The following is a 57671-nucleotide window of genomic DNA, read 5'->3' on the forward strand; positions in this document are numbered from 1 at the left end:
GACTTTCATAGTGCTGTAATAATCAACAATAAATAATGCTTGCAATTTATATTCAAAGAGAGTATAGTCTTAATTACGGTGATTGAATCACTGAACTACATAATATGCGGTCATGGCGGAATTGGCAGACGCGCTGGCTTCAGGTGCCAGTGATAGCAATATCGTGGAGGTTCGAGTCCTCTTGACCGCATCTTTTTTACAAATATGGCTCGTAATTGCTCAGGCAATTACGGGCCATTTTGATTTTTGAGCTAATGGGTGGAATGTAGGCGGGAAAGAGGCTGGGTGAATGAGGGGCAGAAGTGCCCCAGAATCCGCCGGAAGTAGGCGGCAAGCGGAAATGAGGGGCAGAAGTGCCCCAGAATCTGCCGGAATTGGGCGGCAAGCGGAAATGAGGGGCAGAAGTACCCCTGAATCTGCCGGAATTGGGCGGCAAGCGGAAATGAGGGGCAGAAGTACCCCTGAATTCGTCGGAAGTAGGCGTTGTGGGGAAATCAGAGGGTGAAATTCCCTCTGAGTCCACCAAAAGTTGCCAGACGAGCCGGATGTATGCAGAAAACCGAATACAATGCACCAATGTTAGGGCAGATGGGCTGGATGTATGCGAAAAACCGAATACAATGCACCAATGTTAGGGCAGATGGGCCGGATGTAAGCGAAAAACCGAATACAATGCACCAACGATAGGGCAGATGGGCCGGATGTATGCGAAAACAAACATGTCTTTCAAGGCACAACTCCAGCATGAAAATGAGCAGCGTGGCTAAAAAACAGAACATCGTCTTTTCATTTATTTAACATATTTTAACGGAAAACCGAACACAATTGGAAAGGGTGCACCGCGTAGGCCAAATGTAATCGAAAAACCGAACACAATTGGACTGGGTGCACCGCGTAGGCCAAATGTAATCGAAAAACCGAACACAATTGGACTGGGTGCACCGCGTAGGCCAAATGTAATCGAAAAACCGAACACTATTGGACTGGGTGCACCGCGTAGGCCAAATGTAATCGAAAAACCGAACACAATTGGACTGGGTACGCCGCGTAGGCCAAATGTAATCGAAAAACCGAACACAATTGGACTGGGTGCGCCGCGTAGGCCAAATGTAATCGAAAAACCGAACACAATTGGACTGGGTGCGCCGCGTAGGCCAAATGTAATCGAAAAACCGAACACAATTGGACTGGGTACGCCGCGTAGGCCAAATGTAATCGAAAAACCGAACACAATTGGACTGGGTGCGCTGCGTAGGCCAAATGTAATCGAAAAACCGAACACAATTGGACTGGGTGCGCCGCGTAGGCCAAATGTAATCGAAAAACCGAACACAATTGGACTGGGTGCGCCGCGTAGGCCGTGCGTTTATCGCAGTGCCAGACGTATTTTCACAGAAAAACCGAGTACAATGCACCAATGATAGGACTGATGTGGGCGGGATGAGAAACGAGAAGCCGCAAAAGATGCTACCAGGAAAGGGGAGCATCTTTTTTTGCGTGATATACGTGATATACGTGATGTGCGCTATGTGAGGCGAAGCCTGATGTACTTACAACTTCATGCCGATCAACTTGCGTAACGCGATGACCTCTTTGAATACCTTATTCACCGCCCGCTCCCGTGCTCCTGCTTCCGCAGGAACAGGCTCAATACAACCCCGCAAAGTGCCAGACTCAGCGGAAGCAGGAAGGTGTCGTGGAACCCTGCAACCATCGCTGCGGTATGGGCAGAAGCTGCAGCGGAGCCGGCCTGGCTCATGTGCTCAGCAATGTTGGAAGACAACAGACCGGAGATGATGGCAATGGCGAAGGAGCCGACAATCTGCTGGGCGGAGGTGGTCAGCGGGGTTACCCGGCTGATCAGGTCTTTGGGTGCCGACTTGAGTACATGGGTGCCGAGCTGCATGGTGGTGAGACCCTGGCCCAGTCCCAGAAGGGCGAAGGATCCAATCATCGCATAGATCGTCGTATCGCTGTCCAGCCGTGACAGAAGAACGAGTGCAGCCGAGAGCAGCATAAGACCGGAGAATACAGGAATCCGTGCTCCGTATTTGTCGAGAAGTCTGCCCCCAGCAATAACCCCGGCGAAGCTGACCAGCGCCTGCGGGATGATCATCATCCCGGATTCCAAGGAGGAGAATCCTCTAACCTGCTGCAGATATAAAGGAATCAACAAGATCGAACCGAATAACGCGATCTGGTTAATCCAGACCAGAATAATGCCTTTGGTGAACTCGAAGGAACGGAAGGAGCGCAGCTCAAGCAGCGGCTCCTTCTGTCGCAGCTCTACAACAATAAATAATGACAGAGCAACTAAGCCGAAGGCGAGCGGCAGCAATGAATAGGAGTCTGCCCAACCCTCTGCGCCACCTCTGTGCACTCCAAAGACGAGACTGGAGAAGGCCAGCGGGGAGAGGATCATTCCCCAAATATCCAATTTGGCAGAGGTTCCTTTTTCGGAGACCGGAAGATACTTCATCCCTAAATAGATTGCGATTAGACCGATCGGCAGGTTAATCAGGAAAATCCAATGCCAGTTTACGTATTCGAGCAGCCATCCGGATAACACGGGGCCGAGCAGCGGAGCGATCAGCATGGGCATGGCGAGGAAGCCCATCAGCTCGCCTCTCCGCTCAGGCGGGGCGATTTTGAAGGATAAGGCCATGCCGATAGGAGCTACCATGCCGCCGCCAAGACCCTGCATTATCCGGAAGACAATCAGCTGAGCCGGGGACTGGGCTGCTGCACACAGCAGGGAGCCGATAGTGAACAATAGAATGGATACAAGAAAAACACGCCTAGCGGTGAATCTGTCCGAGAACCACCCTGCGAGCGGAATGACCATGGAGGTGGCCAGCGTGTAGCCGGTAATCGCCCATTGGATGGTCTTTAGGCTGGTGTGAAATACATTCTCCAGCTCAGGTATGGCCACATTCATGATGGTATTGTCCAGCATAACCAGCAGCATTCCGGCAATGAGCGCGAAGAGTACAGGGATAAGCGGTTTGATCGAAAAAGGTTTGCCGCCTTGCAGGGCGGCTTCTGTTGCGGATAGATTCATTGCAGTACACGTCCTCTTGAAATTAATATGGGTCATCCTGCGAAGCTTGAATAATGATCGGGAAGCAGCTGACCCCTCCGGCCGGTAAGGCTCTCTGCACCCTTAATCTAACGGTGTGAGATTAATATAGCACTGCCTTTTTTCACTGTAAAGGAAAATATCTAACAGTGTAAGTTTGTTATGCCGCATGAATTATCTAACGATGGTAGACCCTGTCTGCTGGATCGCTTAGAATAGAAGCAGCTTGTACTCAGGAGGGCTCGTATGAGAATCAAAAATATGCAAATTACTGAACCCAATATAATTACAGCAGCCTGGGAGCTGCTTGACCAAATAGGCATTGAGGATTTCAGTATGAGGAAGCTGGCGGATCTGCTGCATATCCAGGCCCCGTCGCTGTACTGGCATTTCAAAAGCAAGCAGAGCCTGTTTCAGACGCTGGCCAATGAGGTGGCGAAGGAGGCCCTGCAGTCTGCTAAGCTCGAAGGAGAGTGGGAAGAGCAACTGTTTCAATGTGTATCGATGATCCGCAGCGTGATGATTAAGTATCCGTGTTCCGCCCAGCTGTTAATGAGAACGGTACCTACCGAGCCGGACTATCTGGCCTTAATCAACTCGCTTCTGCAGATCGTGGATCATCTTCCCGTCAGCGACAGCGACAAGTTTTCCTCGATTGCCTGCCTGCTGAATTATGTGATTGCTTTTGAACTCGATAAATATGAACAGCGCAGAGTCGATACAGCCATGAAGAAGGAAGCGGAGGGCGGAGCACAGGGAATGTTTATGGATTCGCTTGCACGTCTGTCCGGAGGAGGGCCGAACGTGGTGCAGCGTATGCACCATAATGGCTTATTCCGCGAGCTGGGTTCGGATACCATGTTCCGTACAGGCCTGAAAATAATCATTGCAGGAATCGCAAAGCTGGCCCAGCAGAAGGCATAAGCCATAGTCTGAAGCTTCATCCAGCTTCTTGAAGATACTGGACTCCTTCAGAAGAACGGCATTTCCGTTTTTTTTTAAGGATATTTATATGTCTTGGGGTCCCCACTTTGTGGGGTTATTTTTTGCGGACAGACTGTAACCTTTTGCACGAGGTAAACGAATAACCAGTAGATGGCTCAGCGGGAGAGGAGGCGGCGTAAGACGAGCGGAAACGGAAGAGAACATGCGGAAGACCCTGAGTCAGAGGAAGCGAAGGATAATTCCGCTGAAGAAGAGGCTGTACTGGTCAGGTTCCGGGACGGAAGCCTGGAGGCCTTTGAGTGGCTGGTGTGTAAGTACCGGAAGCCGGCGGTACGTTTTGCGTACCACTTGACCGGAGATTATCATACGGCCGAGGATCTGGCGCAGGATTGTTTCGCATATCTGCTGGTGTATCCGGAAAAGTATGATCACCGTGCATCCTTCCAGACCTATCTGTTCACGATCCTGCGCAATAAAAGCATTGACTCCATCCGCAAGCGCAGCAGACAGCGTACCTTGACCGCGGAAGAGAGCTATAATCCGGAAAACCGCAGGACACAAAGTGGTAGTCCGGCAGACCGCGGCGGATTCGAGAGCTACGGCAGCGTACATACACAGGGAACAGACGATCCCGAGCGGCTGGCTATTATCCGTGAAGAAGACCTGGAATGGCGCAGAAGGCTGCACCAGATGAAGCCGGATTACGGCCAGGCGGTCTATCTGGTGGATGTGGGACAGATGTCTTATGAGCAGGCGGCAGCAGTAATGCGCCGCAATATGGTTAGCTTCAAGGTACTGCTGCACCGGGCGCGCAAGAAGCTTAGGCAGATTTACGAAAAGGAGGAGTGGGATTGTGAGGTCAAACGAACCGGAACAGTTATTTCTGGATGAGGTCTACCGCAAAGCCCGTTTGCTGGAATATGACAAGCGTGATGCAGAGAAAGTGCTGCGTAACCGCAGGATGCTGGCCAGGCGCAAGGCAATGACAATTTCATGTGTCGCAATCTTTACGGCTGTTTTTGCCCTGATGATCTCGATGGGTAAGATCGATCAGGGATTATGCGTGGCGCTGTCGCTCCTTCTGATCGCAGCAGGTCTGCTGATTGAGAAGCTTGAATTGTCGTGGAGTCCGGAGAATGACGGGTGAACAGGGAGTTGTAAGAACGGGGGGAGAAGACTGGAATGGAGCTAATTATTAATCATTTGACCAAGACCTACGGAAACAAGCAGGCACTGCAGGATATCAGCTTCCGGGTGGGCGAAGGCATTCACGGCCTGCTCGGACCTAACGGAGCAGGTAAAACCACGTTGATGCGTCTGCTTGCCACCTTGCTGGAGCCTACCTCGGGAACGGTGGAGATTGGTGGAGTTGCCTTGAAAGATAAGGCCCAGATCCGCGAACTGGTTGGCTATTTGCCGCAGGAATTCGCCTTTTATCCGGGGATGACGGTAGTCGAAGCGATGGATTATCTGGCGCTGCTATCGGGCATAGCCGGCCGTGCGGAGCGGAAGCGGAGAATAGACAATCTGCTTGAGCTGGTTAACCTTACCGAGCAGCGCCGTACCAAGGTAAAGGCGTTATCCGGGGGGATGAAGCGCCGGCTCGGGGTCGCCCAGGCAATGGTGCATGAGCCGAAGCTGCTGATCGTGGATGAACCGACCGCAGGGCTGGACCCTGAAGAGCGGATCCGCTTCCGGCGGCTGCTCAGCCGGTTTGCCGAAGGCAGAATTGTTCTTTTATCCACGCATGTCGTTGAAGACGTAGAGTCCACCTGTGAGCAGATGACCGTGCTGCATAAGGGGCGTCTGCGTTATCACGGCAGAATAGGCGATTTAACTGCCGCCGCTGCCGGCCGTGTCTGGATAGCCGAGCTTGACCGGGTGGAGTGGGAGCGGGACCGCGACCGGTTCCCGGTACTGTCCGCTGTGCCGGAAGGAAGGAATATGCGGGTGCGGGTGCTGGCAGATGAACAGCCCTATGCAGGGGCACAGCAGACCGCGCCGTCGATTGAAGATGCTTATCTGCATCTCATGCGCAGGGAGGAATCCTTTGTATGATGGCACTGATCGGCAAAGAGATGCGCATGACGCTGCGCAGCCTGGTTTTTTATCTGTTTATTATCGCGAGCGTGTTCTTCTATTTCACCTCTTATGCTACGGAGGAAACCTGGGGCGAGCTGGGATCCCCGGTTATAAGTACGCCGCAGAATGTAGGTACTATTGAACACCCGTATTACGGCTGGAAGCAGCCGGCGGATACCCGCGATTTGGCCGAACAAATGAGGAAGGAAATGGGCTGGAATCTGGATGCCGGAACCAGCCAGAAGATCAGGCTGGGTTTTCCATTCAAGGTTAAGCTGAGCGAGAAGGAGAAGAATGCCCTGTCTGCAGCGATCTCCCAGCTGGATGAGGTTCTGAAGAATCCGGATAAATATACTATGGATGAGGTATACACTATCGCCGAGTCAGTGAACAATCAATTGGGCGGGAAAAGTATATACCAGCAAGGGCTGGGGGAATTCGGTTCTGCCATTGAGTCTGTTGATGAAGCCATAAAGGCGCAGGAAGCGGATCTTGCCCGCTATAACGCTAAGGTGGATGCAGGTGAATTGCTGCCCGGAGCCGCACGCTACTTCAGTGATTATCTCTCGCTGCCAGCAGGGATCTTTCCGGTCTTTCTGTCTGCCTTTCTGCTGCTCCGGGACCGCTCAAGCCGGATGAATGAATTGATTTACAGCCGCAGGATTTCGCCTTGGGTATATGTCGGTTCGAAGTTTATTGCACAAGGTGTCATGTTATCTGTGATCTACCTCATCCTGGCTGTCATCGGCGGCTGGCAGACCGTACATTCACTGGGGCTTACCGGCCAGACGGGACAGGCTATTGTAATCTTCCTTGGATACACAGCATGGTGGCTACTGCCGACGTTATGGATTTCCGTTGCCTTCGGGATGTTCGGCTCGATGCTGTTCCGCCGGGGGATCGTACCCATCGCCCTGCAGATTATCTGGTGGTTCGTGTCGGTACTGCCGCTGTTGGGCTCTTATGGGCTGAACCGGCTGTTCATCCGCTTCAACTCGCCTAATGACTACGAGTTATATTGGAAGTGGACGGATGAGATTGCACTTAACCGTAGCTTCTATTTAATACTCTCTGTATTATTGGCTGCAGGAGCCGCCTGGTTATGGGAAAGAAACCGCAGCCGGCTGGATTCAGCCAAGACACTGAGCAGGAAGACGGCTAAAGGTAGTGTGGCGGCATCTGCAGCGGAGGCGCTTAGATGAGCCGGCAGATCATCCGCCCGCTGGCTGGGTACAACCTCAGGCTGACTGCACATTATTCCTGGCTCCTGTCCGCAGCGCTTCTGGCTGTCACTCCGTTCTTCATGGAGCCGGCGCTGATGGACAGGGTTCAGGTTGCGAAGCTGGGGGAACTGCTAATCAGCTTGCTGGGACTGATTGTCTTCCCCCACCTGGGCCTGCTGGAGGATGGAGGGATTGGTGAAGTACTCTATGCCAAGCGGGTAAGGCATCACCCGGTATTTCTTTTCCGCTGGCTGCTCACCGTTCTTTATATCTTCCTTGTGGTGACTGCTTTATTCACATGGATGCATGGGAGCGGTGCTGATTTTGCACTGTGGCCGATGATCGGCGGGACAGTGATTACCGCATTTGCGATAGGATCAGCGGGAATGACGGCTGCACTCTTGATTGGCAACATCTCTGCCGGATACATTGCCGGGTTCTCCTGGTATCTGCTTGATTTCACGACCAAAGGCAAGCTGACCGGCCGCTATTATTTATTCGGCTTGATCAATAGCGAATGGGATAATGATAAATGGCTGCTGGCAGGTGGTTCTCTCGCCCTGGCGCTGTTCTGCGCCTTCTGGCTGCCGCGCAAGAGGCTGGACTAATAGAGGCCAGCCCTGTCATATATCAGGTACACTCCAATATTTTAAAAATCATATAACAACCGCCTTGATGTCGTTTAATTGACCGGGGCGGTTTTTTGACGCATTGAATATACTGCCTGATTATTGGTGTGACTTCAGGGCTGGAGCATATTTTCCGAAATAAAGGTATACTGATAATAATTTATGTCCCCCACTTTCATAGAGGAGGCTCGGAGCTTTGTCTGACACACTTTTTAAGCATTTGTATTTACGGTCTTCCATAGGCTATGCGGTAGTATCCATTGATAATGGTACAGTGCTCATGGCCAACCCTGCCTTTTGCGGGATGTTTGGATATACAGAGGATGAACTTAAGGGTCTGCGTTATTTGGATATTGCCTGTCCGGAGGATGAGCATACCGTGGATCACGGCCTGATTATGAAATATTTGCTGCGCAGTCCCGGCGCGGCTGTAGATAAAGAGAAACGGTTTGTGCGCAAGGATGGGAAGATCATCTGGGTGGCGTTGCATATATTTTTGATTTTTGATGAATCGACAGGCAGGCCCTTGCAGCTGATTGCGGAGATGACGGATATCACCGCACGCAAGGTGGCGGAGAAGAAGATTGTGGATGATCATCAGCTCTATAAGCTGATTACGCAAAATACTCCGGACATGATCTCATTTGCCGATCCGGATGGTACCTTGCGATATGTTTCTCCCTCTGTTGAAAAACTGATGGGTTATTCCGCAAGTGAGATGATCGGCAGGAAAAGGCAGGAGTATTATCATGAAGTTGACGCGCTAGAGATGACCGAGCAGGGTAAGCTTTACTCGGACAACGATGTCTTTACCCGCCGGGCAAGGCATAAAGACGGCCATTATATTTGGATTGAAAGCTCGTTTCAGGTTATGCGGAACAGTGAAGGTGAAGTGCAGCAGGTACTGACCATTGCCCGTGATGTTACGGTGCGGAAGAAATACGAGGAGATGCTGGCGTCTGCGCAGGAGCTTGGGCAGATGGGTTCGTGGGAATGGAATTCGGTCTATGCGGAGTTGACGGTTTCCAGCCAGATGCGGGCTATTTTTGAAATGGGCGGTAGTCAGGGCAGTCATACCCGGACTGATCATCAGCTGCTCCTGGATTGTGTGGTGAAGGATGATCTGGGGGCGCTGCGTGAGCAGCTGCACCATACACTGAAGTCTGGCACCCAAGGTGAAGCCACCTTCAGAATCAGGAACGGCAGCGGCGGGTGTAAGGTGATCTATGCGCACTGGGAGGTTATCCTAGATGCGGCAGGCAAAGTTCAGCAGATCCGCGGCATTGTGCAGGATGTTACGGAACGCCACCGGATGGAGGAACAGCTTCGCGACAGCGAACGGAATTACCGCCTGATCTCGGAGAATTCACAGGACTTTATCTCACGTAATGCGACAGATGAACAGGCGACATTTCTGTATGCTTCTCCGGTTTGCCAGCAGATGTTCGGATATACCCCGGAAGAAATGGTCGGCACGAATGGGATGGATTATATCCATCCCGACGATTTTGCCTGTGTGAAGGCTTATCTGGACGACAGTAAGCAGGGCTTGAAGCTGGAACCCATCGTCTTCCGTTATCTGTGCAAGGACGGCTCGTATCTGTGGGTGGAGACTACGCTGCGGCATACGGAGACGGGAACCGCAGGAATTACAGAGATGATCGGAGTTACACGGAATATCTCAGAGCGCAAGCAATATGAACTGAAGCTGCTAGAAAGCGAGAACCGGTACAAGTCGCTGTTCGAATATAATCCGTCCGCAATCAGTGCAATGGATCTGCAGGGCTGCATCCAGTCGCTGAATGCCAGTCTGCAGCAGCTTACCGGTTATTCCCGTGAGACACTTCTGCATTCAAGCTACAGTGAGATTATTGATGCGGATGAGCTGGCATTTGTGAATAACCGATTTCTTGCCGCTGCCGGGGGGATGGCTCAGACTTTCGAGACCCGGATCATCCGACATGACGGGCAGACGGTTGAGGTTGGCATGATTTATGTGCCTATTCTGCTGGACAGCCAGGTGGTAGGCGTGTTTGCAATTACGAGCGATATCACCGAACGCAAACGGTATCTGGAACAGATTGAGAAGCTCAGTTATGAGCATGCGCTGATATTGAATTCGGTTTCGGAGGGGATCTTTGGTATCAATCTGCAGGGGGAGACAGTCTTTATTAATCCGGCGGCTTCCGTTATGCTGGGTTACGCTCCCGGTGAACTGGCCAGCAATATCAAGCTGCAGACGATCGCCCAGACCTGGATGGACGGGGAACTCTACCGCGGAGGGCGTCGAACGCTCGCAGAGCTGCTTACGACCAATCTCTCCTATGAGCGGGAGCAGGAAGGGGTTTTCTGGAGACAGGACGGTTCCAGCTTCCTCGTAAAATACCGCATGACGGCATTATACGACAACGGGGAACGTAAAGGTGCGGTAGTGGTATTCCGTGACATTACGGAGGAGAAAGCGGTTGTGCGTGCCAAGGAATCAGCAGAGCAGGCCGACCGGGCCAAATCAGAATTCCTGGCCATTATGAGCCACGAGCTGCGTACTCCGATGAATGGGATCATTGGCATGGCTGATCTGCTCTCGGGGACAGAGCTTACGGAGGAGCAGGAATACTACACGCAGATTATCAACAAAAGCAGCGGAGCACTGCTGCATATCCTGAATGAGGTGCTTGATTTCAGCAAGATTGAATCCGGTATGATGACGCTGGATCTGCAGCCGGTTGATGTCCGGCAAGTGATTCAGAATGTATGTGAACTCTTTTATCCGCGGGTCAAAGAGAAAGGTCTGACCCTGCGCAGCGAAGCAGACCCGGAGATTCCCGGGCTTGTAATAACGGACGAAATCCGGCTGCGGCAAATCCTGGTGAATCTGATCGGCAATGCGGTGAAATTCACGGAAGAAGGGGGAATCGGCATTTCAGTGAAGCTGGAATCTGTACGGGAACCCGGGTCAATCATTCTCAGATTCACGGTGACAGATACCGGCATTGGAATTCCGCAGGACAGCCAGAGCCTTTTGTTCCAGTCGTTCTCCCAGCTGCATCCTTCCATTAACCGCAAATACGGCGGAACCGGACTGGGGCTGGCCATAAGCAAGAAGCTGGTCGAGCTGCTGGATGGTGCGATCGGTGTGGACAGTACGGAAGGTGAGGGCTCGGAGTTCTATTTCACGATTGAGGTTATGCCGTCTGGTGAGGTTGCGGGGCCTCCGTTACCCCTGGAGATCCTTGCAGTTGAAGAATATAAGAACGGAATTTTTGATATGGATTATCCGGAGGGGCGATATGGTCCGTTGTCGATCCTTATTGCCGAGGATCATCCGGTGAATCTGCACCTGCTGCAGAAGTATTTGAATAAGCGCGGCTATACTTCGGATGTGGCCCTGAACGGGGAGCAGGCGGTTCATGCTGTGCTCACACGTCATTATGATCTAGTGTTTATGGATATTCAGATGCCGGTGCTGGATGGTATTGAGGCTACAGGGCGGATCCGCGAGGCGATGGGATTATCCCCGGTTATTATTGCGGTTACCGCCTTTGCCCGGAAGGAAGATAAGGAAATGTGCCTTCGAGCAGGGATGCAGGACTTCATCTCCAAGCCGATCCGTGTGGAAGAGCTGGACAGGGTTCTGCGGGAATGGTCGATTAAGCTCCGGAATTAGCAGGCAGAGCCTTGAGGAGGAGCAAACAGGAATGAGATGGATCATCTATATTTTATTTACCATACTCTATGTCCTGACAACGCTATATGGGCTGGGGCCGGTGCTGCTGGCTGACGCATCGTTCCGGGAGAGGATGCTGACACTGGCCATTGTACTGCTGGTCTATGCCGGAATTACCTGGTGGCTGCGCAGTATGCTGAAGCGGCTGGGCAGACGTTGACAATCTTCCCCTGGCTAAACTATTATTTATAGGGATCGTAATTATTACGATTATAAACTAGTCAGCGAGAGGGTTACGACATTGAAAACCATGAAACGTGGCGATTTCATTATGATCCTGGTCGTATTGCTTGCCGCCGGTTCCATTTACGGCTATAAGTGGTTCTCGAATCACAATGAGCATTATGCACAGGGAGATCTGAAGGCTGTTATTACAGTGAACGGCAAGGCGTACAAGACGGTAATCCTGACCAAGGAAGAACAGATTATAGACATCCGTACCAAGTTCGGCCACAATACCCTGAAGGTGTTCGACTATGGGATACAGATGACTTACTCGGATGCTCCCCTGACCATTGCGCTGGATATGGGGTTCATCTCCAGGCCCAAACAGCAGATTATCTGTATTCCGGCCCGGCTTCTCGTTGAGGTCGTAAATCCAGATTCATCCATTGATGACGATGACGCGCTGGACGCAGTGATCTAGCACTCAAGGCTGCAGCTCCTCCCAGGCCGCTGCGGCGTCGGCACTAGTGTATACATAAGGTGTGGACGGCTCAGGAACTGCGGTCAGGACTTCCGGAGTAATCTGCAGTGTCTCCACTCCCTGATAGAGCACCACATGAAGCTTGCCCCGAACCTCAATCCAGGTATCGGCGGGCAGGCTTATTTGTGTTCCCGGCTCCAGCAGAATACCGAACGGAGTGGCATCCGCCGTGCAGCACTGGACGAGGAATCGGCTGACCGCATAGCTGGACTGGTCCGCACCCTGCGGCTCGCGGTAGAGGAAGCCGGATACCGAGATTTCCCTGCCTTCAAACTGTGATTTATACAGGTTGATTGCGCCTAGGGTCTCGGAGAAAATCTCCGGGTATACAGGAATAACGGACTCTCCGTACAGCTTGCCGGCCAGCTCGGCAAATTCCGCCTCATAGGGGTTAGAGGGAGTGAACTTCGCGCCGCTGCCGGACTCTGCGGCTGTATAAGACAGGGTGAGGCCTTTTCTGGCCGCTGCCGCACTGCCCAGCGCGCGGTCAGGCAGGAGAAACCCCAGCAGGAGCGGAAGCAGGAACAGGCTGTACAGTGCGGAGCTGCCCAGCCCGGAACGGGGGAGGCGGTGCTCACAGTCGCACAGGACACTGCTTTTGCCAAGGACGGCTTGAAGTCCGAGGCTCAGCGCCATCAGGGAGAGCGGAACCGGGCACAACCTGATCCAGCGGGCCAGCTTGGGGGCAACGTAATAATGAAGCGCGTCCTGCTGGACCAGATGTCCGATATAGAGGGCGAAGGCGAGCAGAATAACCGCCCTCAGTAAATAGTGAAACCGGATGCTCCGGGCGTTATTCATACGGAACCTCCTAAAAGTTTGTGAGAGTTGCTCCCTGAGTTTCTGCGGACAAGCTGCATCGGAAGCCTATGCTGAGTTTGTGAAGGTTGCTACAGCCAGAGTGAAGCCAGCACCGAGCCGGTGAAGACGGCCGAGAAAATCAGGAAGAACAGATAAAGTGCGAATCTGGTTTTGAACAGCGACAGCAGCATCAGTGAGTTTTTGAAGTCGAGCATCGGGCCCAGCACCATGAACGCCAGCAATGATCCGGCCGGAAATGAATGCAGGAAGGTAGAGGCGACAAAGGCATCTGAGGTGGAGCAGAGCGAGAGTACAAAGGCCAGCCCCATCATGAACAGGTAGGAGCCCAGCGGGCGCTCTCCGATAGCGGTCAGGCTGCCGTGATTCATGAAGGTTTGGATACCGGCGGTTAACAGGCAGCCGATGATCAGGTATTTGCCCATTTCAAAAAACTCATCCGACGTATGCACAAAGACTGCGACTAGCCGCCCGCCGCGGGTAGTGCGGTGATGCTCCTCGCCTCCCTCGCGCGGGATGGACAGACGCAGCGGTGATTTGCGGACGGTGGCATAGATGACAAGTCCGATTAGGGCGGCTACGGCAAAAGCCAGTCCCATCCGCGCATAGGCCAGTTCCGGATGGGAAAGAAAAGCCGTCAGGGTGGCCCCGTAGACGACAGGATTCAGGATCGGACCGGACAGGATGAAGACGATGGCGACGTAGAGCGGCATGCCTTTGTGCATTAACCGGCGGACAAGCGGAATCATCCCGCATTCGCAGACGGGGAAGATGATCCCGAGCAGGCAGCCGAATAGAATAGCCGGAACCGGATGGCGCGGAATCCAGCGTGAGATCATCTCGTCCGGCACGAAGACGCGGAGCAGTGAGGAGAGCAGCGCACCCAGGAGCACGAACGGCAGGGCTTCGAGCAGAATGCCGAGAAACGCTGTTTTGAACGTGTCCACATACCCGTTGTTAAGCAGCTCCGGATGACCGGGGAGCCAGAGAATGCCAATCGTGAGCAGGAAGGCAGCGGGAATGAGCAGCGGCAGTATTTTGAACGGAGAAAAGGTTGTCAAGGGCTTCATCGGCTCCTTCCCGCGCCTGATATTAGCTGAATAAGGCTGCCCAGCGGCGGCTGACTGCCCTCTCGTCCAAATTCAGGCCGATGCACACAATGTAAGGCTGGCCCGGATAACGCGAGGCTTCCCAGGTTGTACGGTGTCCCGCATATTGCACAAGCTGTACGGAATCATGCTCCGCAAGCTGGACATGACCTTTGGCTCTAAGCAGACTGTCTCCCCATTCCCGGAAAAAAAGCTCCAGCTGCTCCCGGCGGATGCTTCCGTTTCCCCCCTGCGGAACGGTCAGCGTGACTGCCGCTACCTGCGAGTAGGAGGTGCTTGGGCCGGACTCAGGCTCCTGCACAGCAGTCGCGCTGCCCCCGTAGCCAGGACTGGTTCGTTTAAGCAATGTGCCGTTCATAGTACCCGGTCCGCGCTGCGGCGCAGGCCTCCGCAGTTCACGGGCGGCGATGCCTGCCAGCAGCGGGGCCAGATTAATCTGACTGTAATGGGTAAAAACAATCTCCGATTCAGAGTTTTGCTTATAGACCATTTTCTCGATTTTCCATAGAGTTTCCGGTTCGACCAGATCGCTTTTGTTCACGATAATCAGATCGGCCACCGTGAGCTGCTTGCGCAGGGTGCGGACCAGCTGTTTATCGGCGGAGAAGCGGCTGTTATAGTCCAGCGCATTCTCGGCGTCGAGCAGCGTGATGGTAAAGTGCAGCTTCAGCCTGTCAGCTAAAGGCATCTCCAGCAGCGATTTGGCAATTTCATCGGGGTCCGCTACGCCGGTAAGCTCGATGTAGATGATATCCGGACGGCGCGCCAGCAGGGCGGCCAGACTGCGCGGCAGCTCTTCCTTACGGCTGCAGCATACACAGCCGTCCAGCAGCTTTTCCACACTAGTGCCGGTATTCTCCTGCAGAATATAGCCGTCCACATCCTTTTTCCCCAGCTCATTCATGACAACGCCGGGATTCAGCCCCCGCCGCTTGCTCTCCTTCAGCAGACTTAACAGCAGAGTAGTTTTTCCGCTCCCCAGAAATCCGCTCAGTATGATCACAGGTATCTTCATGGCTCACTCTCCCGCTTCGTTCTTGGAATTGCAAGAATCATATTTTCTTTGTAATAAAACCTTCGATGCATCTCACCAGAGCAACCGTCTGTTTCCTGTTGGAACGCCCCGCTCTTGAAGGAGGCCAAGCCGTTTTCACTTGTAATTCCATCTATACGTAATTCCTCCACAGGAAAGACCACAATTCTAAGAGAGTTGAAATTTTGCGGATCACCAGTTGACAGCGGACAGGCGGACCATGTAGAATGTGTAAATCGTAATAATTACGAATAAATGAGAGGGAGTTGAATTTTAGTGAGAGTAATCGTTACCTTGGCCTGCACGGAGTCTGGCGACCGCAACTACACCACAACGAAGAATAAGAGAACCACGCCCGGACGGCTTGAGATGAAGAAATATTGCCCGCGCCTGAAGCGTGTAACGCTGCACCGTGAGACCCGCTAAGGATGCTGAGCAGTACCTTGGGAAGGAAGAAGTTCTGATAGACGGGCGGTGGGTGCGCTGCTGTCCTAAACTAAATTTGTGTAAGGAGTAAATCAATGAAGAGAATTCCTGTTACTGTGCTGAGCGGATACCTCGGTTCCGGCAAAACCACACTCCTGAATCACATCCTGCATAACCGCGATGGCCTTAAGGTGGCAGTCATTGTGAATGATATGAGTGAGGTGAACGTGGATGCGGGGCTGGTGAAATCCGGCAATACTCTCTCCCGGACAGAGGAGAAGCTGGTGGAAATGTCCAATGGCTGTATCTGCTGCACGCTCCGCGACGACCTGCTGCGGGAAGTGAATAATCTTGCGTCGGAAGGACGTTTCGATTATATTCTGATCGAGTCTTCCGGCATCAGCGAGCCGGTTCCGGTAGCCCAGACCTTCACCTATGCGAACCCGGAGCTGGATATTGATCTTACTGAGCTTGCCCGACTGGACACGATGGTTACGGTAGTCGATGCCAACCGATTCTGGCATGACTTCGCTTCGGGAGACAGTCTGCTGGACCGCAATATGACTGCGGGCGAAGGCGACTTCCGGGATATCGTCGATCTGCTCATTGACCAGATTGAGACCTGCGATGTGCTGCTGCTGAACAAATGCGATCTGGTGGAAGAGCAGGAGCTGAACAAGCTGGAGGCTGTGCTGCGCAGGCTTCAACCGCGCGCGAAGATCATCCGCACGGTTAATGCGGAGGTTGACCCTTCAGAGATCCTGAATACAGGTCTGTTTGATTTCGAGCAGACCAGTCTGTCCTCCGGCTGGATCGCGGAGCTTGGCAAGGAGGAGCATACACCGGAGACGGAAGAATACGGCATCACCTCTTTTGTCTACCGGCGCAGAACGCCATTCCATCCGCAGCGGCTGAGCTTCTTCTTCAGCAACTGGCCGGCCGAGGTAGTCCGGGCTAAAGGTCTGGTATGGCTGGCCGCACGCGGGGATCTGGCCGCAACCATCAGCCAGGCGGGACCGTCCATTCAGTTCGGTCCGGCCGGTTACTGGCTGGCGACGATGCCGGAGGACCAGCAGTTGGAGGTGCTGGCCAGTGAGCCGGATGTCAAGGCGAAGTGGGACGATCAGTGGGGCGACCGGCTGAACGAGATCGTGTTCATCGGTGTCAGCATGAACCGTGCAGACATTGAAGCCCGGCTGGACCGCTGCCTGCTTAGCGCGGAAGAAATGCAGCTGGACTGGAACGAGTTCAACAATCCGCTGCCATGGCCGGCAGAGGAGCTGCTTGCTGCTGGGCAGGAATAGACAGCTGAGGAGAAGCGTGCAGCGGGCGGAAGGTTAGGGTTTAAGAATTGAACTCGGGTGATACAGGGCATTTATATCCGGGTGGAATGGAAGACGGGTATCTGGAGTTATGGTGGAATGCAGGACGAGCATCTAAATTCGCGGAAGAGCCGGAATCGAGACTGTCGGTTCCGGCTTTTTACTGCCTAGATTACGGGACTAATGAGTTTAATTACGATTAAATTCCGGTTTTGGGTTTACAGATCGTAAATATTACGATAATATCAATAGAGTTAAAACGTAATTATTACGATTAAATCTACTGCTGTTGCCTGTGAATAGACTTTGCGGTGCTCCATCTGAAGTTGAATGAAGAAGGGAAGACGATACACTATGATTTTGTCATCCATGCGGGATGTTGTGTTCGGCTACGGGAACGAGCCGGTCATTGACCGCTTGTCGCTGGATATTGAAGCCGGACAGTTCATCGGGATCACCGGCCCGAACGGGGCGGCGAAGACCACGCTGCTCAAGCTTATGCTGGGCCTGCTGAAGCCCTGGAGCGGAACGGTCTCCTTGAACAAGGAGCTTGCCGGCGGGGGCGGGCTGGTGATCGGCTATGTGCCGCAGCAAGTCGCCTCCTTCAATGCCGGATTTCCCAGCAAGGTCATCGAGCTGGTCCGTTCCGGCTGCTACTCCAGGCTGGGATTGTTCCGCCGCTTCACGAAGGAACAGGAAGCGCTGGTGGAGAGCAGCCTGCGTCAGGTCGATATGTGGGAGTACCGTAACCGCAGAATCGGCGAGTTGTCCGGCGGGCAGAAGCAGCGGATCTGCATCGCCCGGGCGCTGGCCCAGCAGCCGCAGGTGCTGGTGCTCGATGAGCCGGCAACCGGCATGGATACAGCCAGCCGCAGCGGCTTCTACAAGCTGATGCGGCATTATGTCAGCCAGCATGGCCGCACCGTCATTATGGTTACACATGGCCTGGAAGAGACAAGATCCTATCTGGATACGGTGATCAGCCTGGAACGGCAGGAACAGGAGGGCTGGACATGCTTGGTTACGAATTCATGCAGCGTGCATTTTGGGCAGGAGGCCTGATTGGCATTATTGGTCCGCTGCTTGGCGTTTATCTGATGCTGCGCAGGCAGGTGCTGATGGCGGACACCCTGTCCCATGTCTCACTTGCAGGTGTGGCGCTGGGATCAGTCCTGCAGTGGAACCCGGCCATCAGCGGATTCACTGTGGCCGTAGCCGGAGGGCTGGTTATCGAGCAGCTGCGCCGTTCTTACCGTACATACAGTGAGCTTCCGGTAGCTATCATTATGACCTCCGGTCTGGCGCTGGCCGTAGTGCTGATGAGCCTGAAGCAGAACCTGACCAAGAGCTTCAGCTCTTACTTGTTCGGCTCCATCGTTGCCGTGAGTGATACCCAGCTTAAGCTGATTGCTATCGTGGCCGCCGCCGGACTTGTCTACTTCATTGTTCTGCGCCGGCCGCTGTACAGCCTGACATTTGACGAGGAGACCGCCAGCATCGGCGGGGTTCATACAGGGTTGTTGTCCTTCTCCTTCGCGGTTCTTACCGGCATGACTGTTGCCGCTGCAATGCCTGTTGTAGGCGTGCTGCTGGTATCCGCGCTAATAGTGCTTCCGGCATCCATTGCTCTGCGGATTGCGTCCGGTTTTACCGCAGCCATTCTGATTTCTGTCGGTGTCGGATTAACCGGTGTTTTTAGCGGCTTGACGGCTTCGTATTATATCAACACGCCTCCTGGAGGCACGATTGCGCTTATTCTGCTCGTATTTCTGCTGAGTGCCATAGCCGTACAACGGCTGATTACATTGAAAAACCGCCGCAACATTCATAAATCTACAACCATTTAAGAAAAGGGGTCTCCGAAAAATATGATGAATTCCAAATCAAAGTCCAAATTCAGAATCCGCCACCTTGCTGCCTTGTCTCTCACCGCTATGCTTATTGTCTCCGGCTGCGGAAACAATACTGCAGGCAATGCTGCCTCTACCGGCAGCGCTGCTAACGCACCGTCCTCAGCGGCTGCAGCTACAACCGTACCTGCGGCAGACAAGCTGAATATTAAGGTCAGCTTTTATCCGATGTATGAATTCACGAAGAATATTACCGGTGATCTTGCGGATGTGGAAGTCCTGATTCCGGCTGGAACCGAGCCGCATGACTGGGAGCCGACCGCTAAGGATATGGCTGAGATTTCCGAGGCGGATGTGCTTGTCTATAACGGAGCCGGTATGGAAGGCTGGGCGCAGCAGGTTGTAGACGGGGCCTCCGGCAGCAAACTGATTACCGTAGAAGCCAGTAAAGGGCTGGAAATCATGGAAGGAACGGAAGAGGAAGAGGGACATGACCATGAGCATGAGCATGAGGATGAGCATGCCCATGAAGAAGGCACAGCGTCCGGAGAGGCTGATCACAACCACGAACATGATCACGAGGATGAACATGGGGAAGAAGCACATGCCGGAGAAGGCCATGATCACGGCGGCCTTGACCCGCATGTGTGGCTCGCCCCGGCTATGGCGATCCAGGAGGTCCGCACGATTGAAGCGGCTTTATCCGCAGCCTCGCCTGAGAATGCAGCAGCCTTCAAAACGAATAGCGAAGCCTATATCGCCAAGCTGCAGCAGCTGGACCAGGAGTTCAAAGACGGGCTGAAGGATACGAAACGTAAGGACTTTATTACCCAGCATGCCGCTTTCGGATACCTGGCCCGTGAATATGGCTTAACTCAAGTGCCTATCGCCGGGCTGTCACCGGAGCAGGAGCCATCCGCTGCTCAAATGGCAGAGATCGTAGAATTTGCCAAGGCGAATAACGTAAAAACGATCTTTTTCGAAACTCTGGTATCCTCCGGCGTGGCTGACACTATTGCCCAGGAAATTGGAGCCAAGACAGCCGTACTGAATCCGATTGAAGGACTGACGGAGGAAGATATCAGGGATAATCTGGATTACTTGGGCGTTATGCGCCAGAATCTTACAGCTCTGAGTGCGGCGCTGAACGAATAAGAAGAAGAGAGGCTGATCCATACAATGGCTAAGAAATCGAAGGTTGTCAAGGAACTGAAGCGGCAGGAGCTGGTGGCGAAATACGCGGACAAACGCAGAGAGTTGAAAGCGGCGGGAGATTATATGGCGCTGCAGAAGCTGCCCCGTGATTCCTCGGCTACCCGTCAAAAAAACCGGTGCACCGTCTCCGGCAGACCACGGGGGTACTTAAGCAAATTCCATGTATCCCGGATCGTCTTCCGCGAGCTCGCACTCCAGGGACAAATTCCCGGTATCACCAAGTCCAGCTGGTAGACCGTTAACTTCATAGATGCTCTGCCGCAAGACGGCTGATTCTCTGGGATACAGGGGACCAGCCGTTTTGCCATATTCATTGACTTTGCCTGATGCAGCGGAGTGAATTATGATAGAGGAAAAGATATTCCGCAGCTGAAGGAGGCTTCTAAATGAGCTATACCGATACTTTTATCCTTGTTGCTGAAGATTGCCCGGCAGAAATTGGCATAACCCCGGTCTCGGGACGGCCGCTTCCGCCCGCTCATGTCATTCAATACCAGCTGCTGGCCGGAGCGCCTTACCACTATAACCATGAAGAGCTGCTGTATCAGGTCCATGTACGGCACAAAGGAATTCCCGAAGAAGAGCGGGACGCCCGCCGGGAAGAGATCTGGACAGAGCTGTTCACGAAGAATCATCCTTGCCTGCGGGCCTCCATGCTGCCCAAGAAGTACGGCTGGGGAGTCCACTATGATGCAGAGGGTAAAATCGCCTTGTACGCCAAAGAGTCTCCGGAGTACGATTATTATACTTCCAGCGGTGAAGCCGGTGTGACGCTGCTGAATGCTATGCGCAGTAAGCGCCGCTGAGCCGGGAGCCAAAGGTACAGCATCACAATTTCCTGGATAGAAAGAAGGAAGTGTTATGTCACAGTATTGGAGTCAGCGGTTTGCCCGGGAGGGGATGATCTGGGGGAGCCGGCCCAGTGCGTCCGCCGGGTGGGCCAAACAGAGGTTTATGGAAAACGAGGCGTCTTCCGTCCTGGTTCCGGGTGCCGGTTACGGGCGGAACACCAAAGTGTTTGCCCCTGAATTTACCGTTTACGGTATAGAGTTAAGTGAAGCCGCGCTGGAGCTGGCCGCAGAATGGGATCCCGGGACAACCTTTATCGCAGGATCTGCTCTGCAGCCGCAGCTTGAACATCCGGTGGATGCCGTGTATTGCTATGACGTGCTGCATCTATTCCTGGCGGATGACCGCCGCAGGCTGATTGAAGCGTGTCTTGAGCAGGTGCGCCCCGGAGGGCTGCTCTATTTCACCAGCTTCTCCGATGAAGATCCCAATTATGGGTGTGGGACGGAGCTTGAACCGGGCACTTATGAATACAAGGCAGATAAGTATGCCCATTTTTTCAGCGACAGCGATTTAAGGGGGCATTTTGCCGGTACAGAGATTCTGGAGACGGGGGCATTTACTGAACCGCTGGAGAGTCCACAGGGCGGGACCCATGAATACATACTAAGATACATTCTCGCTCGCAAAAAATAAACAGGTGCAGGAGCGCAGCAAGAGGCCCTTCTCCAAACAGGAGGAGGGCCTTATTCAGACGTTTTATTCAGGCGGTTACACTAGTGAAGCTCACAATCGGCGAACAGGATATGCCGCGGAATCCGGAAGAAATTCTCGGCTTTCTCCTGCAGCGCCGGGGTAGGCAGATGGCATTGGTGCAGCCACTTACGGAACGTGCCGGGATGGACACCGATCCAGATGCTGACATCGGTTACTGAGAAATCATACACCATGCAGAGTCCGGTCAGGATGGCATTGCTTTGCGGTGAACGGGCAATCGTTCTTTTCATGAAACGGGACGGGGTCGGCTGGCACACAATCGGACTCTGCCGCAGAAGAGCTTCATTGAACAAGATATGGGACGGATAACCGAGCAGGCGGCAGACCTTGTCCAGATTGGTTCTGGAGGGAATGCGGCCTTCATACACCCATGCGCTTACGCTGCGCGAGGAAACGGAGAGCTCTTCTGCAAGTCTGGAGAGCTTCATGTCCCTAGCCATCAGAATGGCCAGCAGAACGCGGTTGCGGATCTGGCTGCGCTTTGGCCGGCGAAATCTTTTGACACGTACACCTTGTCCAAGATATTTGCGGTTGATCAGAGACCAGGCCTGAATTTTATGTGGTTCTTGCTGATTCTTAGGCATAATTCCTCCGATATACTGAATTAATGAAGTGGTAATTCTTCTAGTTTAGCTGTATATGACTTTAACATTACACTAATGCTTTCGTCCAGATCAAATGCCTTCGTTTCGTGCAGCGCTAAGTTTCTTTCAGTAATGCTGCTGTTTATGATATATTTTTAGTAATCAAATATATATTAATCATGAGCTGGGAGCGAGATAGATGATCAAGCATATTGTATTCTTCAAATTAAAGGACCGGTCCCCCGACAAAGTACAAGAGACAGTAGCCGTTCTACGCAACATGGAAGGAAGAATTCCGCAGCTTATTTCTATTGAAGTAGGGGCTGATCTGATTCACTCCGAGCGTTCGTATGATATCGCCCTGGTTACCGTTGTAGCCTCCATGGAAGATTTGCAGGCTTATCAGGTTCATCCGGCCCACAAGGAAGTTATCGCCCACATTAACGAAGTCAAGGATGTTTCTGTGGCTGTGGATTACGAGATTTAGGCAGCAAATGATCTGCAAGGCTGGAACCCATTAAGTACGGAAAGCGGTGACGGTTATGCGTGAGCTTGAGTATCCGATGGAAGCGTTAACGTATCTGATTGTTTTTTTTGCGGCTTGCTTCATTATGCTGTTCTGGCTGAAGCGCCGGGGCAAACGAGGGAAGTAGCGGCAGTTATGGAGTGGCAGGACAAATAACCGTAGGGTGGAGGGTCATCTGTGTATTATGTCAACCGGAAGCAAATTGAAACGATACTTGATCAAATCCCTGATCTGAATAACGGTCTCCGGCACGCGGCTTCTTCCTGGGATGGCAGTACGATACTCGGTCTTGTTCAGGAACGCTGCCTGCATCTGGCGGTAGAAGTGGTTACCGATGTGGGCAGCTGTCTGATCGACGGGTTCATTATGCGGGATGCCGGGAGCTATGAAGATATTATTTCCATTATTCATGAGGAAAAGGTGCTGGGTAACAGCGGGATTTATCCTGAGCTGACCTCGCTGGTAGCCCTGCGCAAGCCTCTGGTTCAGGACTATTATGTGTGGGAACGGAAGGCGCTGCACCCGCTGACGCTGGTGCTGCCAAGTGTGCTGGAACAGTTCGCCTCCGAGGTGCGCGGCTATCTGGACCGGGAGCTGGGAATTGAAGTAACGGTTCAGTCATAACATAAAGTATGTAGTGAGACAGAAAGGAGGTCCTTTATGGCGAAGAAGGGTCAGGAAAGCGGTTCGACAAGGCGGATGATTATGACGCTGCTGAAGATGAAAGGGCCGCTGACCATCGGCGCTCTGGCGGAAGAGCTGGGCATTACCGAAATGGGCGTCCGCCGTCATGTGCTTCAACTGGAGCAGGAGTCGCTTGCAAAGACCAAGGTGGTGCGCCAGGCCATGGGACGTCCTATGCATGTATACTCGCTTACCGAACGGGCGGAAGATCATTTTCCCAAAAGCTATCACAATCTGGCGCTGGAGCTGCTGCGGGAGCTGGATCACGGGAGCGGGCTGGATGCGGTTAATGTGCTTTTTGAAGGCCGCAGGCGGCGTATGCTTGCCCAGTACACCCCGATGATGCAGAACCGCGATTTGGAGCAGCGTGTTGCCGAACTGTCAGCGATTCAGAATGCCGGGGGGTATATGGCGGAATGGAGCAAGGAAGAGGACGGTTCGTACGTGATGCGGGAGTATAACTGTCCGATCCGCCAGGTCGCTACCCAGTACCGCAAGGCCTGCCAGTGCGAGCAGCATTTGTTCGAGGAATTGCTGGATGCGAAGGTTACCCGCAGTGAATGTATGGCGGAAGGCGGCCAATGCTGCCGTTATGCAATCACTCCAAGCAAAAAGGAGAAAACTTCGGAAAACTCCAAATGATCAGTCACAGGACAAACTCTCTATGCTTATGATATACCAGAACTAGGCGATCGCCCGGGCGGCCGGGCAGAGGCACTTTGAATCCAAAGGAGAGATTGATGATGAAAAAGGATACCAAAAGCTTGCTCTGGGGTGTGCTTGCCGGCAGTGTGGTCGGTACGGTGACAGCATTGCTGTTCGCCCCTAAACCGGGTAAGGAGCTCCGTAAGGATATTGCCGAAGGAACGACTGAAGCGGTCGATAAGGTCCAGGAAATCGCTGTTCAGGCCAGTGAGAAGACTACAGAGATCTACGGCAAGGCCAAAGAAGCTGTAGTTTCGGTCGTCAGTGAAGTCAAAGAATGGAGCAAAGCCGCCACGGATACAGTTGAAGAAGCTAAGACGGCTACCGTAAGCGGAATTGCTGAGGATGCTGTGGAAGCTGTGCTGGAAGAGGAAGCCGCTGAAGCTGAGATCGAAGCTGAGATTGAAGCTGAATCAGACACCGGTACTGCTGCAGCTGAAGATGCTGTTGACGGCAAAAGCGAAGGCGAACTTTCTTAAGCTGACCAAACAATAGAGGAGCCGTTTTCCGCAGACAGGCGGAAGGCGGCTTTTGCCGTTCCTGTCCCTCTCCAGGTCTGGCTTGTTCCGGTCCGGGGCTGTGCCTGATGAATCCCTTACTTGAACTAAGCCGGTAAATGGGGTATTATCTGCAATTGGGGCTGAAATCCTGGTACACTTTATTCCGGCCTTACATAAGCTACACAAAACAAGTTAAAGGATGCGGTGTGTTCGTGCAGCAAGCAATAGCTATATTAGACTCAGGTGTGGGAGGATTGACCGTTGTCAAAGAAGTGATGCGACAGCTCCCGAGGGAGAAAATCATCTATTTCGGCGATACGGCGAGAGCTCCGTACGGACCCCGTTCGACTGAGGAAGTGAAATTGTTCACTGAACAAATCGTGGACTACTTAATTCAATTTAATCCTAAAATGATCGTTATTGCCTGCAATACAGCAACAGCGGCAGCTCTTGATTATATCTCCGCCAAGGTAGCCATTCCTGTGATCGGAGTCATTCACCCCGGTGCCCGCGCAGCCATCAGCGCATCCAAGAATGGCCGGGTCGGCGTCATCGGCACCATCGGTACGATCAAAAGCGGAGCGTACACGGCGGCGCTGAAGCAGCTGTCACCGTTCGTCCAGGTGGTCAGCCAGGCCTGCCCGGCGCTTGTTCCCTTTGTAGAACAGGGATTATTCCGCTCGGAGGAGAGTCACCTTGCCGTAGCAGAGTCACTGAACGGCATCAAATACGAGCCGATTGATACTCTGATTCTGGGCTGTACCCATTATCCGTTCCTGGTCGAGCCGATTGGTAAAGTGATGGGGCCGGGAGTCAAGCTGATCAGCTCGGCAGACGAGACTGCGCGGGAGATCAGCACTATTCTGTATGACAAAGGCCAGCTGGCGCGCGGAGATGAAAGCCCGATCCACCAATTCTTCTGCAGCGGCGATGCTGAGATGTTCCAGCGGATCGCCCGGGACTGGCTTGGCGAGCAGATTAGCCGTACCCCTGTAGTATGGCAGGTATCCTCGATGTAGGCTGGGATGCTCTCAGTGGTGAATTGAATAGGGACAAACCCTCAGGCATCACGGGGGCGGATGTTACAAGCCGGGAGCGGGATTCCCGGCTTTTTGTATGTTCAAATCTTTCATGACATGGAGCTGCTGCTCATATACTAGGCTAGGGCTGAGTCCCGCCTGTATTCGCGGAGATATCCGGACAGGCTGGAGGGGACGGCGGCTCAAGAGGGCCGGGAGGATGAGACATATGCAGCAATATATTGCCCGCAGGGGAGATACCGTAAGCCGTATAGCCGCAAGACACGGACTGACACCGGAGCATGTCATTCAAGGGAATCCATGGGCTGGAAGCCAGCCTTATTTATATCCGGGGCAGGTGCTGTTCCTGCCCTCTGCTCCGCGAAAGCGTTATGCGGTGCAGGAAGGGGACGATGCATACAGCATCGCTTCCCTGTTCGGTGTGGGAATTGACGAACTGGAAATGCTGAATCCGGGAGTAAGCTCGGGGCGTATATGCCTGCCGGGCAAGGTGCTTGTAATACCAGCTGCAGTCCGCCGTGAGGAAGTCTATCTGCGCGGTGAATACGGGCCGGCTGACCTGGAGGCGGATACCGCCAGGCTGGCGGGCAAATATCCCTTTGTCAGCACAGAAGCCATCGGCACCAGCGTGCTCGGCAAGCCGATCATTCTGCTGCGGATCGGCAGCGGCTCACGGCATCTGCATGTGAATGGCGCGCTGCATGCCAATGAATGGCTGACCGCGCCTTCGCTGATGCGCTTCATTGAAGAATACGCAGCAGCCTTTGCTTCAGGCAGCGCGTGGCATGGCCATCAGCCGGCGGAATGGCACCGGGATTGGACGCTATGGGCGGTGCCGATGGCGAATCCCGATGGCGTTGAGCTGGTGCAGGAAGGTGCGATGCCGGATCATCCTTATTATGCCGCGCTGACGAAATGGAACAGCGGCAGGCGAAGCTTCCGCCACTGGAAGGCCAACATCCGCGGTGTGGATCTTGGCGATCAGTTCCCCGCCCACTGGGAAGAGGAGCGCGACCGGCGGCAGGTTCCCGGTCCGGCTCCGCGGGATTACAGCGGGCATGCACCGCTCTGTGAGCCGGAGGCAGCGGCGCTGGCTGCTCTGGCCGAGCGGATTCCCGGCGATGCGGCCGTATCCCTGCACAGCCAGGGTGCAGAGATTTACTGGAACTACCGGGGCTACGAGCCGCCGGAGAGTAAGCGGTGGGCAGCAGGGCTTGCGGCGGTGAGCGGCTACCGGGCCGTCGAGCTGACCGGCAGCGATGCCGGATACAAGGACTGGTTCATCCAGCGCTTCCGCAAGCCGGGATTCACGGTAGAGCTGGGCATAGGCAAGAATCCGCTGCCTGCGGCTGATTTTGAGGATATGGCCCTGGAGACCGGACTCATACTCGGGGCGATACTCTCAAATTTGAAATAATAATGAAACAATGTCTGCAAATTTGCGTAAGATAGCAGCAAAGGGCACGGCCGCAATCCTCCCTATCGATCCTCCGCGGCTGTATCCTTTTTCTATTGTATTGCCAGTTGGAGACAAATCTGGTCCATGGACCCGTATAATTGGCGCAATAATAAGCGCAATAATAAACGCACAAAGATATCGTTCCTTAAAGAGCGGGTGGGCTGGCCCCCGACGCTTAAGGGGCGGTTTCTTTTTGTATTCGCTGGAGAGTGGGCTGGGTGAGTAAAAATGAGGAGCAAAAATCCCTTGATTCCGCTTTGGAGTGGGCTGGGTGAGTAAATGAGTAGCTAAACTCCCCTGATTCCGCCGGAAGTGGATTAGATGGACGAATGAGTTAGACTAATTATTCCGGAGACAGCCGGTTGGTTAGTGGCTTGCCAAAATTGGTTACTGGTGATGCAGGAGCGATTGCTCTAATGAAGAGACGCGGACTGAGAAGCGCTTATTTCACGAAAAAACCTAATAATGAGGCTGAAGCGGACTGAGATTCCGTTAATTTGGTCATTCGGGCTTAAGATGGGGGATATTCTGACACTTAACGGAATCTGAGTCCGTTTGACAGGCGATTTCGCCTGATTCCATCATTTAGCGGATTCTCAGTCCTCATCACTAGCTGAACCGGACTGAGGTTCCGCTAGTAAACGCAAATACTATGCACGCACGCAGAGCATACATACGTCCATTCTTCCACATACCCACACCCACACACAAAGTGCCAATGTTACTCCACGGCCTACACCAACTCGAACTCCGGCTCCACTTCGAACCCCAACCCCAACCCCAACCCCAACCCCAACCCCAACCCCAACCCCAACCCCAACCCCAACCCCAACCCCAACCCCAACCCCAACCCCAACCCCAACCCCAACCCCAACCCCAACCCCAACCCCAACCCCAACCCCAACCCCAACCCCAACCCCAACCCCAACCCCAACCCCAACCCCAACCCCAACCCCAACCCCAACCCCAACCCCAACCCCAACCCCAACCCCAACCCCATGAGTCTCCCGCCTACGCATTTTATAGTCAAAATAATGCACATCAAGGCGTATGAAAGCTATACCGTACTCGCAAATGTCTCTTGCTAAAATTAGTGTATAGAAGAGTGGCGGACGGCTCCACGGAAAGAGGGCCGGCCGCCGGGAAAGTGAGGGCCACATGGAGAACGATACGTATACGCTGAAAAGTAAACAGATCCCGCTCAATTCCTCCTACGATGTCATTGTAGTCGGAGGCGGACCTGCGGGCTGCACTGCCGCAGCTGCGGCGGCAAGAGAAGGGGCGCGGACGCTGCTGGTCGAAGCAACCGGGAGCCTGGGCGGAATGGGAACCTCCGGCCTGGTGCCGGCCTGGTGCCCATTCTCGGATAAAGAGAAGATGGTCTACCGTGGTCTCGCGGCCAAGGTATTCAATACCCTAAAGTCGCAAATGCCGCATGTCCGGGAGGAGGCGATGGACTGGGTGCCGATTGAGCCGGAGAAGCTCAAGGTGGTCTATGACGATCTCGTAACAGAGTCGGGGGCGCATATCCTGTTCCTGACCTCGCTCGCGGATGTGGAGAGAGACGATAGCGGCAACATCACCACCCTCCTCCTCCTGAACAAAGGCGGCCTGCAGGCCTTCCGCGCAGCCGTCTATGTCGATTGCACAGGGGATGGCGATGTCGCTGCCTGGGCGGGGGCCGAGTACCAGCAAGGGGACGAAGAGACCGGCGAGCTTCAGCCCGCCACCCATTGCTTCATCCTCGGCAACGTGGATGACTATGCGTATCTGAACGGGCCGAAGCTGCATGCGGAGAACCCGCACAGCCCGATCCATGAGGTGGTCCGGTCAGGGGAATACCCGGCCATTCCGGATACGCATCTGTGCAACAATATGGTAGCTCCGCGTGCCGTAGGCTTCAATGCCGGACATCTCTGGGGAGTCGATAACACGAATCCCTTCTCTGTATCCGGGGCGCTGGTAGAAGGACGCAAGATGGCAGGTGCCTACAGGGACATGCTCGCCGCTGTCCACCCCGCGGCCTTCGGCAATGCGGTGGTCATGAACACGGGCACGCTGATCGGAACGCGGGAGTCCCGGCGGATTACCGGCGATTATGTCCTGACGGCGGAAGACTACATTTCCCGCAGAAGCTTTGAAGATGAGATCTGCCGCAACAGCTACTTCATCGATGTGCACGGCACACAGAAGGAGCAGCAGAGCGGCGCCGGGTCCAGCCAATCCATCACGCTCTACGGTCCGGGCGAATCGCACGGCATTCCATACCGTTGCCTTACGCCGCGCGGACTGCGCAATGTACTGGTCGCCGGCCGTTCCATCTCCTGCGACCGCAGGGTGCTCGGCAGTGTCCGGGTGATGCCGGTCTGCCTGGCGATGGGTGAAGCAGCCGGACTCGCTGCAGCACTGGCTGCCGCTCAGACCGGCGGCGATGTCCACGCCATCGACACCGCCCGACTGCGCACCCGGCTCCGCGAAGAAGGCGGCTATTTGCCGGACATTCAAGCTGAAACTGCAGGGGAGAGAATGCAATGAGTGAATCTGCTGTTACCCGTAAGACAGCCGGGGCTGAGCCCAAAACGTACTGGACTCGCAAAAGAAGGGAGCAGCTGGCCGGATGGCTTTTTATCGCTCCCGAAGTGATCGGTATGCTGGTCATCGCCGTGTTCCCGCTGCTGTTCAGCCTTTTCCTCAGCTTGACGGAGTGGAATCTGGTTGGAGGCTTGTCCGCCATTCACTTTGTAGGGCTGGACAACTTCGTCGAACTGTTTAGAGATAACCGCTTCCTGCTGGCACTGAAGAATAACGTGCTGTTTACGATCGGCACGGTGCCGGTCACGATGCTGCTGGGGGTGGTGCTCTCGGCGCTGATCCATAAGAAGCTGTATGCCAAAACCTTTTTCAAAGTAGCCTTCTTCGTGCCCTACATTTGTTCAACCGTCGCGATTGCCGCCGTCTGGCAGGCGCTTTATCACCCGTCCAAAGGACCGATCAACCAGATTCTGATGCAGATCGGATGGTCCGAGCCGCCTCGCTGGCTGGTCGATACCAGCTTCTCGCTGATCGCCATTATGATTATTTACGTCTGGCAGCTGCTGGGCTATCAAATCATCATCTTCCTGGCCGGCATGACGAATATTCCGGAAGAACTGTATGAAGCCGCAACGATTGACGGTGCGAGCGGGATCGGACAGTTCCGGCGGATTACGCTGCCGCTGCTGGGTCCGACTACTTTTTTCCTGGCGATCACCAGTACGATTTCGTCCTTCAAAATCTTCGACATGATCAAGTTCCTGACGGACGGCGGTCCCAACTATTCCAGTACGGTCATCGTGTACCAGATTTATGAGGAAGGGTTCGAGCGCTTCAAAATGGGCTACGCCTCGGCAATGTCCTGGGTGCTGTTCCTCATCATCATGCTGGTTACGTCGATTACCTGGATGACACAGAACCGCAAAGTCCATTATTAGTCTACGGCGAAAGGAACTAAAGGCAATGACAAACAGAAAATTAAAACCCGGCAATCTGATCTTTACCGCCCTGTTCGCCCTGCTCTCGGTATTTTTTCTGATGCCGCTGGTCTGGATGCTGTCCGCCGCCTCCAAGACAGAGAAGGAGGTATGGACCTTCCCGATTCAATGGATTCCGACGGACTGGAATCTGATCGCTAACTTTAAGGCAGTATGGATGGGCGACGTTGCGTTTGGACTATTTTATATGAATTCGCTTAAAATTGCCCTAATCTCTACGATTGCCACAATTGTGATTTCAGCCATGGCCGGTTATGCGCTCAGCAAGCTTGATTTCAAGGGCAGAACTCTGATCTTCACCCTGATGCTGGCCTTCATGATGATCCCGGAGCAGGCGACACTCGTTCCACGCTATATTATGATCAAGGAGCTGGGACTCTACGATTCGCATGCAGCGCTCATCCTGATGGGGATGTTCTCCAGTTACTTCACCTTCCTGCTGCGCCAGTTCATGATCGGTATTCATAATGATATGCTGGAAGCTGCCGAGCTCGACGGTGCCGGATTCTTCCGGATCTTCTGGAGAGTTGTCCTTCCGCTAAGCCGGCCGATCTTGGCTACGGTAGGGATTATCAAGTTCATCTGGACGTGGAATGATTACCAGGGACCGCTGATTATGCTGAATTCGACCAAGCTGTATACTATACCGCTGGGGATGCAATTCTTCAAGGAAGAGTTCGGTACACAAATCTCCGTCATGATGATGGCTTCCGTAGCTGCAATTCTGCCGCTGCTTATCTTGTTCCTGGCGCTGCAAAAGCAAGTCATTGACGGCATTGCCATCGGCGGAGTCAAGGGTTAAAGTAATGTATCCGGGTAGATAAAGCTGCCCGGACCGGAAGGTCAAAAAAGTGTACGCGCACACCGCAAAGCTGTACACGGTGTGCGCGGGCCTTAGATTGTATAATGAGCCTGCAGACAACAAATCAAGGGGGAATTGCTTTGAAAAAACTATCTTTAGTATTAGCAAGTATGATTCTTATGCTCTCCGTTACCGCATGCGGCGGGAACGGCAACAGCAGTAATTCGGCCGCCACCGATGCGCCGGCTTCGGCTGATCCGGCTGCCGGAAGCAGCAGTACAGACCAGCCCGCAGGCAAGGCGAAGATCAAATTCTACACGTTCAAGGCCGATAAACCGGAAGAACCGATCTACCAGGCCGTTCAGGCGTATAACGAATCCCAGGATAAAGTGGAAGTTGAATATGAATCACTGGTGCAGAATAGCGACAGTACTGATTTCATGAAGAAGCTGGATATTCTCGTAGCCGGCGGAGAAGTGGTCGATGTATTCATGACCGGGAATGAGGATGAACTGCTGGAGCGTGCTTCACGCGGTGTTGTGGAACCGCTTAACTCCTTCTTTGAGCAGGAGAGCATTACACCGGAGGATGAATATTCCAAGCTGCTGAAGCTGGATGACAAGGTATACGGCATTCTGCCGAGCTCCACCCAGTGGCTGACGGTCTTTAACAAGGATCACCTAGAAGCAGCCGGGCTGTCCCTGCCTGAGATGGGCTGGACCTGGGATGATTTCCGTGAGTATGCCAAGAAGCTGACGACACCCGAGCATTTCGGAACGTACTTCCACACTTGGGGAGAATATCCGAACATTATCGCTTACACCGAGAAGCCGCATCCTCAGCTGAGCGCAGATCTGAAGCCGATTTTCGATGATCCGTCCTTCGAGTACTTCTTCAATCTCCGCCGCACTATGGAGAAGGAAGATAAGAGCGTTGAACCGTATGCCGATGTGCTTGCTTCGAACTATCATGTGCTGCAGCAGTTTTTTGCCGGAAATGCCAGTATGCTCGCTGTACCAAGCTATGCTGTCCGGGCGGCGCTGAATCTGGAGAAATTCCCGCATGAGTTCCAGACGATGTACGCTCCGTTGCCGCGCTCCGTGGATACGGAAGAGCTGGGCATGACGAATATTTCCGGCGGCGGGCTCGCGATGGGCGCGAAGTCGGAGAACAAGGAAGCTGCATATGATTTCATCCGCTGGATGTCCAAGGAATCCTATACATTCACGAAAGAAATTCCAGCCTTCAAGGGTGTAGACGGAACGGAATTAATCAACGGCTTCTTTGGAGAAAATACAGATTTAATCGATACCGCATCGCTGTCCAAGACCCTGTTTGATCCGAATATTCAAATGCCGGATACCTTCAGCGTCCCTTACGGGAGTGAGCTGAAAGCGATTGTGGAGAATGGCTTCGCCAGCTTTATGCTGGATAACCGCAGTTTCGATGAGGTCAAGACTGAAATGACAGCCGAAGTGGAGAAGGTAGTTCAGGCCAACCAGAAATAATGAATGAAGCTAAAGGCGGCAGCGATTATGGATTATAATAGGGACGTTGAATTTACATTACAGTACAAGGTGGATACATTATGAAATGGTTAAGCCGTTTTTCTTTCCATCGCAGACTGCAGTTCACGTTCCTGATCCTGATCCTGCTGCCTTTTATTGTCGTTACCTTCTGGTCGTACACCTCCGTGAGAGAGAATGTGAGTGATAAAATCTCGCGTTCAGGCGAGGAGACGCTGAAGGTTATCGGGAGTCAAATTGAAAAAACCGTAGACAGCATCTCGTTTGTCTCGGTCTATTTCTCTGAGGCTTATGATCCGGCCGTGCTGGAGAGTCTGCGCTATTTAAAAAACACCGGGAACTTCGGGAACTACGGAGTGTATACCCACTACAATAAACTCAAGACCACGGCCAATATATTGTCCGTTCAGTCGCTGGATGCCGATCTGCAGATTATGCTGGTTAACCGGGAGAACCGGATTCTGATCGGCAACCAGAATATTCCCGTCTTTTCGGGCCTGCCGGAGCAGCTTCTGCAGGAGAGCAGCAAGCTGAATGAGCAGGAGAAGATCTCACTGCAATGGTTCCCCTACGGCGGTGACCCATCGGCACCGGACTATTACTACGCTGTACGCTTCATTACCGATCCGCTGAATCAGGAGAAGCTGGCGACGCTGTACGTGGGTATTCCAAGCCATTATTTTCATACCCTGCTGGATACGGGCAATAGCGCGAATATTCTCTCCCTGGCCGATGGTCTTGGCAGAAGTATCGCGGTCACGGGCGGAGCGGATACCCCGAAGGAGAGTCAGATGCTGGTCAGTGAGGTCCGTATTCCAAAAGTGGGCTGGCTGCTCACCAGCAAGACGCCGCGCAGCTCTATCGACAGCCATATCAACCGCGAGTTTCTGGTTTCAATTTCGATCGTTGGTTTGTTCTTCCTGGCGTTTCTGATCCTGTCCATGCTGTGGGCCGGGTATATCAATAAGCCGATCAGTCTGTTGCGGGCAAGTGTCAAGCAGTATGTCGGCGGCAACCGCGCTGTGCGGATTCCGGTCCGGGGCAAGGATGAAGTTGCGGTGCTGTCATCAGCCTTCAACCAGATGCTGGATGATATGAATCAGCTGCTGCAGCAGGTCGAGAGTGAACAGGAGGAGAAACGGCTGCTGGAGCTTCAGGCCTTGGCAGCGCAGATCCGGCCCCATTTTCTGCTGAATACGCTCAATTCCATCAAGGTGGATCTGCTGCTCTCCGGGGACCAGCCCCATGGTGCGATGATCGATGCGCTGATGAAGCTGCTGCGCGTATATGTTCATGTAGATAAGCCGCTGGAGCTGGCGGAGGAGTGCAAGGTGCTGGGCAGCTATGTGCAGGTGATGCAGATCCGTAACCGGCTGGATATCGCTTTTGAATGCGTGCTGGATGAGAAGGTGGGCGAGGTTATGCTGCCAAGACTGCTGCTGCAGCCCATTGTCGAGAATGCCATCAGCCACGGCTTCTCTGCACGTCCGGCGAAGCCGGCGATCCTGCTCGAGGCAGCGTTTGAAGACGATATGCTTAAGATCAGCATCAGCGATAACGGCCGGGGGATGGCGGAGGATAAGCTCCAGCGTCTGAACCGGCGGCTGCAAGGAAATGAAGACACGGCCCTGTGGCCGGAAAAAGGGGTCGGACTCGTGAACACGGCACGCCGGCTGCAGGTGCTGTACGGATACCGCGCGCGGCTGAGCGCGCAGGCAAGAACAGATGATGATGGCATGACTTTTACCCTATATATCCCCATAACCAGTGAGAAGGAGGCGGTTCCCCTTGATGACCCTGATGCTGATTGATGATGATGTCCCGATGCTGGAATATGTAGAATATCTGCTCGGGTCACTGGGACTGGAGCTGCAGCTGGTGGCTTCGGCCTTCAGCAGTGAGGATGCGCTGGAACAGTTCCATGCGGCTTTGCCGGATGTCGTCATTATCGACATCGGCCTGCCGGGTATGGACGGGCTGGAGCTGGCGGACGCCTTCCGTATTACGAAGCCGGAGGTGCGCCTGATCTTCCTGACCTGCTATGAGGATTTCCATTACTCGAAGCGGGCCATCCAGCTGGAGGCGGATGATTATCTCATTAAGGATGAATTATCGCCTGAGCAGCTGAAGAGCAGCCTCAGCAAAGCGATGAGCCGTTTCAAGAGCCGCGAAGAGCTGCTGGAGCGTTATTCCTTCCGCCAGGCGATCGAGCGCAATAAGGAAGTGCTGAAGCAGAGCTTCCTCAAGCAGCTGCTGTCCGGTGCGGCAGACCAGGAGAATACGCTGGAATTCGGACAGCGCCTGGGGATCTCCTGGAAGCATCCTTATTTGCGCCACGGGTTTATCCATATGGATGCCGCCTCTGTAACCGAGCGTTACCGGTACAAGGATATTCCGCTGATTCATTTTGCCGTGAACAATATAGCGCTGGAGCTGTCCGCCGGAGAAGCTTCCATTACACCGATTATGAGCAGGGACGCTGACATTTATCTGGTCTGGAATGTAGCTGACCCCGGCAGCCCGGGGACGGGGCTGACTGATTTTATGCAATCCGTGCTGGACAAGGTAGAGCAGTACCTCAAGATTACCCTGCGGGGGTTCTATTCCGGGGCTTCCGTGCCGCTGCGGAACTTCGACTCGCTGTATAAGACGCTTATGGACAGCCGCGATTACAACTTCTATCATGCGGTTACGCCTATTGCCGCCCTTGAAGAACAGGCGGATTTCGGGCAGACGGCCGAATGGCGCGGAGATAAGGAACGCGGGATGCTGTCGCTGGCGCTGGAGGAGGGGCATGCCGCCTGGATTGATCTGGCTGTCAATCAATGGACACAGCAGGCAACAGCAGATAGGCTGCTGCCCCGGCTGGTGAAGGAAGCCTGCGGCAATTTCGTTCGCCAGATGGCCTTTGAAGCCGGAGGACTTGCCGAGGAGGACTTCTTCACCCAGCTGGAGCAGACGGTTCATATCCAGGAGGCGGCCCGCCTGACCAAGCGGGAGCTGCGGAATCTGTGGAGACAGCATACGCTGGCACCCGTGGCGGCGCAGGAGAAGGATATCCGGCTGCAGGAGGTGGACCGTTTCCTGGAGGAGCATGTGGACCAGATGGTGACCTCGACCGATATGGCGGAGCATCTGCATTTGAATGCCAGCTACTTCTCCCGCTATTTCAAGAAGCTGTCCGGCATCAATTTCACCGATTACGTCAATCAGTACAAAATGAATATGGCGATCACAATGCTGGCGCGCCCGCATGAGACGGTGGAGAATGTAGCCTACACGCTGGGCTTCTCCGACCGGGCGTATTTCTCCAAAGTGTTCAAGAAATACAGCGGGAGAAATCCCAGTGAATACAAAGCCGGGCCGGTAGAAGAGGGTACGGGTGAGGAACGAGCAGACTAGGCTAGGGAATGAACAACATCCCCATTGGAATCAATTCAACTTCAATCTATATAGGCTTGTATTAAGGAGGAATTGTAATGAGTGAAACTACGTTTAGATTACCTGCGGAAGTAATCACCGTTTCGCAAGAAGTGGATGTGCTGGTTGCAGGCGGCGGGCCTGCGGGCGTGGCGGCTGCGATTTCCGCCGCCAGAAGCGGAGCACGGACGCTGCTGATTGAGCAGCGCGGTTTCCTGGGCGGCATGGGCACCGTTGCCCTGGTGCCGGCCTTCTGTCCTTACAGTGACGGGGAGAAGGCTGTTGTCCGCGGCATCGGTCTTGAGCTGCTGGAACAGATGAAAGCGGAATGTGAGCCGGAATTCCGCGAACGCTTCGGCGCCGAGCTGGACTGGGTGCCTATCGATCCGGAGGTGCTTAAGCGCGTATACGACGATGCTGTGGCAGAGAGCGGAGCCGGGGTGCTGCTGCATACCATTGCCAGTCAGACTGTGATGGACGAGACCGGACGCAAGGTCCAGGGTGTAGTTATCGTCAATAAATCCGGCCGGAGCCTCATCAAGGCGAAGACAGTGATCGATGCGACAGGCGATGCTGATCTGGCTGCCCTGGCAGGAGCGCCGTTCCATAAAGGCGGGGAAGCGGGTGAGCTTCAGGCGGCGACGATGTGTTATCTGCTGGCTAATGTGGACCGAAAGCGCTTCCTGAAATATTTGAATGAAAGCGGCGATACCGATCAGATTCATCGGGCGGTGCAGCAGGCCCAAGCGGACGGGAAGCTGCCGCAGGGCCGGGATTCGGTCTCTGGCCTGTCCTGGGTTGCCGATTACCTGGTCGGCGTCAACTTCGGCCATGTCTTCGGCATCGACGGCTCCAGAGCGGAGGATTTGACCCGGGGGGCTGTGGAAGGCCGTAAGCTGGTCCTCCGACAGCTGGAATTCTTCCGGGCGTACGTGCCCGGCTTTGAACATGCCCACCTCGTGTCCACCGGTGAGCAGATCGGCATCCGCGAGACGCGGCGGATTGTGGGCGATTATGTTCTCACACAGGATGATTTCATGAATATGGTGTCCTTCCCGGATGATATTGCCCGCAATAGCTATTTCATCGATATCCATATGGCGCGCAGCAGCGGAGCCATGCATATTCACCATCTGCCGCCCGGCGAATCCCACGGCGTTCCCTACCGATGCATGCTGCCGGTTGGTCTAGATAATGTGTGGGTGGCAGGACGCGCAGCCTCCTCGGACCGCGTAGTGCAAGGCTCGCTGCGTGTGATGCCCAACTGCTTCGCGATGGGGCAGGCGGCGGGAATGGCGGCAGCGATGGCTGCCGGAACGGACAGCCAGAGCCGGAAGGTAGATATCACCGCACTTCAGCGCGGGCTGGTTCAGCAGGGGGCCTGGCTTGGTGAAGCTTTGGCTGCGTTATAACTAATTGCGGGAGAGTGATTAACATGTCAAGTAACCAAGTGAAACCTAGTTCAAGGCAAAGCAGGCCGGGCAGGCTCACCCTGCTGGGCATGATCGTATTTTTACTGTTCAGTCTCCTATCCGGCTTGTCAGGTCCAGTTGCAGAGGCCGCAGGGACGACGTATTACGTCGATTCTGCCCTGGGCAGCGACAATAGCTCCGGTACCAGTGAAACGGCAGCCTGGAAGACGCTGGGCAAAGTGAACAGCACTACCTTCAGCCCGGGTGACCGGATTCTTTTGAAGGCAGGCGGCGTGTGGACTGATCAGTATCTTGATCTGCAGGGCTCAGGCTCTGAGGGGAACCCGATCATAGTAGACCGCTACGGCAGCGGAGCCAAGCCGCTGATACATTTCGGCAACACCGCCGTGGGCGGTGAAGGCTTCGGGGTCAGATTACGCAATGTCTCCTACTGGGAGATCAATAATCTGGAGATTACAAGCGGACAGCAGCCCACGGATATGCGGAGAAACGGTGTGCTGGTTGTGGGCGAAGGAGCAGGGGCGGGGAACTTCCGGCATATTTATATCCGCAATCTCGACATCCACGATATCTTTGGTACGGACCGCAGAACGGGCGGAATTAATGTACATGCCCGGGGAACCAATACCGCAACCGAGAGCACCTGGGATGATATTCTGATCGAGAATAACACAGTTATCAACGTGGCGGATACAGGGATACAGACGATGACGGATGCTTTTTTCAATAGTGCATGGACTCATAAGTTCGATGCCTTCCGGGGTGTGGTGATCCGGGGCAATGTGGTGGAGAAGATCCACCGGGACGGCATCCTGGTCAGAGCCAGCGCCTCGCCGCTGATCGAATACAACAACACGAAATCCATTGGAGAAGCCTGCGAGGTCAATACATCCATTGTCAATTACCTTGAGGATATCACTGTCGTTGCGGCACAGTGGGCTTATTATACCAAAGGTGCTATTTTCCAGTACAACGAGGCCTCCGATACCCGGATGCTGGGCGGAGACGGCCAGCCGTGGGACTTCGACATTGAGGTGCACGATAGTATCTACCAGTATAACTATAGCTATAACAACGAGGGCGGCACACTGCTGGTCATGAACAACACGAATAATAATATCTTCCGCTACAATATCAGCCAGAATGATAAGGATGCGAACGGGGTGTTCCATCTGGTGAACGGCGGCGGCAATCTGTACGTCTACAACAATATCATCTACCGTTCGGGAACGCAGAACAAGGCGCTGACCCATGCGAGCAATACAGGAATGGCCTATTACACGAATAATATCTTTTATAATGCTGCCAGCGGTCAATACACGAACAGTCCAAGAATGACGTATGATCACAACAGCTTCTACGGGCTGAATTCGGGTGTTCCCAGCGATCCTAACAAAATCACCGGCAATCCCGGCTTCGTCAGTCCAGGCACGGCCACAGGACTCGCTTCGGCAGACGGTTATAAGCTGGCGCAGACCTCTCCGCTGATCAATGCCGGGGCGGTGGTTGCAGGCAACGGGGGTCTCGATTACTTCGGAAACACATTGTATAACGGCGTGCCGGATATCGGTGTATTCGAGTTCCAGGGTACAATCACACCGCCGGTTACCCTGCTTCAGGATGATTTCGAGGATAACAATTACAGCGGCTGGACGACTTCAGGCGGGGCATGGAGCGTAGAGGATGACGGTACGAAAGCTTTGACGCAGACATCGTCATCAGGGGAAGCGCTAGCCTATACAGGCGATGCCTCCTGGAGGAACTACACGTACTCGGCCAAAATTAAGCTGCTGAATGCCTTCGGCAACGCTGGATTGCTGTTCCGGTATGCGGATGCGTCGAATTATTACATGTTCAGACTGAATGATTCAGGCGACAAAGCGGAGTTGTTCAAAAAAACAGCCGGAACACTCACGATGGTAAGCAGTGCCGATGTTGCTGTTACGCCCGGACAGTGGACGGAGCTGAAGGTGACGGTCAGCGGCATTACGGTTACGGCTTTTGCCGGCGGTACCCAGCTGATCCAGTGGACCGATACGGCGGCGCAGCCGGCCGGAGGGAAAATTGGGATTCGGATGCATTCCAGCACTGCCCGGATCGACGATGTTAAGGTTACGGAATAAAGGTTAGCGGGATTGATGATCCGGTCAAATTTTAGTTAAAAATGAAACGATTTCTGCAAATTTGCGTAAGATAACAGCAAAGGGTATGGCCGCAATCCTTTCAACAGGTGCTTGGCGGCTGTGCCCTTTTCTAATGACATAAGCAAATGAAGCAGGGAGGACTACTCAATGAAATTCAGAAAACTGTTGTCGCTCAAACAATGGTCTCATATATTCCGCAGCTCCTGGCAATATATCATTTCACCGGACGTCGCGATGGGAGACAAGCTGCTGTTCACCATTCCTGCGCTGCTGTACTGGGTGCTGCCTGATTTCATGCCGTTTATACCCATTGATGACATCGGGGTGACGATGCTGCTGATGGGCTGGTTCGTCTCGCGGATGGACCGCAAATACCCGGCGCTGAAGAGCCTAAGATGACGGTTTTACGACACTTTTAAATGCTCTATCTGATGTATTTCAGCAATATGGTTGCTTTTACATTCTATATTCCTTAAAATGAATTATTGAGTATTTAAACTATAGATGCCCGGGAGATGGAATCGAATGAACGTCAAAATTACCCGCAATGCGGCTAAAGTGATAAAGAAAACTATGGAGCTTGAAGGCAACAGCGAGCTTAAACTGCGCGTAGCGATTACGCATTCCCACGGTGACCATGCCCATTACGGCCTGGATCTGGACACGCCTAAGGAGAACGACGTAGTCATCTCCACTGACAAAGAAATCGATGTTATTCTTGATCCGAACCAGCCGCTGCTGGATGGTGTGAAGATTGATTATCTCTACTTCCCTGAGGAAGGCTTCGTTATTACTAATCCGTCTAAAGGAAATCATGGCGATCACTAATTGATCCGCCCGTATTTTACGGACATAAAGAAGGGTTGCTTCATGGCTAACGATATAAGAATATGTGACGAGTGCAATCATATCAAAATGAAAAGCATCGTGCCCAAGCTGCTGAAGATGGCGCCTGACGCCGAGATCAAAACAGGCTGTATCTCCTACTGCGGACCTTGCGGCAAACGCCCGTTTGTCTATATCAACGGCCGTTACATCAGCGCTCCGACAGAAGATGAGGTGCTGGCCAAAGCGGAAGCTTTCGTCAAGCAGCCGGCAGTGAAGAAATAGATCAGCTCTGGTAGTGATAGAACACAAGAACAGCCTCTGCATAAGTTTGCGGGGGTTGTTTTGTTGTGCGAACTGTATGCGGACAAACGAATACATTGGTCTGATGCGGATAATTTCTATATTGACATTTTTGTATTGTGTTTCCAGACTAAAGGGACACACTATTTATAGATACAAGCATGCCCCGTCTCTCTTCCATTCGGAAGGAGGCGGGGTTTTGTGTAAATATAAGAATTTATATGCTGCGCATGACAACTTATCCTTCTATTTCTCGCTGAAACGCACCGTCGTTTCAAGGACGGCGTAGCCGTTTCTACTTGATTTAAATTCAAATTTTATTGCAGAATGAGGGGATGAATATGAGCTTTACGACGGAAGATGATCAATGGTTGAGCGATCATCTTAAACGAAGAAAGGGGGAGCGGCTTGATGCGCTAAAGCGGGGGCATGGCTATGGTAACCGCTTGTTTGTCGAGCAGGTTTGGTGGACGCTAGCCGGACATTTTCAGGGACTGCATCCGGAATATGAAGTTAAAGCCTGGCGCGGCAGATCCTACTTTGTCGATAAACTGTGGGAGATCGGATCTTCGCGTATTGCTTTTGAGATTATGGATTTTGGCTCACATGGCACGGATCGGAGTAAATATCAGGATGTATCTGAACCGGGGGCTTTTCCTGCAGTCACAGGAATGTATGGTACTATATATCGCTGGATGAGATGAAAGAAAATCCGTCTTTCATCCTTTCCGCGCTGCGGAACCTTCTGTTTCCTTATTTGTCGGCAGGAACTACAAATAAGGAAACAGAGAAATCCTATTCTAAAATTGAACGAGATTTGATGCGGTCAGCCATCCGTCACCATCTTGTTCTTCGTCCGGGTGATGCAGCGAGAGAGCTTAAAATACATACCACTACAGTCATTAAATACAGCCGCATGCTGGTGGAAAAGGGGGAATTTCGCCCTGTAGCAAGCGGAGGATCTCAGCGAATTATGTACTATGAGTATATAGGGTCGCTCCAAAGTCCAGATCTGGTATAAAGACTAATACGACCCGCGAATGTATGCGAAAAACCGACCACATTCGGAGCAATTGTGTTCGGTTTTTCGATTACATTTGGCTTACGTGGCTTACCCAGTCCAATTGTGTTCGGTTTTTCGATTACATTCGGCTTAAGCGGCGTACCCAGTAATTGTGTTCGGTTTTTCGATTACATTCAGCTTAAGCGGCGTACCCAGTCCAATTGTGTTCGGTTTTTCGATTACATTTGGCCTACGCTGTGCACCCAGTCCAATTGTGTTCGGTTTTTCGATTACATTTGGCCTACGCGGTGCACCCTTTCCAATTGTGTTCGGTTTTTCGATTACATTTGGCTTACGTGGCTTACCCAGTCCAATTGTGTTCGGTTTTCCGTTAAAATATGTTAAATAAATGAAAAGACGATGTTCTGTTTTTTAGCCACGCTGCTCATTTTCATGCTGGAGTTGTGCCTTGGAAGACATGTTTGTTTTCGCATACATCTGGCCCGGTTACCTTCGCGACAGCCCAATGTGTTCGGTTTTCCGCATACATTGGGCCCGCTTTCCTTCGCGGTAGCCTAATGTGTTCGGTTTTTCGCATACATTGGGCCCGGTTACCTTCGTGGTAGCCCAATGTATTCGGTTTTTCGCATACATCTGGCCGGGTTACCTTCGCGGTAGCCCAATGCAGTATTTGAGGGCCGGGCCGGTTTCTTTGCTTCAGCGGTTGGTTTTAGCACAAACAAGCCTTAAGTCCGCAGCGCAGACCGGCTGCACGGAACTTAAGGCTTGTTATCTGATCGTTGTTAACCGCCACTCCTGCTAATTACGCGGAGGCAGCGGACCGAGGTATTGATAGTATTGGCATTCAATCCGGCCGTTGTAGAGCTTGCGGCGCTTGTCCGCTTTACGTCCGTAGTATTGCTCGAATTCCTTGTACGGGCTGATGGCGAAGAAGGACCAGGTCGGCAGGTAGAGCATCATCTCGCCGAATTGGCGGGTCAGCTTCTCCACTTCCTTATCATTACTGATCCGCTCCCCGTATGGAGGATTCGTGATAATACAGCCATATTCGCCTTCCGGGCGGGCCTTGGCGGCAGCGATATGCTTGAAGGTGATCTCACCGGAGAGCCCGGCGCTCTTGGCGGCGGCTTTGGCAATCTCAATCGCTTCCGGATCAATGTCGGTGCCGGTCAGCTGCAGCGGGTAGTCGTCACGAACAGCGTCGAAGGCTTCCTCGCGGGCTTCTTCCCACAGCCGCCGGGGAATCTCCGGCCAGTGCTCGGACGGGAAGGAGCGGCGCAGACCCGGCGCGATATTCCAGGCGATCATCGCGGCCTCGATCAGAATCGTGCCGGAACCACAGCATGGATCGTACAGCGGCCGGTGGCCGTTCCAGCGGCTGAGCTGGATCAGGGCCGCAGCCATGGTCTCCTTCAGCGGTGCTTCGGTGGCCTGGCGGCGGTAGCCGCGTTTGTGCAGCGCCGGTCCGGTGGTGTCCAGGGTGATCAGCGCGATGTCATTCAGCAGAATGACTTCAACCACATATCGCGGCCCGTTCTCAGGGAACCACTCGGTACGGTACGACAGCTTCAGCTTCTCGACAATCGCCTTCTTGACGATCCCCTGGCAGGCAGGAACACTCGTCAGCTGGGATTTATGGGAGCGGCCTTCTACCGGGAATTCGCCGTTCTCGGGAATCCAGTCCTCCCAATTAATCGCTTTGACGCCTTCGAACAGCTCATCGAAGGTTTTGGCCGGGAACTGGCCCATTTTGACCAATACACGGTCAGAGGTGCGCAGCCACAGATTGCAGCGGCAGATGTCGATATAATCTCCGCTGAATAATACCCTTCCGTTCTCGACCGTGGTCTCATAACCCAGTTCGTTCAATTCACGCGCTACTACAGCCTCCAGCCCCATGGGGGCGGTGGCGATCAATTGTAATTTGCCCAAATGCTCTCAACTCCGTTTAACTTGTGGATAAATACGCAAAGCCAGTACAATAAGAGAAGCTTGCTCTCCATGTGAATGTGAACCATTAGAGCGTTCAGATATCAGTATAGGGTAATGAAGGGTTCTACACAATGCCCGTCCGTGCTACACAAAATGAAATTTAAAGGAGAATACATATGCAGAATCAGGAAGAATACAGCGAACAGCTATATACAGAGGATGATTTACTATTAAAAGTCAAACAGGCCATCGCAGCAAACGGAATGCCGGAGGTGTCCATCGCTCCAGGCTACGGCAGACTGCTGACGATGCTGGTTACCCTTTCCCGTGCCAGCCGGATACTTGAGATCGGTGCGCTGGGAGGCTACAGCGGAATCTGCCTGTGCCGCGGTTTCACGCAGCGCGGCAGCCTGACATCCCTGGAGCTTAAGGCTGACTATGCCAAGCTTGCCCATAGCCATCTGGAGCAGGCGGGCTTCGGGGACGCGGTAGAATACCAAATCGGCCCGGCGCTGGACAGCCTGATGCTGCTCGAAGCGCAGGGCCAAAAGTATGATTTCTTCTTCATCGACGCCGACAAGGAGAACTATCCGAATTATCTGGAATATGCGATTCGGCTCGCTTCACCGGGTGCAATCATTGCCGGGGACAACATCTTCCTGCGCGGCCGTACGCTCAATGCCGAGAAGAACGGACCGGCGGTTCAGGCGATGCGGCGCTTCAATGAGATGATTGCAGCCGATCCCCGCCTGAGCAGCACACTGCTGCCCGCCTATGACGGACTGGCCCTGGCGATGGTTAAGTAGCTAGTCCTCTCCAATCGGGGCTTGCCTTGTCTTAAGCTAACGGAACAACCGGGGTTCAGTCTTCTTGTACAGCTTGAGCCTTACCCAGACCGTATTAATCAGCAGGAACGCGCCGGAGATGATGAACAGCCCTTCGATCCCGATATATCCGGACAGGAAGCCGCCGATGACCGCGCCCAGCATATTGCCGAGTGCCAGTGTGCTGCTGTTGAAGCCGAAGGCCCGGCTCTCCTTGCCGTCAGGTGTGTAGGAACGGATCAGGGCGTTGACGCTGGGCAGCAGGCCGCCCATGAAGACGCCCATCAGGAAGCGGACGAGGATCAGCTGCCAGACGCTGGTCACGAAGGCCTGCGGGATCAGGAACAGCGCCGCGCCAATCAGCGCATAGGTCAGTATCCGGTGGGCGCCGACCTTGTCGCTGAGCTTGCCGAGCAGCGGAGAGGCCAGCATGTTCGAGATGCCGGTGACGGCACTGACCATGCCGGCCCAGAAGGCGATATTCACTGCGGAGCCGTGCAGCTTCTCCACATAGAGCGGCAGCAGCGACATCGGGCTGATCATGGCGAATTGCAGCAGGAACGTCACGCCGAACAGGGCAGGCAGCTGCGGCACCTTAGCCAGCTCCTTGAAGCCTTCGAGCACAGACACCTGCGGCACCTGCGCGGCTTCCACCCGGTCGAATTTCTCCTTGACCAGGAATAACGCGAGCAGGGAGGCAACGAACAAGAGCGCACCCACGACATAAAAGATCGGACGGAACCCAATCCAGTCCGCCAGCAAGCCGCCGATCAGCGGACCGAGAATCGTACCGGCTACAGCGCCGGACTGCATCAGTCCCATGGCGAAGCCCATACGCGGTTTCGGGGTGGTTCCCGAGACCAGCGCGATGGAGGCGGGGTTGAAGCCGGAGATGGTGCCGTTCAGCAGGCGGAGCAGCAGGAGCTGCATCGGGGATTGCGCGAAGCCCATCAGCACGATGACAATCGCCATACCGAAGCTGGAGCGCAGCAGCATGATTTTGCGGCCGTATTTGTCGGCAAGCTTGCCCCATAGGGGCTGAAAGATAAACGAGGTCAAGAAGTTTGCGGCAAAAATAAGTCCGGCCCACATCCCGATCGCGTGATCTCCGGTCACACCCAGGTCTTTAGCGAGATAAAGGGACAGAAAAGGGGTAATCATAGTCATGCCGGCATTCACCAGAAACTGGCCAAACCAAAGCACCATGAGGTTGACTTTCCAGGTCTCCCAATTCTTCAAAGTGCTTTCACTTCCTTTCAGGGGATTCAATGATAAATAGTTCACGAAAAATTGACATTATATCAGTATATCATAGTTTTTTAGCCGTGCAGTGCAACACTTGTCATAGTAATGTCATGGGATTGTCATTCCCTTAAGGGTGAAGCGGTTGTTACCCGCTGGCAAAAAGGGCATAATAATGTTATGTGTTTTCACAGTAACCTATCAAATCTTATGGAGATCTTATCATGACCTACAACGACACTTTTATCCGCGCCTGCAGACAGCAGAGTACGGAGCACGTTCCCGTATGGTACATGCGGCAGGCCGGCCGTTATGATCCCGAGTACCGTAAAATCAAGGAGAAATACTCGCTGCTGGAGATCTGCAGACAGCCGGAGCTTGCAGCTGAAATAACCTTGATGCCTGTGCGTAAGCTGGGTGTGGATGCGGCCATCCTATATTCAGACATTATGAATCCTGTAGCTTCCCTTGGCGTGAACTTCGACATCGTGAAGAATATCGGCCCGGTCATTGAGAATCCAATCCGCTCGGCGGCGGATGTCGACCGGCTGAAGCCGATTGATGTGGAAGGGGATCTGGGCCACATTCTGGAAACGATTTCCCTCCTCGACAAAGAGCTGGACGTGCCGCTGATCACTTTTGCAGGAGCGCCTTTCACCATTGCCAGCTATCTGATTGAAGGCAGACCCTCCAAGAGCTATCACCGCACCAAGGAAATGATGTTCAGCCAGCCCCGCGTGTGGGAGAAGCTGATGGAGAAGCTGGGCGATATGGTTATCGCATATCTTCGCGCCCATGTCCGAAGCGGCGGTAAGGCGTTCCAGCTGTTCGATAGCTGGGTTGGAGCGCTGGCCCCGCGTGACTTTGAAACCTATGTGCTGCCGACAATCACCCGGATTTTTGCCGAGCTGTCTGATCTGGATGTTCCGAAGATTTACTTCCCGGGTGTCAGCTCAGGGGAGCTGCTCCCCAGCCTTGCCAAGCTCCAGGCCGATGTGATCGGACTGGACTGGCGCGTAAGCCTGACCGAAGGCAGACGCAGAACTGGCGGAGGATTCGCGATTCAAGGCAATCTGGATCCTTATCTGCTGACCGCACCAATGAACGTATTGAAAGAACGGGCGAAAGAACTGATCGATGAAGGCATCAGACAACCGGGTTATATTTTTAATCTGGGCCATGGATTATTTCCTGAAGCTTCGTTGGACACACTTAAGGAATTAACGGATTATGTACATGAGTATTCAGCAGCGGCCTTGAAACAGGCAGCCGGACCGCTGGCGTAATTAAAGCAAGGTACATGAGATAGCAGCAATTGCTGCTCTCTTTGTTTTTATGAACATATTTCGTAAAAGGGGATGGAAACCGTGACTACCAAAATTGGAGTACTCGTGATGTCGTACGGCACGCCTGAAAGTCTGGAGGATGTAGAAGCGTATTACACGCATATCCGCAGAGGCAATGCACCTTCCGCTGAACAGCTGAAAGAGCTGAAGGAACGCTACGAAGCCATTGTTGGAGGCGTGTTCCCACTCAGGGAGAATACAGACCGCCAGGTGGAGGCCCTGCAGGCCAAGCTGAACAGCGGGCAGATTCAGTATGTCTGCTACCAGGGGCTGAAGCATGCCAGACCTTTCATTGAAGATGGTGTGGAGGCGATGGTCCGGGATGGGATTACCCAGGCGATAGGCATTGTGCTGGCCCCTCATTACTCGGTGATGAGCGTTGGAACCTATATCAAGCGGGCCAAGGAAAAAGCGGATGCTTGCGGAATTGATATGGATTTTGTCGAGAGTTACCATATGCATCCGGAGCTGATTGATGTGCTTAGCCGCCGGGTGACCGCGAAGCTGGATGAATTCGAGGAAACCGGAGCGGTGAGGGATGAAGTGCGTGTACTGTTCAGCGCACACAGCCTGCCGGAACGTATTCTGGCTATGGGCGATCCGTACCGTGACCAGCTGCTGGAAACCTCCAAAGCCATTGCCGACCAGGCAGGTGTGGAGTCCTGGCAGTTCACCTGGCAGAGCGCGGGCAGAACTGCAGAGCCGTGGCTGGGTCCGGATATTCTGGATACGATGCGTGAGCTGGCCGAAGCTCAGGTGAAATATGTGCTGTCCGCTCCCATTGGCTTCGTATCTGATCACTTAGAGGTCCTGTACGATCTGGATATTGAGGCGCAGGCCTTGGCTTCAGAGCTGGATATGCGGCTGCTGCGGATTGATTCCTTGAATAGCGATCCGGCGTATATGTCAGTGCTGAGCGATGTGGTGCGTACGAAGGCCGGGCAGTTACAGGTGAAGCAATCATGAGCGGTTCACCGCGCAAGGTAGTAATTATCGGCGGAGGCCTCAGCGGCCTCAGTGCCGCTTACTACGTCCGCAAGTTTTACCGGGAAGCCGGGATTCAGCCGGAAATTATATTGGTTGAGAAGGATAAATGCCTTGGCGGTAAAATCGAGACCCTGCACCGTGACGGCTTTGTCATTGAGAAAGGTCCGGACTCCTTCCTGGCCCGCAAAACAGCTATGGTTGATCTGGCCAGAGAGCTGGAGCTGGATCACGAGCTGGTGACTACGAATCCGAATGCCAAGAAGACTTACATACTGCAGCGCGGCAAGCTCCACCCGATGCCCGCCGGGCTTGTTCTGGGGATTCCTACGGAGCTGAAGCCGTTTCTGAAGAGCGGCCTCGTCTCCTTCAGCGGTAAAATGCGGGCGATGATGGATTTCATTCTTCCGCCGCGCCGCAGCTCCGAGGATGAATCGCTCGGTGACCTGATCGAGCGGCGTCTGGGTACAGAGGTGCTGGAGAATATGACCGAGCCCCTGCTCGCCGGTATTTATGCCGGTGATATGCGCAAGATCAGCCTCCAGGCTACTTTTCCGCAGTTCGGCGAGGTCGAGCGCCAGTACGGCAGTCTGATCCGCGGGATGACGACCGGCAGGAAGCCGGCGGAGACCCATACCGGAACCAAGAAAAGCGCGTTCCTGACTTTCCGTCAGGGGCTGCAGAGCCTGGTGCATGCCCTGATCCATGATCTGCAGGATGCCCAGCAGCGGACCGGAACGGGAGCGGTGTCCATCAAAGTACGGAGCGGGGCGGGGGTGTCCGCAGAGGCCTCTACTGCACCGCGCTATGAGGTGGAGCTGGACAACGGTGAACTGCTGCAAGCTGATGATGTCTATGTAACCGTGCAGAATTTCGCTGCCGCAGAGCTGCTGCGTCCGCATGTGGATGTATCCGCGCTGAATGCTGTCAATTATGTATCAGTGGCTAATGTGGTCATGGCGTTTACCAAGAAGGATATCGTTACCGAATATGACGGATCCGGATTCCTGGTCCCCCGCAAAGAGGGGCGGAACATCACGGCCTGTACCTGGACTTCTACGAAATGGCTGCATACCAGCCCGGATGATAAGGTACTGCTGCGCTGTTACGTCGGACGGTCTGGGGATGAACAGAATGTAGACCTGCCGGATGAGGCGCTGGCTGAACTGGTACGCAAAGACCTGAAGGAAATTATGGGGATCACTGCAGCGCCGCTGTTCACAGAGATTACCCGGCTCAGGCATTCCATGCCGCAATATCCGGTAGGCCATCCCGGCCGGATCGCCGGCCTGCGAAGTGAGCTGGAGGAGAAGCTGCCGGGTGTGTATGCTTTTGGCGCGGGCTATGACGGCATCGGCATGCCGGACTGCATTAAGCAGGCGAAGCTTACGGCTGAGACTGCTGCAGCCCATTTAGAGAAGCTGCCGGAACCGGCGGCTGTAACGGTATAACGGAAGCGGTGGAGCGGAGCAGTGGCGCTTCACCGTTTTTTATAGGGAAATGTATAAAGTGCCGGAATAATCATTGAAGCCAAGGCCACGCTCGGCGGGGCGGGAAGACTATGGGTTACTTTGGAGTGACACGGAAGAGATATGCTATAATAGAAACACTTTAAGGGTAAAGGAGATTACCAGTACTCATGTATCCGCCGAGGTCACGCAGTAGACAGAGCAAGAAACATAGCAGCAAAAAGAGGCGCAGAACGGTCTGGGCATGGTTTAATGTAGTGTTGCTTCTGATGATTGCCGGCCTGCTGGCCTATTCTTTCATGGATAACAAAGATATGGAGAGTTCAGCTCCTCCGGTTGTGGTGGCCGATCCTTCGCCTTCGCCTGAAGCTTCTGCAACAGCGGCAGCTCCTGCGGAGGTGGCACCTACAGCAGAGGCTACAGCCAGTCCGGAGCCAACACCTGAAGCAACACCGGAGGCCACTGCGCTGCCTACGGAGACTGCGGAAGCCGTGATTACGCCTGCTCCTACAGTTAAGGAAGCGGCAACGGCTGAACCCCAAACGGCAACGGGAAATGCTGGAGGCCAGATATCAGGCTTGCCGGAGAACGCTTCAGGCGGGACGGTGAAGCTGAATTTTGCCGGAGATGTCATCTTTGCCGGTAAGGTAGCGGAACTGCTGCAGAAGAAGGGGTACGATTATTCTTACAGTGCACTTGACGGGATGTTCAAAAAGGATGATCTGACCGTGGTCAACCTGGAGACACCGATCACTACTGGCGGTGTAGGTGCCGCGAACAAGCAGTTTGTATTCAAGGGAGCTCCGGAAGCGCTGGATGCACTGAAATCAGCTGGCGTAGATGCAGTCAATCTGGCTAATAACCACACCCTGGATCAGGGGGAAGAGGGCTTGCTGGATACCCTGAAGCACCTGAGCAAGCGGGGCATTCCTTATGTCGGAGCAGGAAAGAACAGCAAGGAAGCTTACTCTGCGCAGTATTTTGAGCGGCAGGGTATCAAAATAGCCTTGCTCGGGTTCACACGGGTGATGCCGGTGATCGAATGGAAGGCCGAAGCAGGCAAGCCGGGTCTCGCCTCTGTCTATGACAGCGCAGAAGCACTCAAGGCCATTGCCGCTGCCAAAAAACAAGCCGATGTTGTCGTAGTTGTTGTCCATTGGGGCAAAGAGCGGATGGAGCAATATGACAAGACCCAACAGACGCTGGGGCATAGCTTTATCGATGCTGGAGCTGATCTGGTGATGGGCGGACATCCGCATGTGCTGCAGGGGATTGAGCCCTACAAAGGGAAATGGATTGCCTACAGCACAGGAAACTTTATCTTCACACGTTCCAGTCTTCCGGCAACCTGGGAGACGGCTGTATTCCAGGCGGAATGCAGCAAGGAGGGGCAGTGCTCCCTCAAGCTGAGTCCGATGGATGCTGAGCTGGGACAACCGGTGCCGATGAATGAGGCGGACGGACAGCTTTTGCTGCATAAGGTGGAATCCTTATCCTCCGGTCTGGTCAAGATCCGTAATGACGGTACCGTTGTGCAGCCGGCCCAATAAATCCTACTTCTGCTGGAGGTGCCAAAGATGATGAATAACATGTGTGTCGCCCACCGCGGATTTTCCGGGAAAGCTCCCGAGAATACGCTGGCGGCCGTACGGATGGCGATTGCCTTGCCCTTTGTGCAGTGGATGGAGATTGATGTGCAACTGACGAGGGACGGCGTGCCTGTGGTCATCCATGATTATTCGCTGGACCGCACGACCAATGGACACGGCAAGGTGAAGAACATGGACTATGAACATATACGTCGTCTGGATGCGGGGAGCTGGAAAGGGCGTGCTTTTCGCGGAGAGCGGGTCCCCTCCCTGGAAGAGGTGCTCAGCCTGGCGTCAGGCAGACTGCGGCTTAACATTGAGCTGAAGACCAGCGGGGAGATGTACCCTGGCCTTGAGAAAGCGGTCATCGACCAGGTGAATACCATGGGAATGCGTGAGGATGTGGTGCTGACCTCCTTCGACGCCGGTGCGCTGCAGCGGATTAAGGAGCTGGACCCGCGGTTCCGTACCGGTCTGATCTATGATTCCAGGTCAGGCGATCCGGCCAAAAAGCTGAACGAGCTGGGCTGCTCCTTCTTATCCATCAGCTCTGACCGGCTTAGCCCGGTTCTGGCGAAATCCCTGGCTGAACGGGGCGTGAAGATCATGGCCTGGACAGTGAATAAAGCTAAGGAGATGCGGCGCTTGTCCGCCATGCATTCGGATATCATGATCTGTACGAACCGCCCGGATATTTGGGGCGATATCTTTTTGTAGGCCTGACTTAAGATCCATTCTAATCCATCTATAAGATCCATTCGTTCTGATAATCTGAGAAGAAAGCGAGCTGAACCATCAATGAGTAGAGCGGTCAATAATGTATACTGTGTAGGACGCAATTATAAATTACATGCGGAGGAACTCGGCAATCAGGTACCGGCCGAGCCGCTGATCTTCCTGAAGCCATCGCATGCGGCTGTTGCGCTTGATAAAGCGATCATCCATCTGCCCAAAGATGAGGGACTGATCCATTATGAAGGTGAGCTGGTGCTGCGTATTGCGCGTGATTACGTGCCGGGGATGAGTGTGGAGGAGCTGGTGGATGTGATGGCGCTGGGCCTCGACTTCACGCTCCGTGATGTGCATAATGATCTGCAGAAAAAAGGCCTGCCCTGGACACCCGCCAAGGGCTTCAAGAATGCGGCGCCGCTGACTCCCTACATTGCATTTCCTGAGCAGGAGGAGCTGGAAGCAACGGATTTCACCGTCCGCAAGAATGGAATTGAGGTACAGCGCGGGAACGTGCAGAACATGATTTTCTCGCTGCAAAAAATTGTTGAATTCATTGCCTCCCGCTACGGGCTCGGCAAGGATGATATCATCTTCACCGGAACGCCTGCTGGCGTGGGACCTGTAGTGCCCGGCGATTCTTTCGAGCTGTTCTGGGGCGATACGCTAATGGGCACCTGCCTGATCGGTTAGGGCGATGTTATCAGGACTTGAAGTGCTGCAATGGCTGATCGGGGCCTGCGGTGCGCTGCTGGTCGCCGGGGCCGCATACTGGAAGCAGTCGTTGAGCCTCTCGGGCATGCTGGCGGCGATTGTGATGGGAACCATCTATTTTGGGGCAGGCAATGCCTTCTGGTTCGGCATTCTGCTGCTGTTCTTCATCTCCTCCAGCCTGCTCTCCAAGCTTCATCATGAGAATAAGGCCGAGCTTGAGGCTACCTATGATAAAACAGGGCGCAGGGATGCCGGCCAGGTCTTCGCGAACGGCGGACTTGGCATGCTGCTGGTGTTGCTTAACGCGATTTATCCGCTGGAAATCTGGGGTTTCCTGTTCATCGGGGTTATGGCTACCGTGACCTCGGATACATGGGCGACAGAGATTGGTACGCTGGCCAAGCGGCCGCCGCGGTCCGTGCTGACCGGGAAGGTGCTGCAGGCGGGTACCTCCGGCGGTGTATCGCTGCCGGGCACGCTGGCTGCCGCTGCCGGGGGTGCGCTGATTGGCGCGGCCTCCTGGCTGCTGCGGGCAGCCTCCGGCATGCCGCCGCATTCCCTGCTGACGCTGGTGCTCGCCGGATTGCTGGGCGGACTTGCCGGAGCTTTTGCTGACTCGGTGCTGGGGGCAACGGTGCAGCGGATGAACCGCTGCACGGTCTGCGGCCGCGAGGTGGAAGCCTCGCAGCACTGCGGTAAGCCCACCGTGTACGCCCGGGGCTGGCGCTGGATGGACAATGATACTGTAAATGCTGTAAGTTCAATCATCGGCGGCGTGGTGGCCCTGCTGGCCAGCTACATAGGAGCCGTATAGGAGATAGCCGGGCCTTAGTTACGTTATCCGGCATTAATTTTATTATCAAGGTTGGGAGGTGAACCGTTGAGCAGCGCATCCGTACACAAACATGCAGCTATTCTGGATGCCGCTTACGAGCTTTTCGGTTCAGGCGGCTTCTACGAAACGAAGATGTCGGAAGTGGCAGAGCGTGCCGGAATTGCCAAGGGCACGGTCTATTTATATTTTAAAAGTAAAGAAGAACTGTTCATGGCGGTAACCCGCCGGGATTGTGAAGGGTTCCTGGAGCAGCTTGAAGCCAAGCTGAGTAGCTGCTCTATACTGACTGATAAGCTCTCCGTCATTGCCGAGCATCATCTGTTCTATTATTATGAGCGCAAGCAGCATACGAAGCTGTTCTTCCGGGCACCCAACAATAATCCCGAACTGGTAGAGTATATGGCACAGTTCATGGAAGCCTATATGCAGGCGGTAGTGAAGGTATTACTGGAAGGCGGGGCGTCGGAGCCGGAGCTGATGGCTAAGGCGTATATCGGAATGCTGGACCGTCTGAAGATGGATATACTGTTCAACCCTGAGTTTGCGGAAGAAGATGCGCATAAGCGGGCGAAGTTTGCTGCTAAACTTTTCATCACAGGAGCACTCGGCAGCTTGAAATCGGCACTCGGCGACCTTCCGTCTGAATTCTGAGAGCTATAGCCAGACCTGGTTTATAAATATAAGGCAAGCGAGGACAACTGATGAATATTATGACCGTGGAACACCTCTCCAAAAGCTACGGGGAGAAAACGTTATTCCGTGATGCATCCTTTGGCATGGATGACAGGGACAAGATTGGCGTCATTGGTGTCAACGGAACGGGGAAATCAACCTTTCTGAAGATTATCGCCGGGCTGGATACACCAGACGCCGGGCAGATTGCCATCGGCAATGATGTACGTGTACAATATCTGGCGCAGAATCCGCCGTATGAGCCTGGCAATACCGTGCTGCAGCAGGTTTTTGCCGGAGATGATCCAGAGCTGGCTACGATGCGGGAGTACATGGAGATTATGTCTCTGCTGGAGCAGAATCCGGGTGATTCCGGGCTGGAAGCCAGACTCGTCAAAATCGGGCAGGCCATTGATGCCGCCGGCTCCTGGCAGCTTGAGAGCGAAGCCAAGATTGTCCTGACCAAGCTTGGAATCACACAATTTGATGCCCGGATGGAGAACCTCTCCGGCGGTCAACGCAAACGTGTAGCGCTTGCAGCGGCGCTGATTACGCCTTCTGAGCTGTTGATTCTGGATGAGCCTACCAACCATATCGATACGGATTCCGTAGCCTGGCTGGAGCAATATTTGCAGAAACGGCGTGGCGCCCTGCTGATGGTTACGCATGACCGTTATTTTCTGGAGCGCGTAGCCAGCGTAATGCTGGAGCTAGACGAAGGAAGCCTGTACCGCTATGAAGCGAATTATTCCCGCTTCTTAGAGCTGAAGGCTGACCGCGAAGAGCGCGAAGCCTCGGTGGAGCAGAAGCGCAAGAATCTGCTGCGCACCGAGCTGGCGTGGATCCGCCGGGGTGCCAAAGCACGATCCACGAAGCAGAAGGCGCGTATCGACCGCTTCGAGAAGCTGAAGGAGAGTACAGGCGGGACTTCATCAGCCTCGATGGATATTTCTGTGGCTTCCACCAGACTGGGCCGCAAAATCATCGAGATCCAGGATCTCACGAAATCCATGGACGGCCGGACCTTGATTAAGGACCTGACTTATATCGCGGTGCCGCAGGACCGGGTAGGCATTGTCGGCAAGAACGGCAGCGGGAAGTCGACCCTGCTCAACCTGATCGCCGGAAAGCTCACGCCGGACAGCGGCGAGGTTCAGCTGGGGACAACCGTGAAGCTCGGTTATTTCACTCAGGAGCACCAGGATATGGATCTCAGCATGCGCGCGATTGAATATGTGAAGGAAGAGGCGGAAATCATCAAGACAGCCGACGGCAGTGTCATCACCGCCGGCCAGATGCTGGAACGGTTCCTGTTCCCGCCGGCGATGCAGTGGACCCCGATCTCCAAGCTCTCCGGGGGTGAGAAGAGACGCCTCTACCTGCTGCGCGTGCTTATGGGAGCGCCGAATGTTCTGCTGCTGGATGAGCCGACGAATGACCTGGATATCGGAACGCTGGCCGTGCTGGAGGACTATCTGGATGAATTCCCCGGTGTAGTCTTTACCGTATCGCATGACCGGTACTTCCTGGACCGTACGGTGGATAAGCTGATTGCGTTTGAGGACGGATCGATCCGGCTGCATGTTGGTGACTATAGTGAATATGAAGAATGGCTGGCAAAAAACGTACCTACCGGCAGTGGTGGCTCCGGCAAGTCTGAAGGCGCTGGAGGCCGCAGTGCTACTGCCGCTGTAGAGCAGAGCGGGAATGCGCCAGCAGCCGCGCCGTCACGCGAGAAGCTGAAATTCACCTTCAAGGAGCAGAAGGAATACGAGGGCATCGACGAGGCCATCGAACAGGCCGAGCAGCATCTCGTAGATATCTCCGCACAGATGGAGGCGGCCTTTGCTGACTCCGGTAAGCTCCAGGAGCTGGTGGATAAGCAGCGGCAGGCCGAAGCGGAGCTGGAGCGCCTGATGGAGCGCTGGACGTATCTGAATGAGCTGGCAGAGAAGATCGCGGGTAAGGCGTGAGGTTTGCGGCGCTGCGGGGCGGGGTTAAGGATGTGACAAACTCTCTCCGCTGCTCCCCATTGTTGTGATATAAAATCCTGCCCCAAAAACAACATTTCCCTTATTTTATCGGCCCAAATCCGCGATTGTTGTATAAAGGCAGGATTTAACCTTTTTCAAACGGCTTGGCAGGATTATACTTGTATTTTGTACTACAATCCTCCTGAACAGCTGGTTATTTATGAATCAAAGTTGCAAAAACGTACAACATCTATGTCCGCGCTGCTGCTTCCTAGCTCTAAGAAATTTCAATTCAGCCGGCAACGAATCAAGTGTGGGGAATTGACGATTGTCGTATCTCCGTCAGTCTCACAGTGACTGGCCGGTATCTTGTAGGGTTGTTGTCTAAAGAGCGGTTATATAGTTATTAATTTTTCCTGTCAGAATTATATTAGAGTTATTTATATAAGGAGGTCGCTGCCAGTGACAAGTACCCTCGAAGCTGCCATAGCGCTGCGGACCTCCGGGCAAGCAGAGAAAGCGAGAGTCATGCTGCTTCAGCTGCTGTCAGCGGATGACGGCAATGCCGAGCTGTACTATCAGCTAGCCTGGACGCATGATGTGCTCGGCATGGAACGCGAGGCCGTGCCCTATTACGAGCAGAGTCTTGCTCTTGGTCTTCCGGATGAGGAGCAGAAGGCAGGCGCAATGCTGGGACTGGGAAGCACGTACCGGACGCTTGGGGCATACTCACAGTCCCGGGAGCTACTGGAGCAGGGCGTGCTTGAATTTCCGCAGCGTGCGGAGTTCAAAGCCTTCCTGGCCATGACGCTGCATAATCTGGGTGCGCATGCAGAGGCGATGGAGCTGCTGCTTAAGCTGTTGTCCGAAACCTCTGCCGATGCAGGGATTCACAGTTACAGCAAAGCTATTATGTTCTATGCAGATAAGCTGGAGCAGGTATGGTGATTTAAACGCACAACAGGAAACCCGGCACCTGAAGTTCAGAGGCCGGGTTTCCTTTTGCGCTGTGGAAGAAATACAACATTAGATTTCCCCGGAATAGCTATGCACCATATAGGACGCACTAAGAAATAACAAAAAGCGAAAGAAGCGGAGAGGGAACTTGGAACTGTGGAGCGATAGC

Annotated in this window: 55 protein-coding genes and 1 tRNA gene; 48 read left to right on the forward strand and 8 right to left on the reverse strand. The window is 53.8% G+C overall.

Features of this window, described 5'->3' with window-relative positions; genetic code table 11:
• The first annotated feature begins 106 nt into the window (after positions 1-106).
• Positions 107-190 (forward strand) — tRNA-Leu (locus tag R50912_RS11500).
• A 600-nt stretch (positions 191-790) separates the two neighbouring features.
• Here the strand turns inward: R50912_RS11500 and R50912_RS34900 are convergent.
• Both R50912_RS34900 and R50912_RS11510 read right to left on the reverse strand, forming a co-directional pair.
• The gene (locus R50912_RS34900; protein ID WP_156123078.1) at positions 791-1333 is read right to left on the reverse strand and encodes a hypothetical protein; all 543 of its coding nucleotides are present in this window, start codon (positions 1331-1333) and stop codon (positions 791-793) included.
• 273 nt (positions 1334-1606) lie between these two features.
• Entirely contained in the window at positions 1607-3061 is a 1455-nt protein-coding gene (locus tag R50912_RS11510) for an MDR family MFS transporter (protein WP_042234933.1), read from the reverse strand.
• 264 nt (positions 3062-3325) lie between these two features.
• Here R50912_RS11510 and R50912_RS11515 point away from each other — a divergent pair, with 264 nt between their 5' ends.
• From R50912_RS11515 to R50912_RS11555, 9 genes are all read left to right on the forward strand, one after another.
• A complete protein-coding gene (locus tag R50912_RS11515) occupies positions 3326-4003 on the forward strand; it encodes a TetR/AcrR family transcriptional regulator (protein ID WP_042234934.1) in 678 nt (225 codons plus the stop codon).
• Between the two features lie 171 nt (positions 4004-4174).
• Positions 4175-4915 carry an RNA polymerase sigma factor gene (locus tag R50912_RS11520; protein ID WP_042234936.1) on the forward strand — a complete coding sequence of 247 codons (741 nt, stop codon included), beginning with the start codon at positions 4175-4177 and terminating at the stop codon, positions 4913-4915.
• A complete protein-coding gene (locus R50912_RS11525; protein ID WP_042234938.1) occupies positions 4878-5171 on the forward strand; it encodes a hypothetical protein in 294 nt (97 codons plus the stop codon). The genes R50912_RS11520 and R50912_RS11525 overlap by 38 nt, the downstream gene beginning before the upstream one ends.
• Positions 5172-5206: 35 nt before the next feature.
• On the forward strand, positions 5207-6082 hold the full coding sequence (locus R50912_RS11530) for an ABC transporter ATP-binding protein (protein WP_042234940.1): 876 nt from the start codon (positions 5207-5209) through the stop codon (positions 6080-6082).
• Positions 6079-7308, forward strand: coding sequence for an ABC transporter permease (locus R50912_RS11535; RefSeq protein ID WP_042234942.1), 1230 nt, complete (start codon positions 6079-6081; stop codon positions 7306-7308). The genes R50912_RS11530 and R50912_RS11535 overlap by 4 nt, the downstream gene beginning before the upstream one ends.
• Complete coding sequence (locus R50912_RS11540; protein WP_042234944.1) at positions 7305-7937, forward strand: hypothetical protein; 633 nt, start codon at positions 7305-7307, stop codon at positions 7935-7937. Before R50912_RS11535 ends, R50912_RS11540 begins: the two co-directional genes overlap by 4 nt.
• 217 nt (positions 7938-8154) lie before the next feature.
• The gene (locus R50912_RS11545; RefSeq protein WP_042234946.1) at positions 8155-11625 is read left to right on the forward strand and encodes a PAS domain S-box protein; all 3471 of its coding nucleotides are present in this window, start codon (positions 8155-8157) and stop codon (positions 11623-11625) included.
• Between the two features lie 31 nt (positions 11626-11656).
• Positions 11657-11845, forward strand: coding sequence for a DUF6954 family protein (locus tag R50912_RS11550; protein WP_042234948.1), 189 nt, complete (start codon positions 11657-11659; stop codon positions 11843-11845).
• A gap of 90 nt (positions 11846-11935) precedes the next feature.
• Positions 11936-12331: a NusG domain II-containing protein gene (locus R50912_RS11555; RefSeq protein ID WP_042242154.1), complete on the forward strand. Its 396-nt coding sequence runs from the start codon at positions 11936-11938 to the stop codon at positions 12329-12331.
• A 3-nt stretch (positions 12332-12334) separates the two neighbouring features.
• On the opposite strand, the gene R50912_RS11560 is transcribed toward R50912_RS11555, so the two are convergent.
• The 3 genes from R50912_RS11560 to R50912_RS11570 form a co-directional block, all read right to left on the reverse strand.
• Entirely contained in the window at positions 12335-13192 is an 858-nt protein-coding gene (locus R50912_RS11560; protein WP_042234950.1) for a TIGR03943 family putative permease subunit, read from the reverse strand.
• Positions 13193-13281: 89 nt separating this feature from the next.
• Entirely contained in the window at positions 13282-14271 is a 990-nt protein-coding gene (locus R50912_RS11565) for a permease (RefSeq protein WP_442950509.1), read from the reverse strand.
• Positions 14272-14302: 31 nt separating this feature from the next.
• Positions 14303-15334 carry a CobW family GTP-binding protein gene (locus tag R50912_RS11570; RefSeq protein WP_042234954.1) on the reverse strand — a complete coding sequence of 344 codons (1032 nt, stop codon included), beginning with the start codon at positions 15332-15334 and terminating at the stop codon, positions 14303-14305.
• Positions 15335-15628: 294 nt separating this feature from the next.
• Here R50912_RS11570 and rpmG point away from each other — a divergent pair, with 294 nt between their 5' ends.
• From rpmG to R50912_RS11605, 8 genes are all read left to right on the forward strand, one after another.
• Positions 15629-15778 (forward strand): 50S ribosomal protein L33, encoded by a 150-nt coding sequence (rpmG, locus tag R50912_RS34145; RefSeq protein ID WP_081956465.1) that lies wholly within the window; start codon positions 15629-15631, stop codon positions 15776-15778.
• A gap of 95 nt (positions 15779-15873) precedes the next feature.
• Entirely contained in the window at positions 15874-17082 is a 1209-nt protein-coding gene (locus R50912_RS11575) for a GTP-binding protein (protein ID WP_042234956.1), read from the forward strand.
• Between the two features lie 372 nt (positions 17083-17454).
• Positions 17455-18162, forward strand: a complete 708-nt coding sequence (locus R50912_RS11580; RefSeq protein ID WP_042234958.1) for a metal ABC transporter ATP-binding protein — start codon at positions 17455-17457, stop codon at positions 18160-18162.
• Positions 18108-18947 carry a metal ABC transporter permease gene (locus R50912_RS11585; RefSeq protein ID WP_042234960.1) on the forward strand — a complete coding sequence of 280 codons (840 nt, stop codon included), beginning with the start codon at positions 18108-18110 and terminating at the stop codon, positions 18945-18947. The genes R50912_RS11580 and R50912_RS11585 overlap by 55 nt, the downstream gene beginning before the upstream one ends.
• A 24-nt stretch (positions 18948-18971) precedes the next feature.
• A complete protein-coding gene (locus R50912_RS11590; RefSeq protein WP_042242156.1) occupies positions 18972-20105 on the forward strand; it encodes a metal ABC transporter substrate-binding protein in 1134 nt (377 codons plus the stop codon).
• A 24-nt stretch (positions 20106-20129) separates the two neighbouring features.
• Positions 20130-20399, forward strand: coding sequence for a 30S ribosomal protein S14 (gene rpsN, locus R50912_RS11595; RefSeq protein ID WP_039308720.1), 270 nt, complete (start codon positions 20130-20132; stop codon positions 20397-20399).
• Between the two features lie 152 nt (positions 20400-20551).
• Positions 20552-20971 carry a DUF6157 family protein gene (locus tag R50912_RS11600; protein ID WP_042234962.1) on the forward strand — a complete coding sequence of 140 codons (420 nt, stop codon included), beginning with the start codon at positions 20552-20554 and terminating at the stop codon, positions 20969-20971.
• A 55-nt stretch (positions 20972-21026) separates the two neighbouring features.
• The gene (locus tag R50912_RS11605; RefSeq protein ID WP_042234963.1) at positions 21027-21650 is read left to right on the forward strand and encodes a class I SAM-dependent methyltransferase; all 624 of its coding nucleotides are present in this window, start codon (positions 21027-21029) and stop codon (positions 21648-21650) included.
• Positions 21651-21730: 80 nt separating this feature from the next.
• Here the strand turns inward: R50912_RS11605 and R50912_RS11610 are convergent, their stop codons facing one another.
• The gene (locus tag R50912_RS11610) at positions 21731-22315 is read right to left on the reverse strand and encodes a helix-turn-helix domain-containing protein (RefSeq protein WP_042234965.1); all 585 of its coding nucleotides are present in this window, start codon (positions 22313-22315) and stop codon (positions 21731-21733) included.
• 199 nt (positions 22316-22514) lie between these two features.
• Between R50912_RS11610 and R50912_RS11615 the strand changes: the two genes are divergently transcribed.
• The 19 genes from R50912_RS11615 to R50912_RS34910 all read left to right on the forward strand — a co-directional run bounded on the left by R50912_RS11615 (position 22515) and on the right by R50912_RS34910 (position 42624).
• Complete coding sequence (locus tag R50912_RS11615; RefSeq protein WP_039308729.1) at positions 22515-22802, forward strand: Dabb family protein; 288 nt, start codon at positions 22515-22517, stop codon at positions 22800-22802.
• 216 nt (positions 22803-23018) lie between these two features.
• On the forward strand, positions 23019-23465 hold the full coding sequence (locus R50912_RS11620) for a DUF86 domain-containing protein (RefSeq protein WP_042234967.1): 447 nt from the start codon (positions 23019-23021) through the stop codon (positions 23463-23465).
• Between the two features lie 36 nt (positions 23466-23501).
• Entirely contained in the window at positions 23502-24167 is a 666-nt protein-coding gene (locus R50912_RS11625; RefSeq protein ID WP_039308735.1) for a helix-turn-helix transcriptional regulator, read from the forward strand.
• A gap of 98 nt (positions 24168-24265) precedes the next feature.
• Positions 24266-24709, forward strand: coding sequence for a YtxH domain-containing protein (locus tag R50912_RS11630; RefSeq protein ID WP_081956466.1), 444 nt, complete (start codon positions 24266-24268; stop codon positions 24707-24709).
• Positions 24710-24942: 233 nt separating this feature from the next.
• On the forward strand, positions 24943-25749 hold the full coding sequence (gene racE, locus R50912_RS11635; RefSeq protein ID WP_042234972.1) for a glutamate racemase: 807 nt from the start codon (positions 24943-24945) through the stop codon (positions 25747-25749).
• 229 nt (positions 25750-25978) lie between these two features.
• Positions 25979-27187, forward strand: a complete 1209-nt coding sequence (locus R50912_RS11640) for a M14 family metallopeptidase (protein ID WP_042234974.1) — start codon at positions 25979-25981, stop codon at positions 27185-27187.
• A gap of 1200 nt (positions 27188-28387) precedes the next feature.
• Positions 28388-29764: an FAD-dependent oxidoreductase gene (locus tag R50912_RS11650; RefSeq protein WP_042234978.1), complete on the forward strand. Its 1377-nt coding sequence runs from the start codon at positions 28388-28390 to the stop codon at positions 29762-29764.
• Positions 29761-30699: a carbohydrate ABC transporter permease gene (locus R50912_RS11655; protein ID WP_042234980.1), complete on the forward strand. Its 939-nt coding sequence runs from the start codon at positions 29761-29763 to the stop codon at positions 30697-30699. Before R50912_RS11650 ends, R50912_RS11655 begins: the two co-directional genes overlap by 4 nt.
• 25 nt (positions 30700-30724) lie before the next feature.
• Positions 30725-31561, forward strand: coding sequence for a carbohydrate ABC transporter permease (locus tag R50912_RS11660; RefSeq protein WP_042234982.1), 837 nt, complete (start codon positions 30725-30727; stop codon positions 31559-31561).
• A 140-nt stretch (positions 31562-31701) separates the two neighbouring features.
• A complete protein-coding gene (locus tag R50912_RS11665; protein ID WP_042234984.1) occupies positions 31702-33069 on the forward strand; it encodes an ABC transporter substrate-binding protein in 1368 nt (455 codons plus the stop codon).
• An 80-nt stretch (positions 33070-33149) separates the two neighbouring features.
• Positions 33150-34898, forward strand: coding sequence for a sensor histidine kinase (locus tag R50912_RS11670; protein ID WP_042234985.1), 1749 nt, complete (start codon positions 33150-33152; stop codon positions 34896-34898).
• On the forward strand, positions 34879-36489 hold the full coding sequence (locus tag R50912_RS11675) for a helix-turn-helix domain-containing protein (protein ID WP_042234987.1): 1611 nt from the start codon (positions 34879-34881) through the stop codon (positions 36487-36489). Before R50912_RS11670 ends, R50912_RS11675 begins: the two co-directional genes overlap by 20 nt.
• Before the next feature lie 77 nt (positions 36490-36566).
• Positions 36567-37919 (forward strand): FAD-dependent oxidoreductase, encoded by a 1353-nt coding sequence (locus R50912_RS11680; RefSeq protein WP_042234989.1) that lies wholly within the window; start codon positions 36567-36569, stop codon positions 37917-37919.
• Positions 37920-37942: 23 nt separating this feature from the next.
• Entirely contained in the window at positions 37943-40063 is a 2121-nt protein-coding gene (locus R50912_RS11685; RefSeq protein WP_042234991.1) for a 3-keto-alpha-glucoside-1,2-lyase-like domain-containing protein, read from the forward strand.
• 168 nt (positions 40064-40231) lie between these two features.
• Entirely contained in the window at positions 40232-40483 is a 252-nt protein-coding gene (locus tag R50912_RS11690; RefSeq protein ID WP_042234992.1) for a hypothetical protein, read from the forward strand.
• 126 nt (positions 40484-40609) lie between these two features.
• Positions 40610-40912, forward strand: a complete 303-nt coding sequence (locus R50912_RS11695; RefSeq protein ID WP_039308768.1) for a HesB/IscA family protein — start codon at positions 40610-40612, stop codon at positions 40910-40912.
• Positions 40913-40954: 42 nt separating this feature from the next.
• Complete coding sequence (locus tag R50912_RS11700; protein ID WP_042234994.1) at positions 40955-41194, forward strand: YuzB family protein; 240 nt, start codon at positions 40955-40957, stop codon at positions 41192-41194.
• A 359-nt stretch (positions 41195-41553) separates the two neighbouring features.
• Positions 41554-41916 (forward strand): hypothetical protein, encoded by a 363-nt coding sequence (locus R50912_RS35880; RefSeq protein WP_231637830.1) that lies wholly within the window; start codon positions 41554-41556, stop codon positions 41914-41916.
• Between the two features lie 471 nt (positions 41917-42387).
• On the forward strand, positions 42388-42624 hold the full coding sequence (locus R50912_RS34910) for a hypothetical protein (protein ID WP_156123084.1): 237 nt from the start codon (positions 42388-42390) through the stop codon (positions 42622-42624).
• A gap of 410 nt (positions 42625-43034) precedes the next feature.
• Here R50912_RS34910 and R50912_RS11710 read toward each other — a convergent pair whose 3' ends face one another.
• Entirely contained in the window at positions 43035-44168 is a 1134-nt protein-coding gene (locus R50912_RS11710; protein ID WP_042234996.1) for a THUMP domain-containing class I SAM-dependent RNA methyltransferase, read from the reverse strand.
• Positions 44169-44344: 176 nt separating this feature from the next.
• On the opposite strand from R50912_RS11710, the gene R50912_RS11715 reads away from it, so the two are divergent.
• Entirely contained in the window at positions 44345-44974 is a 630-nt protein-coding gene (locus R50912_RS11715; protein WP_042234997.1) for an O-methyltransferase, read from the forward strand.
• A gap of 36 nt (positions 44975-45010) precedes the next feature.
• On the opposite strand, the gene R50912_RS11720 is transcribed toward R50912_RS11715, so the two are convergent.
• Positions 45011-46231, reverse strand: a complete 1221-nt coding sequence (locus tag R50912_RS11720) for an MFS transporter (RefSeq protein ID WP_042135690.1) — start codon at positions 46229-46231, stop codon at positions 45011-45013.
• Between the two features lie 227 nt (positions 46232-46458).
• On the opposite strand from R50912_RS11720, the gene hemE reads away from it, so the two are divergent.
• The 10 genes from hemE (at position 46459) to R50912_RS11770 (ending at position 57493) form a co-directional block, all read left to right on the forward strand.
• On the forward strand, positions 46459-47520 hold the full coding sequence (gene hemE / locus R50912_RS11725) for a uroporphyrinogen decarboxylase (protein ID WP_042234998.1): 1062 nt from the start codon (positions 46459-46461) through the stop codon (positions 47518-47520).
• Between the two features lie 72 nt (positions 47521-47592).
• Positions 47593-48546 (forward strand): ferrochelatase, encoded by a 954-nt coding sequence (gene hemH, locus R50912_RS11730; protein WP_042235000.1) that lies wholly within the window; start codon positions 47593-47595, stop codon positions 48544-48546.
• Positions 48543-50015 (forward strand): protoporphyrinogen oxidase, encoded by a 1473-nt coding sequence (hemG, locus tag R50912_RS11735; RefSeq protein ID WP_042235002.1) that lies wholly within the window; start codon positions 48543-48545, stop codon positions 50013-50015. The genes hemH and hemG overlap by 4 nt, the downstream gene beginning before the upstream one ends.
• 188 nt (positions 50016-50203) lie before the next feature.
• Complete coding sequence (locus R50912_RS11740; RefSeq protein ID WP_042235004.1) at positions 50204-51583, forward strand: CapA family protein; 1380 nt, start codon at positions 50204-50206, stop codon at positions 51581-51583.
• 30 nt (positions 51584-51613) lie between these two features.
• Positions 51614-52339, forward strand: coding sequence for a glycerophosphodiester phosphodiesterase (locus R50912_RS11745; protein ID WP_042242159.1), 726 nt, complete (start codon positions 51614-51616; stop codon positions 52337-52339).
• Positions 52340-52420: 81 nt separating this feature from the next.
• Entirely contained in the window at positions 52421-53044 is a 624-nt protein-coding gene (locus R50912_RS11750) for a fumarylacetoacetate hydrolase family protein (RefSeq protein ID WP_042235006.1), read from the forward strand.
• Positions 53045-53069: 25 nt separating this feature from the next.
• Entirely contained in the window at positions 53070-53879 is an 810-nt protein-coding gene (locus R50912_RS11755) for a DUF92 domain-containing protein (RefSeq protein ID WP_042242162.1), read from the forward strand.
• Between the two features lie 66 nt (positions 53880-53945).
• On the forward strand, positions 53946-54551 hold the full coding sequence (locus R50912_RS11760) for a TetR/AcrR family transcriptional regulator (protein WP_042235008.1): 606 nt from the start codon (positions 53946-53948) through the stop codon (positions 54549-54551).
• A 50-nt stretch (positions 54552-54601) separates the two neighbouring features.
• Positions 54602-56545, forward strand: a complete 1944-nt coding sequence (locus tag R50912_RS11765) for an ABC-F family ATP-binding cassette domain-containing protein (protein ID WP_042235011.1) — start codon at positions 54602-54604, stop codon at positions 56543-56545.
• A 462-nt stretch (positions 56546-57007) separates the two neighbouring features.
• Positions 57008-57493 (forward strand): tetratricopeptide repeat protein, encoded by a 486-nt coding sequence (locus R50912_RS11770; protein ID WP_042235013.1) that lies wholly within the window; start codon positions 57008-57010, stop codon positions 57491-57493.
• Positions 57494-57671: the final 178 nt, after the last annotated feature.

This window comes from Paenibacillus sp. FSL R5-0912 (assembly GCF_000758605.1).
Classification (GTDB): domain Bacteria; phylum Bacillota; class Bacilli; order Paenibacillales; family Paenibacillaceae; genus Paenibacillus_AQ.

Excerpts from the sequence above, each read along its gene's own strand:
- R50912_RS11685 (WP_042234991.1), top strand. The coding sequence starts at position 37,943 with ATGTCAAGTAACCAAGTGAAACCTAGTTCAAGGCAAAGCAGGCCGGGC.
- hemE (WP_042234998.1), top strand. The coding sequence starts at position 46,459 with ATGACCTACAACGACACTTTTATCCGCGCCTGCAGACAGCAGAGTACG.
- hemH (WP_042235000.1), top strand. The coding sequence starts at position 47,593 with ATGGAAACCGTGACTACCAAAATTGGAGTACTCGTGATGTCGTACGGC.
- R50912_RS11530 (WP_042234940.1), top strand. The coding sequence starts at position 5,207 with ATGGAGCTAATTATTAATCATTTGACCAAGACCTACGGAAACAAGCAG.
- R50912_RS11580 (WP_042234958.1), top strand. The coding sequence starts at position 17,455 with ATGATTTTGTCATCCATGCGGGATGTTGTGTTCGGCTACGGGAACGAG.
- hemG (WP_042235002.1), top strand. The coding sequence starts at position 48,543 with ATGAGCGGTTCACCGCGCAAGGTAGTAATTATCGGCGGAGGCCTCAGC.
- R50912_RS11655 (WP_042234980.1), top strand. The coding sequence starts at position 29,761 with ATGAGTGAATCTGCTGTTACCCGTAAGACAGCCGGGGCTGAGCCCAAA.
- R50912_RS11740 (WP_042235004.1), top strand. The coding sequence starts at position 50,204 with ATGTATCCGCCGAGGTCACGCAGTAGACAGAGCAAGAAACATAGCAGC.
- R50912_RS11680 (WP_042234989.1), top strand. The coding sequence starts at position 36,567 with ATGAGTGAAACTACGTTTAGATTACCTGCGGAAGTAATCACCGTTTCG.
- R50912_RS11745 (WP_042242159.1), top strand. The coding sequence starts at position 51,614 with ATGAATAACATGTGTGTCGCCCACCGCGGATTTTCCGGGAAAGCTCCC.
- R50912_RS11540 (WP_042234944.1), top strand. The coding sequence starts at position 7,305 with ATGAGCCGGCAGATCATCCGCCCGCTGGCTGGGTACAACCTCAGGCTG.
- R50912_RS11715 (WP_042234997.1), top strand. The coding sequence starts at position 44,345 with ATGCAGAATCAGGAAGAATACAGCGAACAGCTATATACAGAGGATGAT.
- R50912_RS11570 (WP_042234954.1), bottom strand. The coding sequence starts at position 15,334 with ATGAAGATACCTGTGATCATACTGAGCGGATTTCTGGGGAGCGGAAAA.
- R50912_RS11575 (WP_042234956.1), top strand. The coding sequence starts at position 15,874 with ATGAAGAGAATTCCTGTTACTGTGCTGAGCGGATACCTCGGTTCCGGC.
- R50912_RS11510 (WP_042234933.1), bottom strand. The coding sequence starts at position 3,061 with ATGAATCTATCCGCAACAGAAGCCGCCCTGCAAGGCGGCAAACCTTTT.
- R50912_RS11690 (WP_042234992.1), top strand. The coding sequence starts at position 40,232 with ATGAAATTCAGAAAACTGTTGTCGCTCAAACAATGGTCTCATATATTC.
- R50912_RS11605 (WP_042234963.1), top strand. The coding sequence starts at position 21,027 with ATGTCACAGTATTGGAGTCAGCGGTTTGCCCGGGAGGGGATGATCTGG.
- R50912_RS11615 (WP_039308729.1), top strand. The coding sequence starts at position 22,515 with ATGATCAAGCATATTGTATTCTTCAAATTAAAGGACCGGTCCCCCGAC.
- R50912_RS11650 (WP_042234978.1), top strand. The coding sequence starts at position 28,388 with ATGGAGAACGATACGTATACGCTGAAAAGTAAACAGATCCCGCTCAAT.
- R50912_RS11590 (WP_042242156.1), top strand. The coding sequence starts at position 18,972 with ATGAATTCCAAATCAAAGTCCAAATTCAGAATCCGCCACCTTGCTGCC.
- R50912_RS11675 (WP_042234987.1), top strand. The coding sequence starts at position 34,879 with ATGACCCTGATGCTGATTGATGATGATGTCCCGATGCTGGAATATGTA.
- R50912_RS11610 (WP_042234965.1), bottom strand. The coding sequence starts at position 22,315 with ATGCCTAAGAATCAGCAAGAACCACATAAAATTCAGGCCTGGTCTCTG.
- R50912_RS11535 (WP_042234942.1), top strand. The coding sequence starts at position 6,079 with ATGATGGCACTGATCGGCAAAGAGATGCGCATGACGCTGCGCAGCCTG.
- R50912_RS11520 (WP_042234936.1), top strand. The coding sequence starts at position 4,175 with ATGGCTCAGCGGGAGAGGAGGCGGCGTAAGACGAGCGGAAACGGAAGA.
- R50912_RS11630 (WP_081956466.1), top strand. The coding sequence starts at position 24,266 with ATGATGAAAAAGGATACCAAAAGCTTGCTCTGGGGTGTGCTTGCCGGC.
- R50912_RS35880 (WP_231637830.1), top strand. The coding sequence starts at position 41,554 with ATGAGCTTTACGACGGAAGATGATCAATGGTTGAGCGATCATCTTAAA.
- R50912_RS11660 (WP_042234982.1), top strand. The coding sequence starts at position 30,725 with ATGACAAACAGAAAATTAAAACCCGGCAATCTGATCTTTACCGCCCTG.
- R50912_RS11550 (WP_042234948.1), top strand. The coding sequence starts at position 11,657 with ATGAGATGGATCATCTATATTTTATTTACCATACTCTATGTCCTGACA.
- R50912_RS11625 (WP_039308735.1), top strand. The coding sequence starts at position 23,502 with ATGGCGAAGAAGGGTCAGGAAAGCGGTTCGACAAGGCGGATGATTATG.
- R50912_RS11700 (WP_042234994.1), top strand. The coding sequence starts at position 40,955 with ATGGCTAACGATATAAGAATATGTGACGAGTGCAATCATATCAAAATG.
- R50912_RS11750 (WP_042235006.1), top strand. The coding sequence starts at position 52,421 with ATGAGTAGAGCGGTCAATAATGTATACTGTGTAGGACGCAATTATAAA.
- R50912_RS11640 (WP_042234974.1), top strand. The coding sequence starts at position 25,979 with ATGCAGCAATATATTGCCCGCAGGGGAGATACCGTAAGCCGTATAGCC.
- R50912_RS11515 (WP_042234934.1), top strand. The coding sequence starts at position 3,326 with ATGAGAATCAAAAATATGCAAATTACTGAACCCAATATAATTACAGCA.
- R50912_RS11695 (WP_039308768.1), top strand. The coding sequence starts at position 40,610 with ATGAACGTCAAAATTACCCGCAATGCGGCTAAAGTGATAAAGAAAACT.
- R50912_RS11560 (WP_042234950.1), bottom strand. The coding sequence starts at position 13,192 with ATGAATAACGCCCGGAGCATCCGGTTTCACTATTTACTGAGGGCGGTT.
- R50912_RS11555 (WP_042242154.1), top strand. The coding sequence starts at position 11,936 with ATGAAACGTGGCGATTTCATTATGATCCTGGTCGTATTGCTTGCCGCC.
- R50912_RS11600 (WP_042234962.1), top strand. The coding sequence starts at position 20,552 with ATGAGCTATACCGATACTTTTATCCTTGTTGCTGAAGATTGCCCGGCA.
- R50912_RS11765 (WP_042235011.1), top strand. The coding sequence starts at position 54,602 with ATGAATATTATGACCGTGGAACACCTCTCCAAAAGCTACGGGGAGAAA.
- R50912_RS11670 (WP_042234985.1), top strand. The coding sequence starts at position 33,150 with ATGAAATGGTTAAGCCGTTTTTCTTTCCATCGCAGACTGCAGTTCACG.
- rpsN (WP_039308720.1), top strand. The coding sequence starts at position 20,130 with ATGGCTAAGAAATCGAAGGTTGTCAAGGAACTGAAGCGGCAGGAGCTG.